This window comes from Bacillus sp. FSL R10-2201 (genome assembly GCF_038008665.1).
Classification (GTDB): domain Bacteria; phylum Bacillota; class Bacilli; order Bacillales; family Bacillaceae_G; genus Bacillus_A; species Bacillus_A mycoides.
Window position 1 is genome coordinate 198,957 of sequence record NZ_JBBOZP010000001.1, and the last position, 51,044, is coordinate 250,000.

Genomic DNA, 51,044 nt, shown 5'->3' on the forward strand with positions numbered 1-51,044 from the left:
GTTGCCCTGCTTTCTGTCTTAATTATATGAAATATAGCAGCCTGCAACTATCGAATTGGCTTACGTAAGACTTACACTTTTGTAAGAAAAAAAGACATTCGTGTAAGAATGTCTTTTAAAGCATATTGATATGATGATGTGCTTCAATTGTTTTTAAAAAGCTTCGCATCGAATTGGTCATGTAACTATCTTTACGGCGTATGAAAACAGTTGAAATACTACCATATTTCTCCGGAATTGGATGACAGTGTACTTTACCTGCTGTAGAAAGGTGCTGCACCGCAGACTGGGGGACGAGTGTAATCCCAAGACCGAGCGCTACGCTATTTAATATAGTTTCTAATATGTTAAACTCCATAATTCTTTTTGGTAGCAAACCTTCATCTTTAAGCCATCGTTCAAGCTTGGAACGGTATCCACATCCTTGATTAAAAACGAGTAGGGGCGTCGTAGTAAATTCTTCTATATGAAAAGCTTTATTTTGTGTAACAAGCATTAATTTCTCAGTACTAACATCGTATTGTTCAATTAGTGGATGTTTAATAGGACCTGATATAAAGGCGCCATCTAATTGGTGATCGAGTACTTCTCTAATAAGCTCTTCCGTTAGACCAGCTTGTAATGATAAATCGACATTTGGATAGCTTTTGTAGTAAGAAGACAAAATGGTAGGCAATGTACTGACTGTTTCGACTGTACCGATTTTTAATATACCAGATGGTGTTTCACTATCTAAAAACACTTGTTTTAGCTCTTCAACATCTTGCAAAATTTTATGAACGTAAACGAGCATTTTTCTTCCTTCAGCTGTTAAAGTCATGCCTCGCTTATGACGGTAAAAGAGAGGTGTTTTCAGCTCGTTTTCTAATTGTTTAATACGTGCGGTTACATTTGATTGTACGTAATTTAATTCCTTTGCTGCGCCGCTTACACTACCGCGGTCGGCAACGCTCTGGAAGATTTGTAAGTCTCGTAATTCCATTTTATGCTCCTCCTTGATGTTAACTATCATTATAAATGATAGTTAACATCATTTTGAATCATTTTACGTGATATATTTTTTCTTTTACAATTCTCTTTGTGCAAATAGAAAGAAGCGGGGGATTGTGGTGAGAAAAGGTCAAATGATAATAGGTGCTTTGGCATGTTTAATTGCAAGTATGTCATGGGGAGCGATGTTTCCGGTTGCTGATCATGCTCTAGAATACATAGATCCATTTTATTTTTCGTTTATTCGTTATGGTGCGGTAGCAATTGTATTGATTGTATTATTGCTAATGAAAGAAGGAAAGAAGGCATTTCGCTTAGAAGGAAGAGGGAAGTTACTCGTCTTTTTTGGAACAATGGCTTTTACCGTATATAATGTATTAATTTTTCTAGGACAAATGTTAATGGGAAAATCAGGTGTAATGGTAGCTTCTATTATGGAGGCGCTTATGCCAATGATTTCAATTTGTATTTTATGGGGATATAAAAATATAAAGCCGAAGAAATATATGATAACGAGCATGATTATTGCGTTTGTAGGGGCTGTATTTGTTATTACGAAAGGTGATATGAGTTTCTTTTTAACATTGAAAGATAACATGTTTTCGCTAGCATTTATATTTGTTGGTGTTGTAGGATGGGTTATTTATACGATGGGTGGTCAAACGTGTAGCGATTGGTCAACATTACGCTATTCTACTTTGACATGTGTATTGGGTACAACTGTCACAGGGATTATAACTGTGGTCATTACAGTGCTTGGATATGTATCTGTTCCAAGTATGGAAACGATTTCTATTGTGAAGTATGATTTGTTATTTATGATGACATTACCAGGTATCGTAGCACTACTTGCTTGGAACTACGGTGTGAAAATCTTATCATCCATTAATGGTATTTTATTTATTAACTTTGTGCCAATTACTACTTTAGTTATTATGATGATGCAAGGGTATAAAATAACAACATTTGATATTGTAGGAACATTATTTGTTATTGCAGCGCTTATTCGTAATAATGTTTGTCAGAGAAAAGAAGAAAATATAAATAAACAAATTTTGCAAGAAAAGCAATTGCGTCAAGCTGTTTAATAGGCAACTGGAGGATTTTATATGTTAGAAAGTTTATTGTTTTTCTTTGCTGCTGGAGTTGCCTGCGAGCTTGCAGCAATTAATCGAAACGGTCGTAAAAATATAAAACAACAAGCTGAATTGATACAGCTTTTAAAAGACTTGAAGGAAAGAAAAAATTAAAAGACGACCGGGCATAGACGGTCGTCTTTTCTATTATTATTTATATAAAGGGGAAAGGGGACACAAAGTTATATAAGCGTAGCAGCGTAAATGAAAGCAGTAAGAAGAATCGAGCCGCTAGCTAGTCCTAAAAAATCTAATTTATTAAAAGTCATGTTATTCATTATAAATTCTCCTTACTTGCTTAATGTAGAAGCAACAGCTTTTGCATCGATAAGAGCGGAGAATACCATGCATATTGTATTTAAGAAATTGTTCGTTTTCATTTTGTTCATCATATAGATCCGCTCCTTTTCAAATGGTTGTTGTTACTTTCTGACTTAATTGTATAAGATAGTGGAGGGAGCCGCTATCGAATTAGCTTACAAGAAAATTACACTTTTGTAAGAATTGAAATTTAACAATAAATACTTATTTTTATTACCAACTCCTAAAACTTAGTGTTATAATCGTTGTAAGAAAATGATTATACTTCGGATATTCAGAAAGGAACGAAACAAATGTATAAACCAATTACATTTTCGTTGAAATATATATTTAAAATGGCTGGGAAGGTAGAAGTACAAGGGAGAGAGAAATTACCGGAAGGTGGCCCTTACGTTGTTGCGTGTACACATACAAGTTTTATGGATGTTTTAATGTTAGCGGCAGGAATGTACCCAACCCAAATTCATTACATGGCAAAAAAAGAATTGTTTGAAGGGAAATTTAAAAATTGGTTTTTTAAAAATGTAAATGCATTCCCTGTAGACCGTGCGAATCCAGGGCCAAGCACATTAAAAATTCCATCACGTTTATTAAAAGAAGGAAAAGTAGTAGGGATTTTTCCGAGTGGGACGAGGTCATCAGAAGACGTTTCACTAAAAGCTGGGGCTGTTACGATTGCAATGCGTTCTAACGTTCCGTTAATACCGGCAGCTTATGTTGGTCCATCAAGTATAAAAGAATTGATAAAAGGAAAAAAAGCGCGATTAGTTTTTGGAGATCCAATTCAAATCGATGCTGAAGAACAAATAGACCGAAAAACGGCTATGAAAATGATGACAGATGAATTAAATGCAAAGTTTGAAGAACTAAAGGAAGTTTTGCAGCCGAATCAAAAATAAGAAAAGACGATCGTGCATAGACGGTCGTCTTTTCTATTATTATTTATATAAAGGGGAAAGGGGACACGAAGTTATAGTGTAGCAGCGTAAATGAAAGCAGTAAGAAGAACCGTGCCGCTAGCTAGTCCTAAAAAATCTAATTTATTAAAAGTGATGTTGTTCATAATGCATTCTCCTTACTTGTTTAATGTAGAAGCAACAGCTTTTGCATCGATAAGAGCGGAAAATACCAAGCTCATTGTATTTAAGAAATTGTTCGTTTTCATTTTGTTCATCATATAGATCCGCTCCTTTTCAAATGGTTGTTGCCCTGTTTCTGACTTAATTATATGAAATGTTGCGGAGAGTCACTATCGAATTAGCTTACAGGAAAATTACACTTTTGTAAGAAAAACGAATGAAAGTGTCATGATGAGAAGATTTGACATATGTTCATGTGATTCATTAAGTTAAAAGTAGAGGTGAGTGTATGGCTAATATTAAAGATATTGCAAAGATGGCTGGGGTTTCAGTTACGACTGTTTCGAGGGTATTAAATGATCATCCATATGTAAGTGAAGAAAAAAGGAAAGTTGTTTTAGAAATAGTTGAGAAATTGAATTACTCGCAAAATGCAAATGCTGTTCATTTATCAAAAGGGAAGACGAATATTGTTGGCGTGATTTTACCTTATATTAATCATCCGTCTTTTGATGCGATGGTGGGTGGAATGATGGAAGTTGCGTTAGCTCATAATTACAGGGTGCTTCTTTGTCAAACGAACTACAATAAAAAAGAAGAAATGAAAAGTTTACATATGTTGAAAACAAAGCAACTAGACGGTCTTATCATTTGTTCTCGTGCTAATGAGTGGGAAACTATAGAGCCTTATGCAGCGTATGGGGCGGTTATTGCTTGTGAGGATAATGATATTGAAAGCATATCGAGTGTATATACAGATCATTTTAATGCCTTTCAATTAGGGATGAGTTACCTTATTGAAAAAGGTTATAAGAAGATTGGATATTGTACGGGAAGAAAGTTAGGGCCAAGTAGTAAGAAACGTTTTGATGCTTATAAACAACAGCTACAATTAATAGATGAAGAAGTGATGGAAGATCGGATTTTCACAGAATGCTTTACGTTAGAAGATGGTGTAAGAGTTGCACATCAATTCAAGGAGATGGAGAATCCTCCTGAAGCATTAATAGTGGCAGGAGATGAAGTTGCTATTGGGATCATGACAGAAGTTGAAAAATTAGGTATTGAAGTTCCTGAGGATTTAGCGATTATTGGTTTTGATAATCAACCGATTTCTCAAGTTTTACAACTGACAACCATTGACCAAAATTTAAAGGGAATAGGTAAGACGGCTTTTGAAATGTTTTATAGGCAAGTAAGTGATGAGGGTTCTAAACAAGAAAAGATGGAAATTCCGTATAAACTTGTGGAACGCTCGACGGTTTAGTATTTATCCGTTATGTGTATAATCACATAACGGATTATTTTTTGAAATGTCTTTGACAGGAAACGCGTTTCATACTTTATAAAAGAGTTACACCGGTCTGTAATAATCCATGGATTCTTTTCAAGTGCTAAAACAATGAATAGAATTTGGAGGAATATGCATGAATGAACTTTTATTAAGTATGAAAAAATATGTAGAGGATGACGAAAAGATTTTAGCGTTTGTCGTAGGGATATTTGAAAAGGATGACTTTACTTTATGTTATCAACATGGGATTTTTGTTGCCACTACTAGACGTCTTCTATTTTACGGGAAATTTTCGTGCTATCCTGCGATATTTGAAGAGTATTCATATTTGCATATAGATGACATAGATTTCCGTCCATATTTCGAATGTACTTGTAATCGTGAAACCATTAGAGCTAAGTATATTCAGAGTGGGAATGTGGAGCGCTTTGTCCGTACAGTTAGAGCTAATATGAATAATTAATCACCCCTTTGTTTAAACATAATATCTTGGTCTTTGTGAGGGAAAATGCGGAATAAAAACAACTTCTAAACCTCTAGGAGATAGTGATACAATGTCAAATGGGGGGAGGTATGAACTATGGTTAATCAACGTATAAAGGAAATAACACTAATTACAATTGGTTCATTATTATTCGCAATTGGTATTAATTACTTTGCAATTCCAAACCGTTTATCAGAGGGTGGAATTATTGGTTTAACGGTTGTTACGTACTATTTATTTGATTGGTCACCAGGAATTGTGAATTTTGGTTTGAATGCAATTTTATTAGCTGTAGGTTATAAATTTTTTGATAAGAAAACGATGGTTTACACAATTATAGGTATTGTGGAAACCTCTTTGTTTTTATATGTTACAGAACATATCGAATATCAAGTAAATAGTGATACGTTACTAGCAGCTTTATTTGCTGGTGTATTTGTAGGTATCGGATTAGGCTGTATGTTCAAAGCTGGAGGTACATCAGGAGGATCGGCAATTTTAGCTCGACTAGCAAATCAATATTTAGGTTGGAGCGTTGGTAAAGGCGTACTTATTATTGATATCGTTGTAATTGCGGGTTCTGTATTTATAATAGGACAAGAAAAGGCAATGTATACACTTGTAGCTGTATTTGTCGGAGCGAAAGTAATTGATTTCATCGTGGAAGGTATGGATACAAAAACAGCTGTTACAATCATTTCAAATCAACCGGATTTAATACGTGAAACTATTACAAAAAACATGACACGCGGTGTCACTGTATTAGAGGGACGCGGCGGATATACTGGTAAAAATAAAGAAGTTTTATATATCGTTATTAATAAACAAGAGCTTGTTAAGTTAAAGCAAGTTATTAGTAGAGTTGATGAAGATGCCTTCGTTGTCATTCACGATGTGCGTGATGTACTTGGCGGTGGCTTTAAAGCAAGCTAAAAGGTGAACGAGAAAATTCGTTCATCTTTTTTTTATCCCGCATTAACGGGCAGTAGAACTCCCACCTCAAAATTCAGCTGGAGCAAAGAAGTTAGGTGGGAGATCAACTGCCCGTAAACGCCCGATTGGTGAGGGCTGATTAAAGTTTCACTTTATTCTTACAAAAATGTAAGGGTAATGTAATGGGATTGAATGGTAGATTAAATTCCTGCTCTTTAGAATGGATGTATAAGTATCCTGCAGAGGAGGAAGATCAGTATTATGAAGAAAAAAATAATTACTACTGTAATAGCCATGGTAGTGATAGTAGTAGTATTACTACCTACGAAACTTGGACCGGTTATTGATAAATATAATCCGCTTTATACGACGAAAGAATACTATACAATTGTGGATGCGATTGGTCAGCATGTCGGTGATGAATGGTATGAATATGAATTTATTGCATTTGATGAACGTGGAAGAGAACAAAAAATAAAGAAGACTGTTAAGCATATGTTAAAGAGAGATGAAGCATTAAAGGTGTACGCAAAAGGACGCTACGGCGAGGCAATTGAAGAAATTGAAGCTGGAAATATTCCTATTAATGCGAAGAGTAAACTTTTAACGATGAGATAGCGAATTATACCCCCGCCTATTTTTTGTCGAAAATAAAAATACTAGGTAGGGGTATTTTAGATCCGTGAAAAAGCCTTAGTCCATATGGACTAAGGCTTTTCTTATTATATAAGGGGGAAGGGGGTACATTGTAGTAGCATGAGTGAAAGGTATAAGAAGAGTCGGCTACTAGCAATGTAATTTGGTTATGTGAGTATTCTTCTTATTTGGCTTACTTTCTAACCTTATTGTACAAAGTATAGGTAAGGGGAACTATCGAATTACATTACACATAGCTTACAAATATGTAAGACTCCTGTAATGCAATTCGATAGTTAAAAGATAGTAAATTTAATATAGTGTAACTAGAAAGTCTCATTTTATTACTTTCTGATTCGCAATGTTAATGAAGAACGAAAAACCAACTAACTTTGAATAGGCCTCATCTTAGCTTAAGATGAGGCCTTTTTTCAAACCTTACAACATTGTAAGGTTTACGTAAGTTAATTCGATAGTAAATTTGTCATATTTTTTGCATAATAGATACAAATAGATAAAAAATAATTAGGGATATATTAAGAAGGGAGAAAACTGGGATGCGTAAAGAAGAAGTAGTGAAGTTTCCAATTAAAGATTTCTGTAGCTACTTTACTGTTGCCGTAGTATGTATTGGATTATTTGATATAATAACAAATTTAATTGTTAACTAATATAGATGATAAAACAAGAAGGAAAACCCTTTCTTGTTTTTTTTATGGGGGCATAAAGATGAAATTGATTGATAGCCATATACATGTTGATCAATATGAGAATGAAGAGAAAAGTAGATTATTTATAGATGTGGAAAACAGTAAAGAGATACAAGGGCTTATTGCAGTATCTATGAATTATCAATCATGTCTAGAAACTTTATCTTTAGCAAAGCGATATCCTTTTGTACATCCAGCAATAGGTTTTCATCCGGAGCAGCCGATTCATAAAGAGGAATGTGAGAAAATTTATAAATTAATTGAAGATCATGTAGATGAAATTGTTGCGATTGGTGAAGTGGGACTCCCATATTATTTAAGGAAAGAAGATGAAAATATTGCTATTGATCCATACATAGCGGTGTTAAAAAAGTTTGTGGAACTAGCTAGTAAATACGATTTACCAATTATATTGCATGCGGTTTATGAAGATACTGACACTGTATGTGGTTTACTTGAAGAATATAAAGTTTCGCGTGCACACTTTCATTGGTTTAAAGGAAGTGAAGAGACAATGAAACGGATGATGAGGAACGGTTATTATATTTCTATCACACCGGATGTTTTACATAAGGAGAAAATTAGAAAAATAGTTTCGTATTATCCGCTTGAATATATGATGGTAGAAACAGATGGGCCGTGGGAATTTCAGAAGGATACGATGACACATCCTTATATGATAAAAGATGTATTACAAGAAATTAGTATAATAAAAAAAATATCAGTAGAGAAAGTTACTGAGCAAATATATGCGAATACGGTGCGATTTTATAAAGTTAGTGAGTCATAAAAAAACACCAAGCATCTCGCTTGGTGTTTTTTTTATGACTCTAATTTTTTCGCACGTCTTAATAATAAAAGAAAGACAATTATAATGAACCCAATTATAAGGAAGAACCCATATTGTTTTATATAATCAATTATGTCATTCGCACTTGTTGGTTTTTCAACGTGAATGCCTTCTTTATTAGTAGTAATATGAATATCTTTCATTTTTACTTCATTCATGTCTTTTTGTAAATCAATCCACTCTATGTTTGGAATACTTTCTAGTTCTTTTAATACTTCTTTTAATGGTTCAACGCCCAAGTAAGGATGATAAAATGCACCGATAATTCCATCAGATAGTTTAGTGATAGATAAAGCACGTTCTTTCATTTTTGCTATAGCTTGTGGCTTCCCTTCTTCAATAAAGCCAACAGTTTCAGGAATTAATTTCATCCCATGCAAAAATGACGGTGTACTTATATAAGCTGGTGAGTGCATTGATTTCCAAGTTGTATCGTTTAGTTGTATTTGTCCTACATAAGTTGAAAAATATTGTGATAGTATTTCATATCCTTTTTGAGACATTGTATAGTGCGGAGCTTCAAAGGCAACTGGATATAATTTAGCTTCTACAAGCTCTGTAATCCCTTTTTCAATATGATCTTTAATATATTTTTCTTCGAAGGCTTTCCCGTTTTTTACGTATTTATTATAGTCTTCTGTAGACTGAAAATCTTTTTTTGTTTTTGATTTTTCATGGTTTGGTTGGCGAATTGGTTGATCTGTTTTTACATCCCAAAATTCAAAACCTTCGCCAGTTTCACTATCATAAAACTGATGTGTGTAACCATGCATAACGATAGAGCCACCATTATCTTGCATAAAGTGTAAAACATCGATTAATTCAGAGTTATCCTTTAAATGTACTGTTTTTCCTGTGTCTGGATCTTTGTAAACAGGGATAACGGTAATCATATAAGGGAGCTTTTTCTCTTTTAGTAATTCAGCGATTTCTTTTAATTGCTTTACATCTACAGCTGGATGAACGTCTTCAAGACGTAAATAAGCTGAAGTTTTATTTGTTTCAGGTTTTTGTCCGAAATAAGAAAATAACATTTCACCGACGTAATGAGACATCCAATCGAAAAGGTTTGGAGTTGCAACATAATAGGATGTTCCTTGCTGAATGATTAACGGATGAGTTCCATCAGCACTCAAGGCGTAAGCAAGAGTTGTTCCTTTTGTTTCAATTTTCTTCATTAAGCGTTCTTCATGTAATTCATTTTTTAACTGGTTAGTCGGATATTCTATAGTGTGAATTCGTATATCGGTTTCTTTCGGGGTAATGAAAGAAAAACGATTAGATAATTGTTCAACATTTTGTCCTAAAACTAATATGGGACCTGAGAAGTTTTCTAGAAATTGTTTTGCTGCAATAGAAAAATCTTCTTTTTTCTCTCCGATATAAACAATATGTGTATAAGAAGATGATTCAGTACTTTCCTTTACTTCCTTTAAGCTTTTTACTGTTATATCTTTTGTAAAGTGCCCTAACTGAGTATTAAGGATTTGTACATTGTTTGTAATTTTGTTGTCTTCTGTACTATACAAAACGAGTACTTTTGATTTTGATGATGTTTGTGCAGAGGTATGTATAGGAATGAGTAGTAAAATGCTGAAAAAGATTAGTAGAGTTCTTTTCATTTATTTATGCTCCTATTCTATATATAGAATTCAATTTACAATTATATACAAGAAATAAGTTATAGTCCATGTAAGTTACATTTTTGCACGTATTTACCATATGTTTTTTCGCAAAATCGGTCTAAAGCATGATGATAATATGTATAGTAATTTGCTATGATTGAAAGGTAAGAGAATGATAGAGTGTTGGTAATTGTAAAAGGAAGGCTGAAAGGGGACAAATTTCAGCGGAGAAAGAGGTAGAGGTAGTGAAGAAATTCTTTGTGGGATTTTTAGTTGTTCTTGGAGTGTATTTATATTTCCAAGGAAAGTCTGAAGGAATGGGTAAGCTAATGAATGAAACAAGCTATGTTGATTCAGAAGAAGCAAAACAGATGAAACAAATCATTATAGAGGAAGCAAAGAAAGTAAACCTTCCGGAATGGATACCTCTTACAATTGCCGAACATGAAAGTAGGTTAAATCCAAGAAGTGTTGGAGATAACGGAACTTCATTCGGATTGTTTCAATTACACCGCGGTGGTGGGCTTGCGCCAGATCATTTAACTGATGAAGAGCTGAAAGATCCACGTACAAATGCGCAAATTGCAATGCCGCATTTAATGAAAGGTTATAAGCGCGGGGTGCAAAAAGGTTTGACTGATTTTGCATTACTGAAATATATAGCGAATACATCTGGATGGCCAGGGAATTTAGGACCAGAGTGGACGGATAACAATATGAAGTATAACATCGGATTAGAGGATGTATACTATCGAAATAAAGGTGTAATCAAAGAGTAGGTTTTCTATACCTACTCTGTTTTTTTATGAACAATTTCATCCTTTTCTTTCGTGAAATACTGCGCTAGTTGTATTTTCACATCTTCTAGTTTTGTAGAAACTTGCGGTATTTTATATCCTACATACAACGGTGAAACGACAAACCTAGGAACAACTTTACAAATGATTTTCCTGTTTAAGTAATAGAAGAATAAGTTATAACTACTACATCCTTTATGGAAATCTGTCAGTATGTAACGTACAGTTTGCTGAATATAATTGGCCATTTCATCTATAAATGCAATATCTTCAATGATGATATTAAATTCAGTAAAGCCGATAATAGGACGCTCTGAAATATTGAGTTCAATGCGTTCATTTTTTTGAACAATTACCCCTTGGAAATTTGCTTCCTCAATATTTTCAAGATAGTCTACATGTTTCATTCCGATAATTTGCATATGTGCATGATGCAAACTTCCGCCTGAAAATGGACCATGATTTTTGTATAAAATCACAGAAGTGAATTCTTCATCTTCCTGTAAGTTTAACCAATGGAGAATAGAGAAGCGAATTAGTTTTCTCATATGTTCTTCTGTATATGTTGCGATATGGTCTTCGCAATTATCTGTTTCGATTAGCACGGTTTGAAAGGTATCCTTTAATGTAGGAAATTTATTTTTTAACCAAATAATAGAGCCCTCAGTTGCTAAAATATCCGTTAAATTTTCTCTGTCACAAAAAGGACATGCAGCGCTTCTGTTCCGAATGCTTTCTGGTTTTTGTTTACCGATATCGTTTAAAAAATATAGTTGTTGTGTATCCATTTGTATATGCCCCTTTAAAATATATGTAAAAATCCCGCTTAATACATTCGGGAAAAGGAGAAGGAAATCCTTTAAAGGGAATAGGGAAAAATAAAAGACAAGATATCCTCATTGCAATAGGGTACCTTGTCTTTTATTTTTTCTTTAATAGTGTGTATGGATAATATAGAGCATTTTCATTTTGTTTCTTTTTTCTATTTTTTATTGTGTATAAGGCAATTGCTGTACTTGCGATTACAATAATGGCTTTCTTCATATTCATATACCCCTTTTTATTGTTGGTTTAATTCTTGGCTAACTGCTTTCGCATCAACTAAAGCATGTAAAATCATTTTTACCATGTTCATCATAGTTCTTTCCTCCCTTTTATAGTTCGTTTAGTTCTTTTACAACTGCTTGTCCGTTCACTAATACCTCAAAGATTGCTTTTACGATTTCTTTCATCATGATTGTTTCCTCCTTGTTTTTGTCTCTCTTGTTTATATCTTTATTGTATAGGGAGGCATCTTTTCGTACTATCGCTTTCCATTACGTGAACATAACAGTTTTGTAAGATTTGATGTCACTTATTGAAATGTTTAGTCTATCTTCATTATTTTCAGAAAAATGACTATTCAAACATAAATCGGGGAAGTATAATAAAGAAGTAAGTATTAAATTCCGTACGAAAGGAGTGAATGAGATGAAATGTTCTTTAGCTACGCGCGCAAAATTTTTAGATTATATCTATATTTGTCGTGCGATTTTTCATGATGCAGTTGTTAACGGGATACGTATGCCCTTTTTTAACAATTGCATAGTAGCTATTGAACGATAGAAGTCTCTTCACCCATTTTTGATAAACGTGTGAAAAGGGAGCTATTTGGCTTCCTTTTTCTATGACAAAAACCATGGGGAATGTTTCTTTCCCATGGTTTTTTATATTGAAAGGAGTACGGAAAATGACAATTTGTAGTGTAAATAATGTAAAGAAATCTTTTGGTGGAAACATCATATTTGAAAATATATCGCTTGAAATAAAGAATGGAGAACGTATTGGATTAGTTGGTCGTAACGGTAGTGGGAAGACAACTATCTTTCAGCTTCTAACAGGAATGGAGAGTTTGGATGCAGGAGCCATTCATATGAAGAAAGGTACATGCATCGGTCATGTAGCACAAATTCCAAAATTTAATAATGAAATGAATGTATATGATGTATTAAGCTCCGCTTTTAAAAAGGAAAAAGAGTTGGAGATAGAAATGCATGCTTTAGAAAAAAATATGGCGGAAGAACAGGAATCATCTGCTTTACAAAAATTGATGGAGAGATACGGAGTAATTCAAGAAAGGTACGCGTTTCTCGGTGGTTATGAAATAGAAGCGAATATTATGAAGGTAGCAAATGGTCTACAGGTGACGGAACTATTTCCAAGATCATTTATAGAGTTAAGTGGTGGAGAACAAACAAAAGTAAGCCTTGCGTATATGCTATTGCAGAAACCAGATCTACTTTTGTTAGATGAACCAACAAATCATTTGGACTTATTTGCAGTCGAGTGGTTAGAGCAATTTCTAAAAGAATATACAGGAACAGTTATGGTCATTTCGCATGATCGCTATTTCCTTGATGAAGTTGTAACGAAAATTTTTGATTTAGAAGATGGAGAAATTCACGTATATCATACGAACTATTCACAGTTTGTTGAGGAAAAGGAAGAAAGGCTGCTTCAAGAATTTCAAGCGTATCAAGAACAGCAAAAGAAAATAAAGAAAATGAAAGAAGCAATTAAGCGTCTACGTGAATGGGCAAATCAAGCGAATCCGCCGAATGAAGGATTGCATAAGAGAGCCAGAAATATGGAACGTGCATTAGAGCGCATAGAGAAACTAAAGAGACCCATTTTGGATAGAAAACAGATGGGACTTCAGTTTGAAGGGCAAGAGAGAAGCGGGAAAGATGTTGTTGTAATGAAAGAAGTGAGTAAAGGATTTGATGAACGGTCTTTATTCGAGAAAGTAAATTTGCATATTCGTTTTCAGGAGCGCGCAGCTATCGTTGGACGTAATGGTACAGGAAAGACTACGTTATTAAAACTATTACTAAAAGAAATGCAGCAAGATGCTGGAGAAATTCGGATTGGTAGTAGTGTGAAAATTGGTTATTTATCGCAACATGCATACGGGAATATGAAGAACAATGTATTGGAAGCTTTCAGAGATTGCGTGGCTGTAACAGAGGGAGAAGCAAGACATATATTAGCTCGTTTCTTATTTTATGGTCCAGCTGTTTTTAAGAAAGTAACGCAACTTAGCGGTGGAGAAAAAATGAGGTTAAGGCTCGCGCAACTTATGTATCAAGATGTTAACTTTCTTATTTTAGATGAACCGACGAATCATCTTGATATTGAATCAAGGGAGGTTTTAGAGGAGGCCCTTGAACAATATAATGGGACGATTTTAGCTGTTTCACATGATCGTTATTTCTTAAATAAATTGTTTGAAAAGACATATTGGATTGATGAGCACAAATTATTTGAGTTTGCAGGGAACTATGCATGGGCTCGTCAAAAGTGGGAAGAAAGAATTGAGAAACAGGTAGTAAAACAGAAGCAGCAACAGCAAGGGAATAAAGCGTTAGAAGTAATGCCTATAAAAAAGAAGAAGTCTAGGGATTTAGAGGCAGTTGAAAATGAGTTAATGCATATAGAAGAAGATATATATGCACTCGAATGTAAAATGGAAAATGTAGTTGATGTTGAAATGCTTGAACAATTATATGAAGAAAAAACGAAAAAAGAGTTTTTACGAGCGGAGTTATATAATGAGTTAGAGAATATTGTGGAGTAAAGAAAATAGAATGAAAAAGAGCAAGTTGTTTCCTCATATTTTGGGGGAGGGCTTGCTCTTTTTAGTATAATGAAAGCAGAAAAATTGGTATAATTTTCTTGCTGCTGTGATAATAGAATGAACTTTAGGTCACTAAAACGTGGGGAGAATTTTATGTTAGGATATGCGCGGATTGCTACAATCGTCATGATTTGCTTAGTTTACGCAAATCATGTTTCACGTGAAACAGAAAATTTACAAATTTTTGTCGGTATTGCACTTTTTATTTATATTGTGAATCATATTTTGCTTGTAAAAGCAAAAGGGAGTAGGAAACTTGTTTTTTATACCTTGCTCACAAACGGTATTGTCACAGCGTTATTAGGGTTTTTATTTCCCGAGACATGTTTGTATTTAATTATATTTGGAATTGATGCGGTAGGATTATTTATTCATGATTGGCGTAAAAGGATGACTTATTTTTTTATCGCTTTTTTCTTTCTTTGTTGGTTTATAAATATACTACATACGTATCAACATACAGAGAGTCTGGAATTGGAGAGTAATGCAATTAACTTTATGTTTATCATTTTCAGTGCTTTAGCTGGAAACTTAATAAAAAAACTTACAGCTGCTCGGCAAATGGTAGATGAGCAATATGGGGAATTAGCATTATCTCATACAGCTTTAAAAGAAGCACATGAGCAATTACGTCTATATGCAAAAGAGGTAGAAGAATTGACAGCTGTTCGGGAGCGAAATGATATTGCCCGAGAAATTCATGATACTGTTGGTCATAATATGACGGCATTACTTGTTCAGTTACAACTGGCGGAGGTTTTATGGAAACAAAAATCGGACGCTACAGAAGAGGTTTTACATACATGCCATGGGTTAGCTAGAAAATCACTTCAAGAAGTGAGAGCTTCTGTGCATGCCTTAAAAGAGGAAAGTAAACTAGGGAACATAATAGAGAATATGCGTGAAATGTTACATGGATATTCTAAAGTGACGAAAGTACAAGTATCTTTTCAATTACAAGGAGATCCGGTTTTGATTCCGTTGTCACTACAGCCTACGTTGCTTCGTATTATGCAAGAGTCTTTAACGAATGCAAAACGTCACGGAAAAGCTAGTTTATGTGAAGTGAGTTTAGTTTGTTCAGTGGAACAAGTTAAGTTATGTATTTTGGATAATGGTATGGGAGTCAATGAAGTAAGCCCTGGATTTGGCTTACTTAATATGAAAGAACGTGTAGAGGAGCATGGTGGAATCATTCAATTTGAGAGTGAAATAGAAAAAGGTTTTCGCCTAAAAATCGAATTTCCACTCCGAGAAAAAACATGGGTAATAGGGGGAGCGTTATGATTCGAATTATGATTGTTGATGATCAATCACTGATTCGTGATGGATTGGCAATGATATTAAATTTACGTCCGGAACTGGAAGTGGTAGGGACGGCTAGTGATGGGGATGAAGTCGTACAAAAGGTGAAACAATTACAGCCTGAAATTATTTTGATGGATATTCGGATGCCTCGTATGAATGGTGTTGAAGGAACTCGTTTAGTTAGAGAAAAGTTTCCTTATATAAAGGTTCTTATGTTAACAACTTTTAGTGATAGTGAGCTTATTTTTGAGGCATTAGAGCAAGGAGCGAGTGGTTATTTATTGAAGGATATGGAGACAGATGCAATCGCGCAAGCAATTTTAACGGTGTATAGTGGCGGGGTTGTGCTTCCTCAGGATATAACAGCGCAAATTATAGAGGAATTAAAAAAGACGAAAGTGGCAGTAGAGTGTAACCCACCAGAACAACTAAAACAATTAACTGAGCGAGAAGTAGATGTTTTAAGAGCAATTGGACTGGGGTTAAATAATAAAGAGATTGCCGAAAAGCTATTTATTACAGAGGGAACTGTTAAGAATCATGTTTCTAATTTGATTAGTAAGCTAGAACTGAGAGATCGAACACAAGCAGCAATATACGCAGTAAGGTATGGCGTCACGATGTACACATGACTTTTGGCATATATAAGTGTGAAAAAGCAGCAGAATTTGCTGCTTTTTTATTTTGTATTTCTATCTTAAGGGTGATGGAGAGAAGAAGAAATTTTTCTACAATGAAAGTGTAGATGAATACAAAGGGGCTGAATCAATATGTTAGTCATAGATCATATTACGAAATCATTTGGCAAGAAGGAAATCGTAAAGAATGTTTCTTTTGAAGTGAAAAAAGGTGAAACATTTGGATTGCTTGGACCAAACGGAGCGGGGAAATCAACGACGATATCAATGATTTGCGGGTTAATTCCATACGATAGTGGTGATATAAAAGTTGGTGGGAAATCTGTAAAAGAGTATCCATTAGAAGCGAAAAAGAAAATCGGTATTGTCCCGCAAGACATTGCGCTGTATCCGACACTTTCAGCAAAGGAAAATTTAATCTTCTGGGGAAAGATGTACGGTTTAAATGGAAAAGTTGCAAAAGAGCGGGCAGAGGAAGTGTTAGCTTACGTCGGTTTACAGGATCGGGGAAAAGATAAAATTGAAACATTTTCAGGTGGAATGAAAAGGCGTATTAATATTGGTGCAGCACTTATGCACGAACCAGAGTTATTAATTATGGATGAACCGACAGTCGGGATTGATCCGCAGTCGAGAAATCATATTTTAGAGACTGTTAAAAAGTTAAATGAAAAAGGTATGACGGTCATTTATACGAGTCATTACATGGAAGAAGTTGAGTATTTATGTGAGCGAATTGCCATCGTTGATCATGGAAAGGTAATTGCACTAGGAACGAAAAGAGAGCTATGTAATCGTCTAACAGATGGGTTTATGGTGAAATTGCAATTAAATCGCTACAGTACGGAACTGCTACAAAAGTTGAAGGCACTACCTGTTGTTGAGCGGATTATTTTTGACGAAGATAGTAGCACGATTGATATTGGACTAAATGGTGGCGAGGCAATTGGCATAGTTGTTTCAGAAGTTGTTGAAAACAAAGCTCAAATTTTAAAACTGGAAGTAAAAGAACCGAATTTAGAGGCACTTTTTTTACAATTAACAGGACGTTCACTTCGTGATTAAGGGGGTTAGTACGAGATGAGAAGTTTCATTATTGCATGGAAAGATTTAAAAATCCGTTTAATTGATCGGCGCGGATTTATGATGATGTTAATTATGCCACTTGTATTAACGGCCATTTTAGGTTCAGCATTAAGTAATGTATTTGAGAGTGGTGGACTACCGAAAACAGTAATTGGCTATTATCAAGAGGGAACGGATGAGTTTGCAGATGTCTTTCAAAAAGATGTATTGCAATCTAAAGAAATAAAAGATGATGTGAAAGTAAAGGTAGTTAACTCTCGGGAAGAGCTTGAAGATATGTTAAAGGAAAAGAAAATAGATGTAGGAATTGCCATCCCAAATAAATGGAGCGAACAAGTACAAGATGGAAAATTAAAAGAACCAAAGGTGCTTATAGACCCATCAAAAGATATACAAGCAAAAATTGCTGAGTCAATGATCCGCTCTTTTTCAGAACGTGTTCAAACAGTCGCAGTATCTACTAAAAGTGTTGTAACAGAATTAGCAAAATCTCAGCAGAGTGATGTAGCACAAGTTGCAAAAGAGGTAAGTGGAAGTCTACAGACGATAGCAACTGCAAGTGTGGGTAACATCCAAAAAGGAACGGTAGGAAAAAAAACAGTTGCAGCGATGCAATATTATGCAGCAGCAATGTTAGTCATGTTTTTACTATATAACATAACAGTAGGTGCAAAGTCAGTTGTAACAGAGCAACGAACTGAAACGTTGGCGCGTTTGTTCAGTACACCGACGAGCTCATTTTCAATTTTATTCGGGAAGTTTTTAGGTACATTACTATTTGCCTGTATACAATTTGGAATATTTATAGTTGCTACACACTTTATGTTTCATGTGGAATGGGGCGCAGATGTGTCTCAAATAGTAGTGTTGGGAATTTCTTATGCAATTTGTGTTTCTGGTTTATCTATGTTAATCGCCGCTTTTATTCGTGAGGAAAAAACGGCAGACTTAATGGGGGGAATCGGTATTCAAATACTAGCTATATTAGGAGGATCAATGTTACCGATTTACGTATTTCCCGATACACTTCAAACAGTTGCAAATATTGCTCCGAATAAATGGGCACTTACGAGCTTTTTAAATATTATGTCGGGAACATCTTGGGATGTGCTATTCCCTGTCATTTTAAGTTTATGTAGTGCAGGAATTATCTCCGTTATGATTGGAACGTTACGTTTACGTACGAGATAGGAGGGGAAATGATGAAGAAAGTTTGGGCGCTTTGTTGGCTAGAATTAAAACAAATTTTAATTAAGCCACAAAGTTATATACTCATGTTTGGAATGCCTATTATTTTTACACTCATATTCGGTGGACTTTTAGGCGGAAGTGGGAATGAGAAAGTAAATATTAGTTTAGTAGATAAAGATGGTTCTGTATTATCTGGCAAGTATTATGAGGAAATAAAGAAAAGTGATTTAATTTCTATAGAAAAGGTAACGTATAGGGAAGGGACACAGAGGATCGAAGATAAGAAAGCATCTGGTATAATCATCATTCCGAAAGATTTTCAAAAGAGTATGCTAGATGGAAAAGTAGAAAATATCCAATTTCAAGCCAGTGCTGATTTTACGGGTGGAACTTCTGTAGAGCAAGTATTAGCAAGTGCATTAAAAAAGATGGAGATAGAAGTTAGTGCAGCAAGAGATTTTGAGAAGAAAAGTAACACTTCGTGGGAAACGATGTATGAAACAATTTATACAAAAATAGATCCTGTTTCGATTCAAAAAGAATTGATTTTACACGATGATCAAAAGTTAAATAACGTTACAGGGCGAGCGGCAGGTTTTTCAATTCTATTCGTCATGATTGTCATGTTAAGTGCGACGGGAACTATTTTGAAAACTAGACAACTTGGTGTTTGGTCTCGTTTATTAGGGGCACCAGTTTCAAAAGTTCAAATACTAGCAGGATATATCCTTTCCTTCTTTTTAATAGGGTGGATTCAATTTGGTGTTTTAATGATATTAACGCATTCATTATTTGATGTGCAGTGGGGAAATTTATTAGGGGTTATTACACTCGTTTCAGTATTGCTATTAGCGGTTATTGGTCTAGCTTTATTATTGGCAAGTATCGTGAAAACAACAGAACAGCAGTCCGCACTAGGGAATATCGTTGTAATTTCAACGTGTATGATTGGTGGTCTTTATTGGCCAATTGAAATTGAGCCTTCATGGATGCAAGCGGCGGCAAATTTTGTTCCGCAAACGTGGGCGATGCGTGGCTTTACTGAGTTAATTGTAAGGGGAGGTACATTAGCTGATATAGGAGGATATATTGGTATACTCATTTTATTTGCAGGAGTATTTTTCGTAATTGGTTTAACAAGAATACGTTATGACTGAAAAAAGAAAGCAGAGTTACAGCTTTACGCGCTGAACTCTGCTTTCTTTTTGTGTGGTATCTTCCCTTGTTGAAATTATAATAGCGATCCCGAGCATAATAAAAAAAGCTAAAAAGAGGACGAACTTTGGGAAGAAAGGGAATAGTAATAACGCCCCGACTATTATGATTGTTAATAATACATAGTGCAGGACATATTGGAATAGGTTGTCCATATTTTCGCCCCCTTCTTGGTAGTTAATTGTTATTATTCTATGCGGGACTATTAGGTAATAGAAGGTGTTTTTTATTTTTTGAAAGACATCAATTAGCAAGGATTGACATAACTAGTGAAAAGGAATAATCTTGAAATTAATTCATACTATTTTTATAGGTAAAGTAAAGATAATTACAGAATTGGCGTTATGTTACCACTTAATAAAAAAACAGGAAAGTAAGGGTGAGAATTATGCGAAAGGTTTTTAAAGGGTTACTTTTTACGTTTCTTAGTACATCGGTTTTATTAGCAGGATGTGCTCAAGAAGAGACAAGTACAAATGAAGCAACAAAGATGCCGAAAGTAAAAGATGAGTTTATTAAAGCGAGTGACAAAGCAAAAAGTCCAGCAAAGGCAAAAGAAAGAAAGGATACCTTTGTAGTGGGAATGCCGAGCCCTGGCGGGATATTCCTTCCGCATTTTATGGAAAATGGGTGGGATGGTAATATAACACAAGCTATCTTTGCTCCTCTCGTTGGATTGGATAAGGAGGGGAAACCAATTCCAATTCTAGCGAAGAAATGGGATATTTCGGAGGATCAGCTTACATATACGTTTCATTTGAAAGATGATTTAAAGTTTAGTGATAGTTCACCGTTAACAGCGGATGACGTAGCATTTACATTAACTTTACTACATGATCCAACTTATAGTGGTGTAACGGACATAAGCCAAACAGCAATAAAGGGTGGGCAAGCATATAAAGAAGGAAAGGCTACATCTATTGAGGGGATTCAAGTCATCGATCCGAAAACAATTACGATTACAACTGAAAAGGTAAATGCCCAAACATTATCGTTAATTGGTGGAGAAGTTATATCAAAAGCTTATTACGGTAAAGAATATAAGCAAGGGAATTTAGAGTATTTAAAAGAGTTATATGGAAAACCGATGGGAGCAGGAGCTTATAAACTAGATAAATATATTCCAGGTCAAGAGGTTCGTTTTGTAGCAAATGAAAATTATTTTGAAGGTAAACCGAAGATTGAGCACTTTATTTATAAAATTACAAAAGGTGATACGAAGCTGCAACAATTTCAAGCGGGCGAAGTAGATTATGATGGCTTCACGACAAATGCGGAGACGATTGAACAATTAAAAGAGTTAGGCTTTGCTAATGTTAATGTGTATACGGGAAGTTCATACGGTTACATTAAAATGAATTATAAGAAGTCATACTTTAAAGATAAACGTGTACGCCAAGCGTTTATTTATGGATTAGAGCGTCAAAAGGTCATTGATACATATTTCCAAGGATACGCTTCACTCGTTAATGTACCAATTACACCAGTTTCGTGGGCGTATACAGAAGAAGGAATCAATAAATACGAATATAATTTAGAAAAGGCGAAGAAATTGCTCGATGAAGCTGGGTGGAAAGCTGGATCAGATGGTATTCGTGAAAAAGATGGCCAAAAATTGAAGGTAAGTTATTTTGCTTCTTCTGCAAGTAAAATCAATGATGTGATGATCCCCGTTATGAAGGAGGATTATAAAAAGATTGGGGTAGATTTCAATCCTGAATACATGGACTTTAATACGATGATTTCCAAGGTAATTAAAGGAGATTATGATTTAGCGATGGTCTCCACACCGATGATTGATGATCCGAGCGGAACAATTGAGGAGTTTGTTTCGACAAGTAAGCGTAATTATGATGGATATCATAATCCGAAAGTAGATGAATTAGCTAAGCAGGCATTAGAAACATTGGATATTGAAAAACGAAAAGAAATCTATAAAAAACTATATCAAGAGTTAAGTGAAGATCCACCTGTTATTTTCTTAAACAATAGTAAAGTCGTGTCTGCACATAATGCACGAATTCAAGGATTACAAGAAGATAATTATAATGGTATTTTGTTAAGTTTACCTAAATTGAATATTGCTCAATAATTTCGAAAGAATTATCGAAATATTTATATAGAAATAATTGACAAAATATACTGAAAGATATAAGTTAATAACCATAAAGTCTACCGGAAAGGTCGGAATAAGATTGTTACCCCTCAAAAACAACTATTTTTTTATAACCAAAACCGACTTTTCCGATTGGCTATAAAATGTTGCTGTGGGAGGCATACATTAGGCAAGCAGTTCATAAGGTGTAATTATTAAAAAAAAGTTAGGGTGGGGACAATGAAGAAAAAGACAAAAAAATGGGCTGGTGTATTTTCGGTATTACTGAGTAGTTCGCTTGTGTTATCTGCTTGTGGGGGACAGGAGGATACGGCTTCTACAGAACCAGTAAAACAGCAAGATTTAAAAAATATAAAAGTTGAAAATATTGCTGCGACAGATAAGACGAAAGTACCAGATAAAGCGAAGAATAGAAAAGATACGTTAGTAGTTGGCATTAGTAAACCAGGCGGCGTATTTTTACCATATTTCCAACAAAATGGTTGGGATGGAAACGTCACTTCAGTTATTTTTGCATCCCTTGTATCTACAGATAAACAAGGAAAACCAACTCCAGAATTAGCTGAGAAGTGGGATATTTCCTCTGATCAGTTAACATATACATTCCATTTACGTAAAGATTTGAAATTTAGCGATGGTTCACCATTAACAGCAGATGATGTAGCGTTCACATTGACGCTTTTACATGATAAGGCATATGAGGGTGACAAAGACATTTCTCAATATGCTGTTAAAGGTGGTAAAGAATATAAAGAAGGAAAAGCAACTTCTATTGAAGGAATTCAAGTTGTTGATCCACAGACAATTAAAATTACAACTAAAAAAGTTAATTCACAGGCACTAACAGCCTTAGGTGGAGAGGTATTATCAAAAGCTTATTATGGAAAAGATTACAAACAAAATACAAGCTTAGATTACTTAAAAGCGTTATATGAAAAACCGATAGCTGCGGGTCCATATAAATTTGAAAAGTATATCCCAGGGCAAGAAGTGCGATTTGTAGCAAATGAAAATTATTATGCGGGTAAACCAAAAATTCCAAACTTCATTTATAAAATTACTTCTGGTGATACGAAGCTTCAATTATTCCAAACAGGTGAGGTTGACTACACTGGCCTAGGTACTGGTGACGAAGTTCTTGAACAGGCTAAGGCTTTAGAATTTGCAAATATCCAAATCGAAACAGCAGCGTCATTTAGCTATATTTATATGAATAATAATAAGCCGTACTTAAAGGATAAAAAGGTTCGTCAAGCACTTATTTACGGATTAGATCGTAAAAAATATGTTGATACAGCATTGAAAGGATACGGTACGGTAGCTAATGTACCAATTCATCCAACTTCTTGGGCTTATACGGAAGAAGGAGTTAATAAATATGAATACGACAAAGAAAAAGCGAAAAAATTATTAGATGAAGCAGGATGGAAAGTTGGTTCGGATGGAATTCGTGAAAAAGATGGTCAAAAATTAAAGCTTTCTTATTTCGGCCCAAGTTCGGCTAAAGATAGCGATTTATTAATTCCGATTGCAAAAGAGAATTATAAAGAAATAGGTGTAGAATTTAACCCTGAATTTATGGACTTTAATACTATGCTTTCGAAGGTAAACAAAGGTGATTATGATTTAGCTTCTGTTTCGACACCAATTACAAGTGATCCGAGTGAAACAGCTGGTGAATATTTGTCGGGTGTCAATGAGAAGAGTCTTGGTTATAAAAATACAAAAGTAGATGAGTTAATTCAAAAGGGTATTGAAACGGTAGATATTGAAAAACGTAAACCAATCTATAAAGAACTGTATAAAGAATTAAGTGATGATCCACCAGTAATTCTATTAAACTATCGTAGAACAATTACTGGTTATAACGGGAATATAAAAGGAATTGACCCTGAAAAATACAATAGTATTAGTGCAAACTTACCAGCTCTATCTATCGAAAAATAACGAGAAGAATGTATAAGTAGAAGACATTTTTTCATTCGGCAAGTAGTGTGCCGCTTTGAAAAAATGTTCTTCTATTTTAAGCATAAGATTGGAGAGAAAAAGGGTGAAAACATATATCATTCGTAGGCTGTTACAAATGATTCCTACACTGTTGGGGACATCGATTATTATCTTCTTCCTGTTCGCACTTCTTCCAGGAGATTATATTGATTCAAACCCGAAGATTACACCGGAAAGAGCAGCTGAACTTAGGGAATTGTATGGATTGAATAAACCAATTGTTGAGCGATATTTTCACTGGCTAGGTAATGCATTGCAGGGGGACTTTGGTTTTTCTCTTCAATATCAAGAATCTGTAACGTCATTATTAAATAAATTTATATGGAATTCGTTTATTGTTGCGATTATTGCATTGTTCTTTATTTGGCTAATTGCACTTATTATCGGTGTATTTTCAGCGACAAAGCAACATTCTTTATTCGATAAGCTTGTAACAATTGGTGTATTTGCAGCGATGTCATTTCCTTCATTCTTTATCGGTTTGTTTTTAATTAAAGTGTTTGCGGTTGACTTTAAGCTGTTACCGATAGGCGGGATGATTGATGTTGGGAGTAATTCAACTGGGCTTGCTTACGGAATAGAAGTTGCAAAGCATATGGTTTTACCCGTATTTATTTTAACTCTTCTTGGAGTTGGCTCATTAACTCGTTATTTTAGAACGAGTATGTTAGAGGTTGTACGGCAAGATTACATTCGAACGGCTAGAGCAAAAGGGTTAAAGGAGAAGACCGTTATTTATAAACATGCATTAAAAAATGCAATTTTGCCGGCTATTACATTGCTTGCATTTGAATTACCAGGGTTGTTTTCAGGGGCAATTATTATAGAACAAATTTTCAACTGGCCAGGTATCGGTAATATTCAATTAGAAGCACTTAATTTTCGTGATTATACGGTATTAATGGCATTTACGATGTTTCTTTCGTGTTTGACAATTTTTTCAAACTTTTTAGCGGATATTGTATATGCAGTTGTTGATCCACGTATTCGGTTGAAGTAAGGGGGGGAAAGAGATGGAAACTGTTACAACAACTACGGAAAAAAAAGAAAAAAAGAAAAGAAGGAATGGATCATCGCCGTGGAGGCAAGCTTTTAAAAGGATAAAGAAAAATAAAATGGCACTTATAGGATTTTACGCATTAGTTTTTATGTTTTTATTTTGTTTTATTGGTCCATTCTTTTCACCGTATGCATCAGGAAAAATACAAGTTACGTTAATTAACAAACCACCTAGTTTTTCTCATTGGCTTGGCACAGATCAATTAGGAAGAGACATTTTAACGAGGCTTATGCAAGCAGGACGGATTTCATTAACAATTGGCTTAGCCTCAATGGTGTTATCCGTTATACTAGGTGCTTTATTAGGAGCGATTGCAGGTTTCTACCGTGGTATCGTCGATAATATTATAATGCGTCTCGCGGATATTTTAATGTCGATGCCAGGATTACCGTTACTTATTATAATGGGAGCTATTTTATCAGAATGGAAAGTACCATCTGATTATCGTCTTTATGTCATTATGATCATTTTAAGTTTAGTAGGTTGGCCAGGACTTGCACGCCTCGTACGAGGTCAAATTTTATCGCTGCGAGAACAATCGTTTATGCAAGCTGCTGATGTACTCGGGATAAACGATTACCGGAAAATTGTATATCATTTAATCCCAAATGTTCTGCCGATATTAATTGTTGTATCCACATTAGGTGTTGCAGGTTCTATTTTAGGAGAGTCTGCACTAAGTTACCTAGGACTTGGCGTTGTCCCGCCTACACCATCGTGGGGAAATATGATTAGTGCAGCAAACTCATTAATCGATTTCCAAAAGCGTCCGTGGTTATGGATCCCGCCTGGTTTTGCAATCTTTATAACAGTTGTATCAATTAATATACTTGGCGATGCACTTCGTGATGCATTAGATCCAAAGATGAAGCGGTAGGTGAGAAAGCATGAGTAGAGCAGTAGTAGAGCTAAAGGATTTACAAACACACTTTCAGACGGAAGAAGGTACAGTAAAGGCTGTCAATCATGTTAGCTTTTCAGTTCGAGAAGGTGAAACAGTTTGTGTAGTAGGCGAATCAGGTTGCGGGAAAAGTGTAACGGCTTTATCTATTATGGGACTTATTGCTGAATCTGGCGGCATCGTTGGTGGTGATATTCTTTATGAAGGAAAAAGTCTTTTAGGAATGAAAGAGAAAGAACTTCGTAGTTTAAGAGGAAATGATATCGCGATGATTTTCCAGGAACCGATGACATCACTTAATCCGGTCTTTACTGTTGGAGAGCAAATTGTTGAGACGTTAAGAGAGCATGAACTACTTAGCAAAAACGAAGCATACAAAAAAGCAATTGAATTAATTCGTAAAGTTGGTATTGCTCGTGCTGATGAAATTGTCCATTCTTATCCGCACGAATTAAGCGGTGGTATGTTACAACGTATTATGATTGCTATTGCACTTAGTTGTAATCCAAAGTTATTAATTGCAGATGAACCGACAACAGCTCTAGACGTTACGATTCAAGCGCAAATATTAGACTTACTAAGACAAGTAAAAGAGGAATTTAAAACGTCCATTTTATTAATTACACATGATCTAGGTGTTGTAGCAGAAATGGCCGATTATGTTGTCGTTATGTATGGTGGAAAAGTTATTGAAGAGGCACCGGTACTAGAGATATTTCAAAATCCGAAACATCCATATACGCAAGGGCTGCTAAAATCAAAACCAGTAATGGGGAAACGAACAGATAAACTTTATTCTATTCCAGGGCAAGTTCCAAATTTAGTTGGCTTAGATGAGTTTTGCTACTTTAGTGGCCGCTGTGAACATTGCATGGAAATATGCAAAAATGAAGCGCCAAATCTTAATGTGCATGACGAGGATCATAAAGTAGCTTGTTGGTTATATGAGGAGCGTGCTGGGCAATGAGTGAACCATTATTAGAAGTGAAGAACTTAAAAACGTATTTTCCGATTAAGGGCGGCGTATTTAGTAGAACGATTGGACATGTGAAAGCGGTAGATGGGGTAAGCTTTACAATTGATAAGGGAGAAGTGTTTGGCCTTGTAGGAGAGTCTGGAAGTGGGAAAACGACGATAGGAAAAACAATTCTCCGTCTCGTTCAAAAAACAGAAGGTGAAGTGAAATTTAAAGGTCAAGATGTTCATGCTTTATCAAAAGAAGAGCTGAGAAAGCATCGTCCTAATATGCAGCTCGTCTTTCAAGATCCATTTAGCTCATTAAATCCAAGAATGAGAATTGGAGAAGCGCTTGGTGAGCCAATGTTGGCTCACGGACTAGCGACGAAAGAAAATGTCCGTGCAAAGGTGATAGAAGTATTGGAGTTATGTGGTTTAGCGCCGTATCATATTGACCGGTACCCTCATGAGTTTTCCGGTGGGCAACGTCAACGTATCGTTATTGCAAGGGCGATGGTATTAGATCCAGAATTTATTGTAGCTGATGAGCCTGTTGCGGCATTAGATGTATCTATTCAAGCGCAAATCATTAATTTGTTTAGTGAATTACAGGAGAAAAAGGGATTATCCTATTTATTCATTTCACATGATTTAAGTGTTGTGGAGCACTTATGTACGAAAATTGGAATTATGTATTTAGGAACTATTGTGGAAACAGCACCACGTGATGAGTTATTTGCGAATCCGCTTCATCCATATACAAAAGCATTGTTATCAGCAGTGCCAATACCGGATCCAACGGTTAAGCGAGAACGGATTATTCTAGAAGGGGATATTCCAAGTCCTGCAAATCCACCATCAGGTTGCCGTTTTCATACACGTTGCCCCGTTGCTACAGATATTTGTAAAACGAATGTACCAGAATTCCGTAATGTGGGTGAAGATCATTTTGTTGCTTGTCATCATGTGTAAAAGAAAAGGACTCTTTCAAAATGTGAAAGAGTCCTTTTTTTACCCCGCATTAACGGGCAGTAAGACTCCCACCTGAAAATTCGACACATGCGGGGAAGTTAGGTGGGAGTCTTACTGCCCGTAAAAGCCCGATTGGTTCAACTAATAATCAGAGGAACCCCACCTCTGATTAAAGTTTCACTTTATTTACTAGATGAAGTTTGTTTTAATACAAATTGCTCAATTGCATGAGCAACACCGTTTTCATTATTTGTTAATGTAACAACGTCACATAATTTTTTTACGTCTTCTTCAGCATTTCCCATTGCAACTGATAAGCCGGCTACTTGTAGCATTGGCACATCATTAAAGTTGTCACCGATTGCAACAGTATCTTCAATTGGTATATTGAAATAAGCTGCCATTTCTTGCAAACCATTGCCTTTATGGCCATGCTTATCCATAATTTCTACATTAGTAGGAGCTGATGCCGTAACTGAAATGTCCGTATCTTCTTGTAAAGTTTGTAATAGCTGTGAACGATGAGCAGCATTAAATGTTAAAATGAAGAATTTAGATATTTCTAATTCTGGATTATTTACGACATCTTCTATTTTTTGGAAATCAGTAATTAAGTTAGATTTCTTTTGTTTTTCTGTAATTCTTTCAAGTTCCTCAAGTGTAACATCTAGTGTATGTTTATTTTCTTCGAATGCCTGCATAACTTGACCTTGCCATGTATAAGGAGAATAAACCCCTTTATTTGTGTACAACTTATATGGAAAACCTTCAGATTCTAGTAATTTTGCAAGCTTGTATACTTTATCATTTTGTAAACAACGCGAGTTAATTACTTTTCCGTCCACATAAACAATTGCCCCATTGCTTGCTCCAACTGGAAGAGATAGTTTATATTCTTCCAATAATTTCAAAGCATCCTCTTTCGCGCGGCCAGAACAAATCATTACAATATGACCAGCCTCTTTTGCGGTTTGGATAGCTTGTAAGTTCTCTTTGGAGATTTCAAGATTAGATGATAGTAGTGTACCATCCATATCTAGTGCGATTAATTTCAAAATGACCACCTCTTTGTTTCCATTATACATAGTTATATAGAGGAAACATATAAACTTATCTTGGAAAGATAGTATTTTATCCCGCATTAATTTCTAGTAAAAGTGCGATTGGTGAGGGGAATAATTAGTAGGGAATGGAACTCTCGTTGATTAAAGTTTCACTTTGGTTTTTAACAAAATAGAGATGAATAATATTATATTTCGCTTTATGACCTTAATGTTACACTAGTGTTACAAATGTGATTGTAGTAGAAAACGCATTAAAACAAGGTTTTTGAGTGTTTATTTAAAAAAACGTAAAAAAAGTGTAATAAAATTTACGTAATTATATTGCAACGTAATAATAGTTATGTTACATTAGTGTTACAAACGTTACGTAATTAATTTCAATGTAACGTTAACATGAAAACTATGAACTAATCATTTCTTAGTAATTACATATAGATAACTTATAAAAAAGGAGAATGAATGATATGAACAACGAGCAAGTATTAAACGTAACAAAAGGTGACTTCTTAGGATCAGCAAGCGGAGCAGTAGTATTAACAGCATTAATCGTATTTCTTTCAAGCGTATTAGTATAATAGAAGTTTTGTAACAAAAATAAGAGAAGGGAGAATGAAAGTTATGAACAACGAGCAAGTATTAAAAGTGACAAAAGGTGACTTCGTAGGATCAGCAAGTGGAGCGGTAGTATTAACAGCATTAATCGTATTTCTATCAAGCGTATTAGTATAATAGAAGTTTTGTAACAAAAGATAAATGAAGGGAGAATGAAAGATATGAAAGAGCAAGTATTACAAGTAACAAAAGGTGACTTCGTAGGATCAGCAAGTGGAGCGGTAGTATTAACAGCATTAATCGTATTTCTATCAAGCGTATTAGTATAATAGAAGTTTTGTAACAAAAGATAAATGAAGGGAGAATGAAAGATATGAAAGAGCAAGTATTACAAGTAACAAAAGGTGATTTCTTAGGATCAGCAAGCGGAGCAGTAGTATTAACAGCATTAATCGTATTTCTATCAAGCGTATTAGTATAATAAAAGTTTTAAATTGTACAAAATGAAAGGAGAATGAGGAATATGAACAGTGAACAAGTGTTACAAGTAACAAAAACAGATTTATTAGGATCATTAGGCGGAGCGGTAATATTAACATCATTTATTCTATTCCTTGCAAATATATTAGTATGAAAAATATAAATACAATCATTCAAAAAAAATAAAGACTCTAACGTATTAGTAAGTAGTTAATATGTTGGAGTCTTTTTTGTTTTCCTCTCATATATACCTTCAAGTATTAATATTTTCCCCTTACTTTAAAGAGAAAAAAGTCGAATTTTATATGTAAGAAAAAAAGAGGAATTTGACAGAAAAGATAGAAAATTTTAAAGGTCGGAAATTGTTAGCTTGCTAACTAATTTCTATTAATTGATGTTGGAAGCGTTTTCGGTTGGTTTTAAGTATGGACCATTTAATCTATTTACAGGGGGATGAAGATATTATGAAACAAAAATCTATGGATACGCTAGCTGCACAAATGGAGGACTTTTTTCCGGTACGTGATGTAGATCATTTGGAATTTTACGTAGGGAATGCAAAGCAATCAAGTTATTATCTTGCGAGAGCGTTTGGATTCAAAATTGTAGCTTATTCTGGATTAGAAACAGGAAACCGTGAAAAGGTATCTTATGTTCTTGTGCAAAAAAATATGCGTTTTGTTGTGTCTGGAGCTTTAAGTAGTGATAGTCGTATTGCAGATTTTGTAAAGACTCATGGTGATGGAGTGAAGGATGTGGCTTTACTTGTTGATGATGTTGATAAAGCATACTCTGAAGCTGTAAAACGTGGCGCTGTTGCGATTGCTCCTCCTGAAGAGTTAACAGATGAGGAAGGTACCTTGAAGAAAGCGGTTATTGGTACGTATGGTGATACAATTCATACGCTTGTAGAGCGTAAAAATTATAAAGGAACATTCATGCCAGGATTTCAAAGGGTAGAGTTCAATATTCCATTTGAAGAATCCGGTTTAATTGCTGTAGACCATGTCGTTGGTAACGTTGAGAAAATGGAAGAATGGGTTAGTTATTATGAGAACGTCATGGGATTTAAACAAATGATTCACTTTGATGATGACGATATTAGCACAGAGTATTCGGCATTAATGTCAAAAGTTATGACGAATGGAAGCCGTATTAAGTTTCCAATTAATGAACCAGCAGACGGAAAAAGAAAGTCACAAATTCAAGAATATCTAGAGTTCTATAACGGAGCGGGTGTACAGCATCTTGCTTTATTAACAAGTGACATTGTAAAAACAATTGAAGTGCTTCGTGCGAATGGCGTGGAGTTTTTAGATACGCCAGATACGTATTACGATGAGTTAACTGCACGTGTTGGAAAAATTGATGAAGAAATTGATAGATTAAAAGAATTGAAGATTCTAGTAGACCGTGACGAAGAAGGTTATTTATTACAAATCTTTACGAAACCAATTGTAGATCGTCCAACTCTATTTATTGAAATCATCCAACGTAAAGGTTCTCGTGGATTTGGCGAAGGGAACTTTAAAGCGTTATTCGAATCAATTGAAAGAGAACAAGAGCGTCGCGGAAATTTATAAAATTTGTATCCACCAGCAAGAGTTCCTTTGTTGGTGGAAATTTCATTTTCATAGGGAGGAATCACGATGAAATTTGTTACATTTCGTCTCCCATCGAAAGAAATGCGAGCTGGATGGCTTGAAGGTGACAAAGTAATCGATATGAATCTTGCGAGTGATGGACAATTACCTTCTTCTATGTTCGCCTTTTTAGAGAAAGCAGATGAGTATGTAGAAGTATTGCGTAATATTAAGAATCCTGCAAAGGGTATATATTCCTTAGAGGAAGTTCAATTTGCAGCGGCAATTCCTAATCCGAGTAGCATTCGAGATTTTTATGCATTTGAGCAGCATGTAAAAACAGCTCGCGGACGAAGAGGGTTAGATGTTGTACCTGAATGGTATGATATCCCGGTTTTTTATTTTACGAACCACCGTGCTGTTATTGGACCAGATGATTTTGTTATTGGTCCGAAGAAGTCTAAAAAGCTTGATTATGAGTTAGAGATTGCTTGCGTAATTGGGAAAGAAGGACGAAACATTTCTCGTGAACAAGCAGAGGAATATATTTTTGGTTACTGCATTATGAACGACTGGAGCGCAAGGGACTTACAAGTAACAGAAATGAAAGTGGGACTCGGTCCAGCGAAAGGAAAAGATTTTGCAACTTCATTAGGAGCGTATCTCGTTACGAAAGAGGAATTAGACGTTTATCGTAACGGTGATCGTTATGATTTAGAGATGACTGCTCATGTAAATGGAAAGATATTATCAAAGGGAAACTTCCAAGATATTTACTATACATTTGCTGAAATGATTGAACGTGCTTCGGAAGACGTTACGTTATATCCAGGAGATGTGATTGGTTCTGGGACAGTAGGAACAGGATGTATTTTAGAACTTGGTACAGAAGAGTGGCTACAAGATGGAGATGTTGTAGAGCTGTCGATTACTGGTTTAGGTACGTTACGTAATACGGTCAAAAAAGACATGAAAGCAGGTGATGGGCATGTTTTATCGTCACATGGGGGAGCTACCTCATAAACGACATGTACAATTTCGTAAAAAAGATGGATCGCTTTATCGTGAGCAGGTAATGGGGACAAAAGGTTTCTCTGGTACCCAGTCTATTTTGTATCATCATTATATGCCAACAGAAGTAGGGCACGCGGCATTATCGCATTCTTGTCAGTTACAGTATGAAGAGGATGCCCTTCTTGCTCATCGCCACTTCCGTACGAAAGAAAATAAAAAAACTGGTGATGCAGTAAGCGGAAGAAACTTTATGCTTGGGAATGAGGATTTATTAATTGGAGTAGTGAGTCCAACAGAAAAAATGGATTATTTTTACCGTAATGGTGATGGCGATGAAATGTTATTTGTTCATTATGGAACAGGAAAAATTGAAACGATGTTTGGAACGATTCACTATAGAAAAGGTGATTATGTAACAATTCCAATTGGAACGATTTATCGTGTTATTCCAGATGAGGGAGAGACTAAGTTTCTTGTTGTAGAGGCAAATAGCCAAATTACAACACCAAGTCGCTATCGCAATGAATATGGGCAATTGTTAGAACATAGTCCGTTTTGTGAAAGGGATATTCGTGGCCCGGAAAAATTGGAGACATATGATGACAAAGGTGAGTTTGTCGTAATGACAAAGTCGAGAGGTTATATGCACAAGCATGTGTTAGGGCACCATCCGTTAGATGTTGTTGGGTGGGATGGTTATTTATATCCGTGGGTCTTTAATGTGGAGGATTTTGAGCCAATTACAGGTCGTATTCATCAGCCACCACCAGTACATCAAACATTCGAAGGGCATAATTTCGTCATTTGCTCTTTCGTACCGCGTTTATACGATTATCATCCAGAATCTATTCCGGCACCATATTATCATAGTAATGTGAATAGTGATGAAGTACTGTACTATGTAGAAGGTAACTTTATGAGCCGAAAAGGTGTAGAAGAAGGTTCTATTACGCTTCATCCAAGCGGGATCCCGCATGGGCCACATCCAGGGAAAACAGAAGCGAGTATAGGGAAGAAAGAGACACTTGAACTGGCCGTTATGATAGATACATTCCGTCCGCTTCGTATTGTAAAACAAGCACATGAGACGGAAGATGAAAAATATATGTATAGCTGGATTGAAGAGGGTTCATATACTGTGAAATAAGTAAAAAGAGGCATGCTCACTACGGGAGCATGCCTCTTTTATGGAATCGACATGTATAATAATACCAAAAAAAGTTATGAAAATATATATAGATATGATTGTCTGAATTTTTTTATCGAAAGGATGATAAGAGTATAGTATGTATCTCGATAGTTTTCTGTTTATTTCGACAAAAGTATTGACTAAAAAACATGCCGTGGGTAAAATGAAAAAGTAAATTAAATTTTCAGAAAACTAAAATCGTGGAGGAGCACAGCATGAAGCAAATTTTTCAAAAGAAGCCAATTTCAACGTTACTGCAAGAAAGTAAACAAAAGACATTATCGAGAACGTTAGGGGCACTTGATTTAACAATGCTTGGAATCGGAGCAATTGTTGGAACTGGTATTTTTGTTCTTACTGGCGTTGTAGCAGCGAAACATTCTGGACCAGCTATTATATTATCATTTGCTATAGCTGCATTAGCTTGTGCCTTTGCTGCATTTTGTTACGCTGAATTTGCTTCTTCAGTTCCTGTCTCAGGGAGTGTTTACACGTACACGTATGCGACGATGGGAGAAGTATTTGCATTCTTAATTGGATGGGATTTAATGCTCGAGTATTTATTAGCCACATCTGCTGTAGCTAATGGATGGTCAGCGTATTTTCAATCGTTATTAAAGGGATTTGGGATTCATATTCCGACCATTCTCTCCTCGGCCCCTGGTACTGGAAAGGGTGGAATAATTGATTTACCTGCAGTTCTAATTATTCTAGTTATGACGGTTCTTTTATCTAGAGGTGTTCGTGAAAGTGCACGTGTAAATAATATAATGGTATTTATTAAACTAGCAGTTGTTCTCATTTTTATCTTCGCCGGATTTAATTATGTAAAACCTGAAAATTGGACACCTTTTATGCCATTTGGGTTAGATGGTGTAATGGCTGGAGCAGCTACAGTTTTCTTCGCATTCATTGGATTTGATGCTGTATCAACAGCCGCAGAAGAAGTGAAGCGCCCACAACGCGATTTGCCGATTGGAATTATTGCATCGTTACTAGTTTGTACGGTTCTTTACATTGTTGTTTCACTTATTTTGACAGGGATTGTTCCATACGGTCAGTTGAATATATCAGATCCAGTTGCTTTCGCACTTCAATTTATTGGACAAGATAGTTTGGCGGGAGTGATATCAGTAGGAGCAATTACAGGAATTACAACTGTAATGCTAGTTATGATGTATGGGCAAGTTCGTGTTTCATATGCAATGAGCAGAGATGGATTGTTACCGAAGCGTCTTGCTAAAGTTCATCCGAAATTTAAAACACCATTTTTAAATACATGGACAACAGGTATTATTGCAGCACTTATTTCAGGATTAATAGATTTAAATGTTTTAGCACATCTTGTAAATATGGGAACTTTGTCAGCATTTGCACTTGTAGCTGTTGCTGTCATTGTGATGAGACGAACTCATCCTGATTTACCAAGGGCGTTTAAGGCGCCGCTCGTACCATTTTTACCAGCATTAACAGTTATCTTTTGCTTATATTTGATGCTTCAATTATCAGCGACAGCTTGGATTAGTTTTGGTGTTTGGATGGTTATCGGTATAGTAGTTTATTTCGCCTATAGTAGAAAGCGTAGTGTTTTAAATAATAGTAAAAAAGAAGAAGATGTAGCAAATTTATAAATGGAAAAATCCATTCTAATTCTGTTAGGATGGATTTTTATTTTGAAAATTTACATTTTTCTGAATGTATTATAAGATAATTGTTGGCGAACTAAAGGGGTGAAAATGTGAAAAATACATGGCGTGAGCTAAGAGAGATGGATCGTAACGTATGGATTCGATTTATCGGTGAGACTTTGAACGGAATTGCGATGATGATGTTAATGCCTTTTTTTGCACTATATTTAAAAGATAAGGTAGATTCTTTATTACAAGTTGGGATTATTATGGCGCTTTCTCCAATTGCTGCAAGCTTTGGCTCGCTTATAGGCGGAAGAATAGCTGATATATATGGAAGAAAGCCAATTATGATATTTTCAATGGCGAGTAATGCGTTATTAATGCTCGGTTTTTTATTTATCGAAGGATTTATTCCATACGCTATTTTATCTATTTTTTTAGGGTTAAGTAATTCTTTATTTCATCCAGCAGCATCAGCGATGGTTGCAGATGTGACGGCGCCAGAAAAAAGAACAGAAGCATATGGTTTATTGCGAATGGGACACAATATTGGTGCTGCAATTGGACCGATAATGGGAGCATCAGTAGTTGTTTTATCAAAGAACCTCGTGTTTATTATTGCTTCATCCGCTATGTTGTTTTATGCGCTACTAGTGTTAGTACTTATTAAAGAAACAATGCCAAAAATTACGGATATGACGGAAAAAAATAAAGAGAAGGAATCCGGAGCAGTTTGGAAAATTTTAATGAGAGATAAGGCGTTAATGATTTATTTGTTAGCGGGGATTATTATTTCTATGGGGTTTTCTCAAACAGAAGGCATGTTACCGCTTCACTTTGATAACGAAATGAAGGATATTTTTGGAGTCAACAATCCATACCCATATTTAATGGCATTAAATGGTCTATTAGTTGTTTTATTTCAATTTCAAATTTCAAAATGGGCGACAGATAAACCTGTTGGAAAGACGATGCTATACGGTGCGTGTTTGTTCGGAATTGGTTTGTTTTTTATAGGATGGTTACCGAAGTGGTTTGGAGAATATGATACAAATGCTACAATTATTTTAATGACGTTAATGTTTGTTTATGCCATATATACGTTAGGCGAGATGATTATGTCGCCTGTACAGATGACGTTTGTAGCGAATTTGGCCCCTGAGCATTTGAGAGGAACCTATATGGGGGCGGCGAGTTTGCAGTGGATTACAGGAAGTGCATTCGGTCCACTTCTTGGTGGTTTTCTATTGGATCGTTTGCTTGGTCACTACTTATTTACAATTTTAAGTGTAGGGTGTGTAGTTGCAGGCTTTGTATATGTTTCTTTAGATCGTCTTGTTGAGCAGAGGCAAAAAGATACGCCTACAAAACAGTCTTCTTAATAAAATGAAACTTTAATCAATGTTTTTTCACCCTCCACAAATGGTAGGGTAATATAGATGACATACACACAAAGTGGATTTCTACATATTTTAGGTACATAACTAGATTAGATAGCAATTTTGCTTTAAAGTTTAATTTTGTTTAGGTGTGTAGAAATTAAAGAGAAAAAGTGTAGAAAACCAATAAGTGGTGTCTTTTAATTATTTGTGGAAGTTACATTTTATTTCAAATAGGAACTACCTATTTTTATAAAAAGTGCTAAAATAGAAAAATGAAAACAATTGGTTAGGGTGATTTCAGTGACAAAAATTAAATTAGGTTTATTATACGGTGGAAAATCAGCTGAGCATCAAGTTTCGTTACAAACGGCTCTTGCTGCTATTAAAGCATTAAATCAAGATAAATTCGAGATTCATCCAATTTATATTACAGAACAAGGCCAATGGATGCGTGGAGAGCGTATTGAAGGCGAAGTAAAAAATGTTGAGGCATTACAAATGAGTGGGGAAGAGAATACAATCTCTCCTGTATCATTAAGTACAGAAATTATCCCAACTGCAACTTCTAAACAAGAAGATGCAATTGATGTTATTTTCCCATTATTACATGGACCGAATGGTGAAGATGGAACAGTACAAGGGTTATTAGAATTACTAAACATTCCATATGTAGGTAACGGTGTATTAGCATCATCTGCTGGTATGGATAAAGTTGTTATGAAAAATATCTTTGCAGAAGCTGGATTGAAACAAGCGAAATATGCATCTTTCATTCGTAGCGCATGGGAAAAAGATCGTGAAACAGCGTATGAAAAAGTAGAAGAAGTATTAGGATATCCTTGCTTCGTAAAACCAGCAAATCTTGGTTCAAGTGTTGGTATTAATAAGTGTAATGATCGTGAAGAGCTTGAGAATGCATTCGAAGAGGCATTCCAATTTGACCGTAAAATTATTGTAGAAGAAAATATTGTAGGTCGTGAAGTAGAAGTTGGTGTATTAGGTAATGATGAGCCGAAATGTTCAGTTGTAGGTGAAATTGTACCGAAAAAAGATTTTTATGATTACAAATCGAAATACATCGATGGTGATACAGCGTTAATTATTCCAGCTGAAATGACAGAGGAAGAGTCTAATATAATTAAGCGAGATGCAATTATCGCATTCCAATCATTAGATGGTTCGGGCTTAACACGAGCTGATTTCTTCTTAACGAAAGATGGAGAAGTATATATTAACGAAGTAAACACAATGCCAGGATTCACGCCGTTTAGTATGTTCCCTCTATTATGGCAACATACAGGGTTACCGTATCCGGAATTAATTGAAGAGCTAATTCGCTTAGCGATTGAGCGTCACGAAGAAAAACAAAAAATTAAATATACAATCTAACAAAAAAGGAGGAAGCACTATTCGAAGGAATAGTGCTTCCTCTATGTAAGGAGTGTTTTCATGATAAATCGAACGTTAAAACAAGTAGAGCAGATGATAAATGGTACTGGATTAGCAGAGCGGTATGAGGGAATTACTATACAAGGAGTGTCTATTGATACGAGGAAAATTGAAAATGGAAATTTATATGTTCCAATTCAAGGTGAACGTTTCGATGGACATGCTTTTGTAGACAAAGCTGTTGAAAATGGGGCGATTGCTACATTATGGATGAAAGATGTAGAAAACCCACCTGAAAATCTTCCGGTTATTTTTGTAGAAGATACACTAGCAGCATTGCAAATGTTAGCGAAAAACTATCGTGATCAATTGGATGTAAAAGTTATTGGTGTAACGGGTAGTAATGGTAAAACATCTACGAAAGATATTGTAACAAGTATTCTTGCGACTAAATTTAAAGTTCAAAAAACAGAAGGTAATTTCAACAACCACATCGGTTTACCTCTTACTATTTTAAATTTAGAGGAAAATACAGAAGTAGCTGTATTAGAAATGGGCATGTCAAGCCGAGGAGAAATTGAATTTCTATCTAAGTTAGCTCGCCCTAATGCAGCTATTATCACGAACATTGGTGAGGCGCACTTAATGGATTTAGGCTCTCGTGAGGCGATTGCTGAAGCGAAGTTAGAAATTGTTACAGGTTTACAAAAGGGTGGCGTGTTCGTATATAATGGAGATGAGCCGCTATTAACGAATCGTGTTCCAGAAATGAATTTAGCAGCTGAAACAGTTACATTTGGTGATGCGAGAGCAAATGATTACTATCCAACTACTGTAACATTGCAGGCTACTGGGACACACTTTAAGATGAACAGGGATGAAACTTCGTCATTCTATTTGCCAGTACTAGGAAAGCATAATGTATATAATACGCTTGCTTCAATGGCAATTGCAAAACATTTTGGTGTAACGTGGGAAGAAATGAAACAAGGTTTAGTAACACTTCAAATGACAGGTATGCGTATGGAAATTGTAAAAACAGATAGTGGTTTAACAATTATCAATGATGCTTATAATGCTAGTCCAACAGCTATGGAAGCTGCGTTCCACCTAATGAATGGTTTAGATGGATTTGCTAAAAAAATTGTTGTGCTTGGTGATATGTTAGAACTTGGAAATCAAGAAGTGCAATTTCATTATGAAGTAGGTAAATTAATTGATCCAGCAAAAATTTCATATGTATTCACATATGGTAAATTAGGGGCTCAAATTGCTGAAGGTGCAAAAATTAATTTCCCTAAAGACCGTGTAAAAGCGTATGATAGTAAAGAAGAGTTAATAAAAGAGTTGCAAGCAGTAGTCGGTACGAAAGATGTTGTATTAGTAAAAGCATCTCGCGGCATGAAATTAGAAGAAGTAATTACGATGTTGAAATAATTGGTGTATATAAATAGGGATGATAGCCACGAAAATAGTGGAAACTTATAATAAGCGCTTACAGTAAACGATAAAAAAATAAAAGTAAAGAAAAAAGCTCTGAATATGAAATAAGGTAACAGTTGGGGTTTGCTTTTTACACCTACAAAACTTATAATTGATAAAGTGTAATAACGTTTAGAAGTATTTTCGTGAAGAATATACGCCCGGTTATATACGTAAGTATTCAGGAAAATGGCTTTTCCGCAAGTTCGGAAAACGCCTTTTTTTAAATGATAAGTATAGGATAGAAAAGGAGAAGTAACATTGACAACATTTCGAGAACTAGGATTAAGTGAGTCTTTACTACAATCTGTTGAAAGTATGGGCTTTGAAGAGGCTACGCCGATTCAAGCTGAAACAATTCCACATGCATTGCAAGGTAAGGATATTATTGGGCAAGCGCAAACAGGTACAGGGAAAACAGCAGCATTCGGATTACCACTATTAGATAAAGTGGATACAAATAAAGAAGCAGTTCAAGGTATTGTTATCGCGCCAACGCGTGAATTAGCAATTCAAGTTGGAGAAGAGCTATACAAAATTGGTAAACATAAACGTGTTCGTATTCTACCAATTTATGGTGGTCAAGATATTAACCGCCAAATTCGTGCTCTAAAAAAACACCCACACATTATTGTAGGTACGCCGGGTCGTATTTTAGATCATATCAACCGTAAAACACTTCGCTTACAAAACGTAGAGACTGTTGTTCTTGACGAAGCGGATGAAATGTTAAACATGGGCTTCATTGAAGATATTGAAGCGATTTTAACAGATGTGCCAGAAACACATCAAACATTATTATTCTCAGCGACAATGCCAGATCCAATCCGTCGTATTGCTGAGCGTTTCATGACTGAGCCTCAACACATTAAAGTAAAAGCAAAAGAAGTAACAATGCCAAACATTCAGCAGTTCTATTTAGAAGTGCAAGAAAAGAAAAAGTTTGACGTGTTAACACGCTTACTAGATATTCAATCTCCAGAGCTTGCAATCATATTCGGTCGTACAAAGCGTCGTGTTGATGAATTATCAGAAGCATTAAACTTACGTGGTTATGCAGCAGAAGGTATTCACGGTGACTTAACACAAGCGAAGCGTATGTCTGTATTACGTAAATTTAAAGAAGGTACTATTGAAGTTCTTGTTGCAACAGACGTTGCTGCACGTGGTCTTGATATTTCAGGCGTAACACACGTATACAACTTCGATATCCCGCAAGATCCAGAATCATACGTTCACCGTATCGGTCGTACTGGCCGTGCCGGTAAAAAAGGTATTGCAATGTTATTTGTAACACCACGTGAATCAGGACAATTAAAAAATATCGAGCGTACAACAAAACGTAAAGTTGATCGTATGGACGCACCGACACTTGACGAGGCGTTAGAAGGTCAACAACGTTTAATCGCTGAAAAACTTCAAAGCACAATTGAAAATGATAACTTATCATACTACAAGCGTATTGCAGAAGAAATGTTAGAAGAGAATGATTCTGTAACAGTAGTAGCTGCTGCTTTAAAAATGATGACAAAAGAGCCGGATACAACTCCGATCGCTTTAACATCAGAACCACCAGTTGTTTCAAGAGGTGGCGGTGGCGGTTCTAAAAAACGCGGTGGTAACGGAAGTGGATACCGTGATGGTAACCGTAATCGTAGTCGTGATGGACGCGGCGGTGGCGATGGTCGTAACCGTGATCGCAATCGTGATGGACGTGGAAGCGGAAGTGGCGATGGTCGTAACCGTGATCGTAATCGTGATGGCGGTAGCCGTGATGCTGGTAGCCGTGATGGCAACCGTGGTCGTAAAGGTGAAGGTCGCCCTGGATCTTCAAATGGACGCGGCGAAAGAAAACATCATAGCCGTCCACAAGCTTAATAAAAAAGAGAATGCCCTTTGCTGGCATTCTCTTTTTTTATTTCTGTAATTGTGCATACTACATAGTAACTCGTATAGAAATGAGGTGCTATATGCTTGTAAGACTTGGGTATGTTGCGATGAGTGTACATTTGAAGAATGCTTCTCCATCTCAAACGATGACGTATGCACAGTTTCAGCGGATTGATGATCGAGAGGCTGCGATTCGTAAACTTGAAAGAATCGCTAATTCGAATTTGGAAAATTGCTTACGGTTATTAAAACATAATAAAGGGCATGATATATCTTTCTTTCGACTTAGTTCCAAGCTTATTCCTTTAGCGAATCATGAGGAGTTGTTAGATTGGAACTATATTCGTCCGTTAAAAGAAAATCTGAAAGAATTAGGTGAATATGCAATTCGTATGAATATGCGAATTGACTTCCATCCAGATCACTTTGTTGTACTAAATTCACCTGAGGAGAGTATTCTCAAACAATCTGTAAAGACATTGCAGATGCACAAAAAATTGTTAAAGGGTATGGGAATTGAACATAAGCAACGATGTGTATTACATGTGGGAGGAGGTTATAAAGATAAGGAGCTTGCATTAGAACGCTTTATAGAAAATTGGTCAACTGTTCCAAGAGGTATTCAAGAGATGATTATATTAGAAAATGATGACACGACCTTTTCTTTAGAAGAAACATTGTATTTAGGTGAGAAATTAGACATTCCAGTCGTGTTTGATTTGCACCATCATATGATGAATAATGACCAGGAAGATTGGCATGAAGATTGGGCGCGTGTTGTACATACTTGGGAATCGTCTTTGTTACCGGTTAAAATGCACATCTCCAGTCCTAGAGATGGAAAAAACCCGAGAGCACATGCGGATTTTATTGATGTAAATACTTTCTTATCTTTTTTGAAAAAGATAAAGGGGAGTGTTCCGCGAATTGATTGTATGATTGAGGCGAAGAAAAAGGACGAGTCTTTATTTCAACTAATGAGAGAGTTAAGTAAACAAACAGATGTGGAAATTATCGATGGTGCGAGCTTCTATATTAAATAAGCTCTGCGCCATCGTTTTTTTTTGTTAAAAAAGGGGTGCACATGCCGCCGATGATCAGTCCTGTTAAATGGCTTATAGGATTGGCAGAGGGATTAAAGAAAGTAAATAGTAGTAATATAAGTATCATTATTGAAAAAATAGCGATGTCTCTTGGTTTTGAAGAACGATATCGACTATACAATAAAAATAATTGGGCGCCTAGTAATCCGAAAATACCACCAGATGCTCCGGCGTGAATATATTCAAGAGGCATAATAATATAAGAAGAAATATTCCCGAGAATGCCAGAAAGGAAAAAAATAATGATGAAAGAAAAGTGTCCTAGTTGTTTTTCGATGGAAGAACCAAATACGAATAAACAAATACTATTAGAAAGGAAATGTTGTAAGTCTACGTGTACAAGTAAGGAAGTTATGACACGCCACCATTCTCCTTTAGCGATATATTCATTGTAGGCTGCCAGGTGAAAGAGGGAAAAGTCGCTCAATATAATCATGACTAATTGTATAAGAAGTAAAGAAATGATAATCGGTTGTAAGGAAATGCGAGTGGATGGTATTAGCATGTTTTTAGTATCACTCCTTTTGCATCAGAAAGATTCTCTGTTATTCTTACAATATGAATGAAGAAAGCTAAATAGAAGAAGGGGATTTTGAAATGATTGTAGGGATTGGAATCGATATTATTGAGTTAAATCGAATTGAAAAAATGCTAGATGGAAAGCTTAAATTTATGGAACGTATTTTAACTGAAAGAGAACGTGGTGTTGCTGAGGGGCTGAAAGGAAGTCGTCTTACAGAATTTGTAGCTGGAAGATTTGCAGCAAAAGAGGCGTATTCTAAAGCGGTAGGGACCGGTATCGGGAAAGAAGTGAGTTTTTTAGATATTGAAGTAAGGAATGATGATAGAGGTAAGCCGATTATCATTACAAATACAGAGCATATTGTTCATTTATCAATTAGTCATAGTAAAGAATTTGCCGTTGCTCAAGTTGTTTTGGAAAGCTCGTCACGCTAGTCTGCATATTTTATATCTTTGTCTCATATATTTGAGGTAGCGATAAGGAAGGCATATCTTCCATTCATTTATAGGGGCAAAGGGGCTGAAGTGATGAAAAGGCGTCTGTTTTTAGTTCTTGTCGGTTTATTGACCGTTTTTGTGTTGGCGGGTTGTATGGAAAAGAAACAGGAAGATGTTGTGAGAGATTTAGAAACGAAAGTTAAAAGTATGAAGAGTTATCAAGCTGAAGCGAAATTATCTATTAAAACAGGAAATGAACCTCAAGAGTACAATGTAGAAATTTGGCATAAAGAACCTTCGTATTATCGTGTGAATTTGCAGAATGCGAAAAAGGATCAGAGTCAAATTATTTTAAGGAATGATGAAGGTGTATTTGTATTAACACCGGCACTTAATAAGAGTTTCCGTTTTCAAAGTGATTGGCCGCAAAATAGTAGCCAGGCTTATTTATATGAATCACTTGTAAGAGATATTTTGCAAGATAAGAAAAATCTCTCTTTCGAGAAAACAGATAAGTATTATGTGTTTAAAACAAAAACAAATTATCAACATCAAAATATGTTGCCGAAACAAGAAATTAAGCTGAATAAAAGTGATTTAACACCAGTTTCTGTGAAACTGATGGATAATGATCAAAATGTCCTTGTAAAAGTAGATTTCACTAAAGTAAAGTTTGATGCAAAGTTTGATAAAGGTGCATTTGATACGAAACAAAATATGTCTAGAGCACAAGTGGATGTTCAGACGGCAGCGAAAGAAGACAAACCGTTTGCTATTTTGTATCCACGTGATACACCGCAAGGTATGACTTTGAAAGAGGAAGAAGAGTTGAAGACAGACAGTGGCAAGCGTGCAATACTCACATACACTGGAAGTAAGAAATCCTTTACTTTAATACAAGAAAAGTCAAAAGTTGCAGAGGCCTCATCGGCGGTAAGTGTAAGTGGAGAGCCGGTTGATCTTGGTTTCACGATTGGTGCATTGACGAAAGACTCTGTAACGTGGTCACATAACGGAGTAGAATATATGCTCGTGTCTAAAGGTTTAGAGACGAATGAGTTGTTGATGGTTGCTCGTTCGGTTACAGCGAAGCAGGTGAAGTAAACTTCTTAGACGTGGTGATATATGTGCACCACGTCTTTTCTTAGTTTGAAGGTGGATTTCATAAAAGAAGCATATAAAAGAATAAGCTTCGCATATCGTGTATAAGGAAGTGTATTTATGGAAGAAGCACCGTTTTACCGTGACACGTGGGTGGAAGTGGATTTAGATGCGATCTATAACAATGTTACACATATTAAAGAGTACATTCCAAGTGATGTAGAGATTTTTGCTGTAGTTAAAGCGAATGCATATGGGCACGATTATGTACCGGTGGCTAAAACTGCATTAGAAGCAGGAGCAACAAGATTAGCAGTTGCTTTTTTAGATGAAGCTTTAGTGCTTCGGAGGGCTGGTATTACTGCACCGATTTTAGTATTAGGTCCTTCCCCGCCCCGTGATGTAAATGTAGCTGCTGAAAATGATGTAGCATTAACTGTTTTTCAAAAAGAATGGGTGGAAGAAGCGATAAAGCTCTGGGATGGTTCATCAATAATGAAATTCCATATTAATTTTGATAGTGGTATGGGGAGAATCGGAATACGTGAACGAAAAGAATTAAAAGGGTTCTTAAAGAGTTTAGAAGGTGCGCCATTTTTAGAGTTAGAAGGAGTATATACGCATTTTGCAACAGCGGATGAGGTTGAGACTTCTTACTTTGATAAGCAATATAATACATTTTTGCAGCAGTTACGTTGGTTGAAAGAATTTGGAGTGAATCCTAAATTTGTCCATACAGCCAATAGTGCCGCAACGTTAAGGTTTCAAGGGATTACATTTAATGCGGTGCGAATTGGTATTGCGATGTATGGATTATCCCCATCTGTAGAAATACGTCCTTTTTTACCATTTAAATTGGAACCGGCGTTGTCACTTCACACGAAAGTTGCTCATATTAAGCAAGTGATTAAAGGAGATGGGATTAGTTATAATGTCACATACCGAACGAGAACTGAAGAATGGATTGCGACAGTTGCAATTGGATATGGAGATGGCTGGCTTAGAAGATTGCAAGGGTTTAAGGTACTTGTAAACGGTGAAAGAGTACCGATTGTAGGGCGAGTGACAATGGATCAATTCATGATACATCTTCCTTGTGAAGTGCCACTTGGTACGAAAGTTACACTCATTGGGAGACAAGGTGATGAGTATATTAGTGCTACCGAGGTTGCTGAATATTCCGGGACTATTAATTATGAAATTATTGCAACGATAAGCTTCCGTGTACCGAGAATATTTATACGACACGGTAAAGTTGTAGAAGTAATCAATTATTTGAACGATATATAGAAGAAGGTAATATTACTCAGTATCTCGTCATTTGGAGGAGTTTCACTAATAAAGAATAGGCTCTTTTTCGCTGGGGAGCTTCTTTTTATACTTGTTATTAATATAAGTTGCAATGAAATATTACTGAAGGATTGCTTTATTTCTTGTTTGAAAGAGATAAAAAGTAAAAGAAGATGAATGTTTTATTTATGAATTGGAAAACATAAGCAAGGAATAAGGAAGTCTTTGCAACAGGCTCCATACAATGGTATTATTACAATAGGTGTCATATATATATTTGGGTGTGTAGTTGACGGTGGAGGTGTATTTTTGTGTCCGAATCAAGTGTAACTACTGAAATCGTGGTTCGGTTGCCAAAGCAAATGGTAACGGAATTGGACGGAATTGGAAAACAAGAGAATAAGAATCGCCATGAACTAATTTGCCAGGCAACACAACTGTTATTGCGTCAACATAAGACGAAGAAACGCTACCAACATGAATCAATGCGACGTGGGTACATTGAAATGGGAAAAATTAATCTTGGTATTGCATCTGAAGCTTTCTTAGCAGAGTATGAAGCAGCTCATACAGTAGAACGCTTAGTTAGCGGGGGGTAATATTTTGATTGTAAAACGCGGCGACGTGTATTTTGCAGACCTTTCCCCAGTTGTTGGTTCTGAGCAAGGAGGCGTTCGTCCGGTTCTTGTCATTCAAAATGACATCGGAAATCGTTTTAGTCCGACTGTGATTGTAGCGGCTATTACTGCACAGATTCAAAAAGCGAAATTACCCACTCATGTGGAAATTGATGCGAAAAAGTACGGTTTTGAGAGGGATTCTGTTATTTTACTTGAGCAGATTCGAACAATCGATAAGCAACGCTTAACGGACAAAATCACTCATTTGGATGAAGTGATGATGAGTCGTGTAGATGAAGCGTTACAAATTAGTTTAGGACTAATAGATTTTTAAATCGGCAGTTTAAGTTGCTCTCTTTACAGGGCAACTTTTTTTTATTATAGAGGAGGTTACGGTTGGATATGGAAATGGTAGATAATCGACAAGGGTTAATGAAAATGTTAGTGAAAGAATTAGGCTTTACAGAAAAGCAAGTTCGTCATGTTATTCAATTAACAGAAGAAGGTAACACAGTTCCATTTATCGCTCGTTACCGAAAAGAATGGACAGGGTCTCTTGATGAGGTGCAAATTCGTGCAATCTTAGAAAGATGGCAATATATGATGCAACTAGAAGATAGGAAAGAAGAGGTTCTTCGTCTTATTGGTGAAAAGGGTAAACTAACCGAAGAGTTGCGTCGTCATATTGTTGCTGCAACAAAACTTCAAGAAGTAGAAGACTTATATCGTCCATATAAAGAAAAAAGAAGAACGAAAGCTACAATTGCTAAAGAAAAGGGATTAGAACCGTTAGCTGAGTGGCTATTATTATATAAAAAAGAAAATCCAGCAGAGAAGGCTATGGAATTTGTTAATGCAGAAAAGGAAGTGGCGTCTGCAGAAGATGCGTTGCAAGGTGCGCAAGATATTATTGCGGAACTTGTTTCGGATAATGCGGCATATCGTAGTTGGATTCGCAATACTACTTTCCGAAAAGGGATTATGTCTTCATCTGTAAAAGATAAAGAAAAAGATGAAAAGAATATATATGAAATGTATTATGGCTATGAAGAACCGTTGCAAAAAGTAGTGCCGCATCGTGTACTAGCTATGAATCGTGGTGAAAAGGAAGACGTATTAAGAGTTTCTGTTATCACGCCAATTGAAGAAATTCTTCAGTTTTTACATAAAAAAATGATTCTTGATGAAGCTTCTAAAAGTGCGCATTATGTACAATTAGCGATGGAAGATGGATATAAGCGATTAATTCAACCTTCAATAGAAAGAGAAATTCGTAAAGAATTAATGGAAACGGCCGAAGAACAAGCGATTCATATTTTCTCTGAGAATTTACGTAATTTATTATTACAACCTCCGATGAAAGGGAAAGTTGTGTTAGCGGTAGATCCAGCATATAGAACCGGTTGTAAATTAGCTGTAGTAGATGATACAGGAAAAGTTCTTCACATAGATGTTATTTATCCGCATCCGCCTGCTCGTAAATATGAGGATGCAAAAACGAAAATCATTTCAATTATAGATAAATATGAAGTTGAAATGATAGCGATTGGAAATGGTACAGCTTCGAGGGAAACGGAAGAATTTATAGTAGATGTATTACAAAATGTAGAGCGAGATGTATTTTACATTATTGTAAATGAAGCGGGTGCTAGTGTGTACTCAGCATCTGATGTAGCTCGCGAGGAGTTTCCAAATTTACAGGTTGAAGAAAGAAGTGCTGTTTCAATTGGGAGACGTCTTCAAGATCCACTTGCAGAACTTGTGAAAATTGACCCTAAATCTGTTGGGGTGGGACAATATCAACATGATGTATCTCAAAAGAGATTAAATGAATCATTAACATTTGTAGTAGAGACAGCAGTTAACCGAGTTGGTGTTAATGTAAATACAGCTTCAGTTGCATTGTTGCAATATGTTTCGGGATTATCAAAAACAGTTGCGAAAAACATTGTAGCTAAGCGTGAGGAAGATGGGAAATTCACGAAGCGTACTGAATTAAAGAAAATCCCACGTTTAGGTGCAAAAACATATGAACAATGTATCGGGTTTTTACGTATATTAGAAGGAGCGAATCCGTTAGATCGCACAGGGATTCATCCAGAACAATATAAAAATGTTGAATTGCTATTGAAGAGCTTAGGGTTATCAAAGAATGATGTGGGGAAACCAAACTTGCAAAAGAGTTTCGAAGGAGTAGATATTTCTAAATTATCTCAAGAGACGGAGATTGGTGAGCCGACATTAGTTGATATTATGGATGCTTTAATTAGCCCGGAGCGAGATATGAGGGATGAGTTGCCAAAGCCACTTTTGAAAAAGGGGATTTTAAAATTAGAAGATTTAAAGCGTGGTATGGAATTAGAGGGAACGATCCGCAATGTTGTTGATTTCGGTGCCTTTGTTGATATTGGTGTGAAGCAAGATGGTTTAGTACATATTTCTAAACTAAGCAAACAATTTGTAAAGCATCCATTAGATATTGTATCCGTGGGACAAATTGTAAAGGTATGGGTAGATGATATTGATACGAAAAAAGGTCGTGTTGCATTATCAATGTTACCGATTGAATAGTAAGAAAAGAGAGCAGATGAAACTGCTCTCTTTTTATGAACTGGAAAGTTTAATTGATTATGAGCTTTGATGTATTTTACTATAATAAAACCAGCATTCATTTAGTAACTTGATTTGATACCGGTTTTTCTCGAAATATGCACGTTGCATTTGTTTCTTTAGCCACGTGGGCATAGGAATCCCTCCTTGTTTAATCCTGCTCTCAAAAAAAGTAGCTCCTTTTAGTTAAAGTAACTTTGATGAGAGGTTGGTGAGTGGATTTCTAGCAATGCTGCATTTTTAGAAATCACGCTTCTTGAATGAGGATGGGTATATGTACTATTTACTATATGTATAAGAAGGGAGAAAAGTGTGGAAATATTTTTTAGTTTAGGAGGAATGAGAATGGATGAGCAAGAAATTCAGCGGTTAGTGGAAGAGGTATCGTTACAATGCTTTGGAATGCCGTTTTTACATAAAGCGATGTTTAATAGTAGGTTACGTACAACTGGTGGGCGCTATCTATTGAAGAATCATAATATTGAATTGAATTATCGATATTACGAAGTATATGGAAAAGAAGAGTTAGTCGGGATTGTTAAACATGAACTTTGTCATTATCACTTACATATCACAGGAAAAGGGTATAAGCATCGAGATAGAGATTTTCGGGAGTTATTAAAGAAAGTAGGTGCACCACGTTTTTGTAAACGAATGATTAGTGAGGAGGAAACGAGAGTTTCTATGTATGAATGTATGGGGTGTTCTTTTCAATATGTAAGAAGACGTCAAATAAATACACAAAGATATGTATGTGGAAAGTGTAAAGGACAACTAAAACTGGTAGTGAAAACATCTTGACAGTGAAAACGCAATCCAGTATATTATAAACATGTCACGTTTGCGCAAGATGTTGTGAAAAAACTTCTTGACTTACGATGAGAATTTTTATAAGATACAAATTGTCTTCATTATTCCGCAGTAGCTCAGTGGTAGAGCTATCGGCTGTTAACCGATCGGTCGTAGGTTCGAGTCCTACCTGCGGAGCCATACAGAGAAGTACCCAAGTGGCTCAAGGGGCTCCCCTGCTAAGGGAGTAGATCGCTAACGCGGTGCGAGGGTTCGAATCCCTTCTTCTCTGCCATACATATTGGCCCGTTGGTCAAGTGGTTAAGACACCGCCCTTTCACGGCGGTAACACGGGTTCGAATCCCGTACGGGTCACCACTTCGGAGGATTAGCTCAGCTGGGAGAGCACCTGCCTTACAAGCAGGGGGTCGGCGGTTCGATCCCGTCATCCTCCACCATATAAATTATATAAATAATATTATCGCGGGGTGGAGCAGTACGGTAGCTCGTCGGGCTCATAACCCGAAGGTCGCAGGTTCAAATCCTGTCCCCGCAACCAAATGGTCCCGTGGTGTAGTGGTTAACATGCCTGCCTGTCACGCAGGAGATCGCCGGTTCGACCCCGGTCGGGACCGCCATTTTAACTTCTGCTATATAGCAGTTGTTTTTTATTGGACATTATGGTAAAATAACATTTGTCTTTGAAAAGAAGATAACTATTTCGATGGGCTATAGCCAAGCGGTAAGGCAACGGACTTTGACTCCGTCATGCGCTGGTTCGAATCCAGCTAGCCCAGCCATTTACGAGCCATTAGCTCAGTTGGTAGAGCATCTGACTTTTAATCAGAGGGTCGAAGGTTCGAATCCTTCATGGCTCACTTTTGTTTTTTCCGCGCGGTCGTGGCGGAACGGCAGACGCGCTAGGTTGAGGGC

At 35.9% G+C, this 51,044-nt stretch carries 53 protein-coding genes and 9 tRNA genes (1 of these 62 only partly in view); 52 read left to right on the forward strand and 10 right to left on the reverse strand.

Translation table 11 applies throughout. The annotated features are described in order from the left end of the window. Window positions 1-115: 115 nt before the first annotated feature. On the reverse strand, window positions 116-982 hold the full coding sequence (locus tag NSQ69_RS01145) for a LysR family transcriptional regulator (protein ID WP_002029391.1): 867 nt from the start codon (window positions 980-982) through the stop codon (window positions 116-118). 127 nt (window positions 983-1,109) lie between these two features. On the opposite strand from NSQ69_RS01145, the gene NSQ69_RS01150 reads away from it, so the two are divergent. Both NSQ69_RS01150 and NSQ69_RS01155 read left to right on the forward strand, forming a co-directional pair. Then, window positions 1,110-2,078, forward strand: a complete 969-nt coding sequence (locus tag NSQ69_RS01150; protein WP_002124765.1) for a DMT family transporter — start codon at window positions 1,110-1,112, stop codon at window positions 2,076-2,078. A gap of 21 nt (window positions 2,079-2,099) precedes the next feature. Then, complete coding sequence (locus NSQ69_RS01155; protein WP_002063481.1) at window positions 2,100-2,240, forward strand: YrzO family protein; 141 nt, start codon at window positions 2,100-2,102, stop codon at window positions 2,238-2,240. Between the two features lie 68 nt (window positions 2,241-2,308). On the opposite strand, the gene NSQ69_RS01160 is transcribed toward NSQ69_RS01155, so the two are convergent. Continuing rightward, entirely contained in the window at window positions 2,309-2,404 is a 96-nt protein-coding gene (locus NSQ69_RS01160; protein ID WP_002124767.1) for a DUF3948 family protein, read from the reverse strand. A gap of 336 nt (window positions 2,405-2,740) precedes the next feature. Between NSQ69_RS01160 and NSQ69_RS01165 the strand changes: the two genes are divergently transcribed. Continuing rightward, entirely contained in the window at window positions 2,741-3,346 is a 606-nt protein-coding gene (locus tag NSQ69_RS01165; RefSeq protein WP_002124771.1) for a lysophospholipid acyltransferase family protein, read from the forward strand. A 71-nt stretch (window positions 3,347-3,417) separates the two neighbouring features. Here NSQ69_RS01165 and NSQ69_RS01170 read toward each other — a convergent pair whose 3' ends face one another. Continuing rightward, complete coding sequence (locus tag NSQ69_RS01170; RefSeq protein ID WP_012260201.1) at window positions 3,418-3,510, reverse strand: DUF3948 family protein; 93 nt, start codon at window positions 3,508-3,510, stop codon at window positions 3,418-3,420. Between the two features lie 305 nt (window positions 3,511-3,815). On the opposite strand from NSQ69_RS01170, the gene NSQ69_RS01175 reads away from it, so the two are divergent. The 5 genes from NSQ69_RS01175 (at window position 3,816) to NSQ69_RS01195 (ending at window position 8,373) form a co-directional block, all read left to right on the forward strand. Beyond that, window positions 3,816-4,793: a LacI family DNA-binding transcriptional regulator gene (locus NSQ69_RS01175; RefSeq protein WP_002124775.1), complete on the forward strand. Its 978-nt coding sequence runs from the start codon at window positions 3,816-3,818 to the stop codon at window positions 4,791-4,793. A gap of 160 nt (window positions 4,794-4,953) precedes the next feature. Further along, entirely contained in the window at window positions 4,954-5,283 is a 330-nt protein-coding gene (locus NSQ69_RS01180) for a PH domain-containing protein (protein ID WP_002091410.1), read from the forward strand. Between the two features lie 117 nt (window positions 5,284-5,400). Beyond that, entirely contained in the window at window positions 5,401-6,237 is an 837-nt protein-coding gene (locus tag NSQ69_RS01185; protein ID WP_002009911.1) for a YitT family protein, read from the forward strand. Window positions 6,238-6,498: 261 nt separating this feature from the next. After that, window positions 6,499-6,855 carry a YxeA family protein gene (locus tag NSQ69_RS01190; protein ID WP_002009906.1) on the forward strand — a complete coding sequence of 119 codons (357 nt, stop codon included), beginning with the start codon at window positions 6,499-6,501 and terminating at the stop codon, window positions 6,853-6,855. A gap of 747 nt (window positions 6,856-7,602) precedes the next feature. Beyond that, entirely contained in the window at window positions 7,603-8,373 is a 771-nt protein-coding gene (locus NSQ69_RS01195) for a TatD family hydrolase (protein ID WP_002009903.1), read from the forward strand. A 32-nt stretch (window positions 8,374-8,405) separates the two neighbouring features. Here the strand turns inward: NSQ69_RS01195 and NSQ69_RS01200 are convergent, their stop codons facing one another. After that, entirely contained in the window at window positions 8,406-10,055 is a 1,650-nt protein-coding gene (locus NSQ69_RS01200) for a DUF2334 domain-containing protein (protein ID WP_215585699.1), read from the reverse strand. A gap of 248 nt (window positions 10,056-10,303) precedes the next feature. Here NSQ69_RS01200 and NSQ69_RS01205 point away from each other — a divergent pair, with 248 nt between their 5' ends. Then, the gene (locus NSQ69_RS01205) at window positions 10,304-10,837 is read left to right on the forward strand and encodes a transglycosylase SLT domain-containing protein (protein ID WP_000713256.1); all 534 of its coding nucleotides are present in this window, start codon (window positions 10,304-10,306) and stop codon (window positions 10,835-10,837) included. A gap of 11 nt (window positions 10,838-10,848) precedes the next feature. Here the strand turns inward: NSQ69_RS01205 and NSQ69_RS01210 are convergent, their stop codons facing one another. Continuing rightward, the gene (locus tag NSQ69_RS01210) at window positions 10,849-11,643 is read right to left on the reverse strand and encodes a DUF4931 domain-containing protein (protein WP_341098886.1); all 795 of its coding nucleotides are present in this window, start codon (window positions 11,641-11,643) and stop codon (window positions 10,849-10,851) included. Window positions 11,644-11,776: 133 nt separating this feature from the next. Next, on the reverse strand, window positions 11,777-11,905 hold the full coding sequence (locus NSQ69_RS01215; protein WP_002029408.1) for a hypothetical protein: 129 nt from the start codon (window positions 11,903-11,905) through the stop codon (window positions 11,777-11,779). A 420-nt stretch (window positions 11,906-12,325) separates the two neighbouring features. Here NSQ69_RS01215 and NSQ69_RS01220 point away from each other — a divergent pair, with 420 nt between their 5' ends. From NSQ69_RS01220 to NSQ69_RS01250, 7 genes are all read left to right on the forward strand, one after another. After that, window positions 12,326-12,460 (forward strand): RAxF-45 family protein, encoded by a 135-nt coding sequence (locus NSQ69_RS01220; RefSeq protein WP_000650295.1) that lies wholly within the window; start codon window positions 12,326-12,328, stop codon window positions 12,458-12,460. Window positions 12,461-12,584: 124 nt separating this feature from the next. Continuing rightward, window positions 12,585-14,471 carry a ribosomal protection-like ABC-F family protein gene (gene abc-f, locus NSQ69_RS01225; protein ID WP_341098887.1) on the forward strand — a complete coding sequence of 629 codons (1,887 nt, stop codon included), beginning with the start codon at window positions 12,585-12,587 and terminating at the stop codon, window positions 14,469-14,471. Window positions 14,472-14,624: 153 nt separating this feature from the next. Next, window positions 14,625-15,818, forward strand: a complete 1,194-nt coding sequence (locus NSQ69_RS01230) for a sensor histidine kinase (RefSeq protein WP_000902013.1) — start codon at window positions 14,625-14,627, stop codon at window positions 15,816-15,818. Continuing rightward, window positions 15,815-16,471 carry a response regulator gene (locus NSQ69_RS01235; protein WP_033730961.1) on the forward strand — a complete coding sequence of 219 codons (657 nt, stop codon included), beginning with the start codon at window positions 15,815-15,817 and terminating at the stop codon, window positions 16,469-16,471. The genes NSQ69_RS01230 and NSQ69_RS01235 overlap by 4 nt, the downstream gene beginning before the upstream one ends. Window positions 16,472-16,609: 138 nt before the next feature. Continuing rightward, window positions 16,610-17,542 (forward strand): ABC transporter ATP-binding protein, encoded by a 933-nt coding sequence (locus tag NSQ69_RS01240; protein WP_000960163.1) that lies wholly within the window; start codon window positions 16,610-16,612, stop codon window positions 17,540-17,542. A 15-nt stretch (window positions 17,543-17,557) separates the two neighbouring features. Next, window positions 17,558-18,754, forward strand: a complete 1,197-nt coding sequence (locus NSQ69_RS01245) for an ABC transporter permease (RefSeq protein WP_002124787.1) — start codon at window positions 17,558-17,560, stop codon at window positions 18,752-18,754. Window positions 18,755-18,765: 11 nt separating this feature from the next. Continuing rightward, entirely contained in the window at window positions 18,766-19,911 is a 1,146-nt protein-coding gene (locus NSQ69_RS01250; protein WP_002169304.1) for an ABC transporter permease, read from the forward strand. A gap of 15 nt (window positions 19,912-19,926) precedes the next feature. On the opposite strand, the gene NSQ69_RS01255 is transcribed toward NSQ69_RS01250, so the two are convergent. Next, complete coding sequence (locus NSQ69_RS01255) at window positions 19,927-20,124, reverse strand: hypothetical protein (RefSeq protein ID WP_002115459.1); 198 nt, start codon at window positions 20,122-20,124, stop codon at window positions 19,927-19,929. A gap of 233 nt (window positions 20,125-20,357) precedes the next feature. Here NSQ69_RS01255 and NSQ69_RS01260 point away from each other — a divergent pair, with 233 nt between their 5' ends. The 6 genes from NSQ69_RS01260 (at window position 20,358) to NSQ69_RS01285 (ending at window position 27,982) form a co-directional block, all read left to right on the forward strand. Further along, complete coding sequence (locus NSQ69_RS01260) at window positions 20,358-22,061, forward strand: ABC transporter substrate-binding protein (RefSeq protein WP_341098888.1); 1,704 nt, start codon at window positions 20,358-20,360, stop codon at window positions 22,059-22,061. A gap of 243 nt (window positions 22,062-22,304) precedes the next feature. Continuing rightward, window positions 22,305-24,032, forward strand: a complete 1,728-nt coding sequence (locus NSQ69_RS01265) for an ABC transporter substrate-binding protein (RefSeq protein ID WP_002169302.1) — start codon at window positions 22,305-22,307, stop codon at window positions 24,030-24,032. 103 nt (window positions 24,033-24,135) lie between these two features. Next, complete coding sequence (locus NSQ69_RS01270) at window positions 24,136-25,092, forward strand: ABC transporter permease (RefSeq protein WP_033730959.1); 957 nt, start codon at window positions 24,136-24,138, stop codon at window positions 25,090-25,092. A 13-nt stretch (window positions 25,093-25,105) separates the two neighbouring features. After that, entirely contained in the window at window positions 25,106-26,029 is a 924-nt protein-coding gene (gene opp4C / locus NSQ69_RS01275) for an oligopeptide ABC transporter permease (RefSeq protein ID WP_002124793.1), read from the forward strand. 10 nt (window positions 26,030-26,039) lie between these two features. After that, window positions 26,040-27,020 carry an ABC transporter ATP-binding protein gene (locus tag NSQ69_RS01280; RefSeq protein WP_002091396.1) on the forward strand — a complete coding sequence of 327 codons (981 nt, stop codon included), beginning with the start codon at window positions 26,040-26,042 and terminating at the stop codon, window positions 27,018-27,020. Continuing rightward, window positions 27,017-27,982 carry an ABC transporter ATP-binding protein gene (locus tag NSQ69_RS01285; RefSeq protein ID WP_002124795.1) on the forward strand — a complete coding sequence of 322 codons (966 nt, stop codon included), beginning with the start codon at window positions 27,017-27,019 and terminating at the stop codon, window positions 27,980-27,982. Before NSQ69_RS01280 ends, NSQ69_RS01285 begins: the two co-directional genes overlap by 4 nt. A gap of 182 nt (window positions 27,983-28,164) precedes the next feature. Here NSQ69_RS01285 and NSQ69_RS01290 read toward each other — a convergent pair whose 3' ends face one another. Then, window positions 28,165-29,037 (reverse strand): Cof-type HAD-IIB family hydrolase, encoded by an 873-nt coding sequence (locus NSQ69_RS01290; protein WP_002187510.1) that lies wholly within the window; start codon window positions 29,035-29,037, stop codon window positions 28,165-28,167. 464 nt (window positions 29,038-29,501) lie between these two features. On the opposite strand from NSQ69_RS01290, the gene NSQ69_RS01295 reads away from it, so the two are divergent. The 14 genes from NSQ69_RS01295 to uvsE all read left to right on the forward strand — a co-directional run bounded on the left by NSQ69_RS01295 (window position 29,502) and on the right by uvsE (window position 42,681). Continuing rightward, the gene (locus NSQ69_RS01295) at window positions 29,502-29,621 is read left to right on the forward strand and encodes a DUF3948 family protein (RefSeq protein WP_002009865.1); all 120 of its coding nucleotides are present in this window, start codon (window positions 29,502-29,504) and stop codon (window positions 29,619-29,621) included. Window positions 29,622-29,664: 43 nt separating this feature from the next. Next, window positions 29,665-29,775, forward strand: coding sequence for a DUF3948 family protein (locus NSQ69_RS01300; RefSeq protein WP_002169299.1), 111 nt, complete (start codon window positions 29,665-29,667; stop codon window positions 29,773-29,775). A 35-nt stretch (window positions 29,776-29,810) separates the two neighbouring features. After that, window positions 29,811-29,927: a DUF3948 family protein gene (locus NSQ69_RS01305; protein WP_000654250.1), complete on the forward strand. Its 117-nt coding sequence runs from the start codon at window positions 29,811-29,813 to the stop codon at window positions 29,925-29,927. Between the two features lie 35 nt (window positions 29,928-29,962). After that, window positions 29,963-30,079, forward strand: a complete 117-nt coding sequence (locus NSQ69_RS01310; RefSeq protein WP_002029425.1) for a DUF3948 family protein — start codon at window positions 29,963-29,965, stop codon at window positions 30,077-30,079. Window positions 30,080-30,121: 42 nt separating this feature from the next. Continuing rightward, window positions 30,122-30,232 carry a DUF3948 family protein gene (locus NSQ69_RS01315; protein ID WP_001083697.1) on the forward strand — a complete coding sequence of 37 codons (111 nt, stop codon included), beginning with the start codon at window positions 30,122-30,124 and terminating at the stop codon, window positions 30,230-30,232. A gap of 310 nt (window positions 30,233-30,542) precedes the next feature. Further along, the gene (gene hppD / locus NSQ69_RS01320; RefSeq protein WP_050001436.1) at window positions 30,543-31,661 is read left to right on the forward strand and encodes a 4-hydroxyphenylpyruvate dioxygenase; all 1,119 of its coding nucleotides are present in this window, start codon (window positions 30,543-30,545) and stop codon (window positions 31,659-31,661) included. Between the two features lie 66 nt (window positions 31,662-31,727). Then, entirely contained in the window at window positions 31,728-32,684 is a 957-nt protein-coding gene (locus NSQ69_RS01325) for a fumarylacetoacetate hydrolase family protein (protein ID WP_033730978.1), read from the forward strand. Then, complete coding sequence (locus NSQ69_RS01330) at window positions 32,650-33,822, forward strand: homogentisate 1,2-dioxygenase (protein WP_002169298.1); 1,173 nt, start codon at window positions 32,650-32,652, stop codon at window positions 33,820-33,822. Before NSQ69_RS01325 ends, NSQ69_RS01330 begins: the two co-directional genes overlap by 35 nt. A gap of 257 nt (window positions 33,823-34,079) precedes the next feature. Continuing rightward, window positions 34,080-35,495 (forward strand): amino acid permease, encoded by a 1,416-nt coding sequence (locus NSQ69_RS01335; RefSeq protein ID WP_002124809.1) that lies wholly within the window; start codon window positions 34,080-34,082, stop codon window positions 35,493-35,495. A gap of 107 nt (window positions 35,496-35,602) precedes the next feature. Next, window positions 35,603-36,877, forward strand: coding sequence for an MDR family MFS transporter (locus NSQ69_RS01340; RefSeq protein ID WP_002124811.1), 1,275 nt, complete (start codon window positions 35,603-35,605; stop codon window positions 36,875-36,877). A gap of 300 nt (window positions 36,878-37,177) precedes the next feature. After that, on the forward strand, window positions 37,178-38,266 hold the full coding sequence (locus NSQ69_RS01345; protein WP_016126473.1) for a D-alanine--D-alanine ligase: 1,089 nt from the start codon (window positions 37,178-37,180) through the stop codon (window positions 38,264-38,266). 60 nt (window positions 38,267-38,326) lie between these two features. After that, window positions 38,327-39,703, forward strand: a complete 1,377-nt coding sequence (gene murF, locus NSQ69_RS01350; RefSeq protein WP_002124813.1) for a UDP-N-acetylmuramoyl-tripeptide--D-alanyl-D-alanine ligase — start codon at window positions 38,327-38,329, stop codon at window positions 39,701-39,703. 306 nt (window positions 39,704-40,009) lie between these two features. Next, a complete protein-coding gene (locus NSQ69_RS01355) occupies window positions 40,010-41,626 on the forward strand; it encodes a DEAD/DEAH box helicase (RefSeq protein ID WP_002063522.1) in 1,617 nt (538 codons plus the stop codon). A gap of 92 nt (window positions 41,627-41,718) precedes the next feature. Beyond that, entirely contained in the window at window positions 41,719-42,681 is a 963-nt protein-coding gene (gene uvsE / locus NSQ69_RS01360; RefSeq protein ID WP_341098889.1) for a UV DNA damage repair endonuclease UvsE, read from the forward strand. On the opposite strand, the gene NSQ69_RS01365 is transcribed toward uvsE, so the two are convergent. Further along, the gene (locus tag NSQ69_RS01365) at window positions 42,674-43,246 is read right to left on the reverse strand and encodes a rhomboid family intramembrane serine protease (RefSeq protein WP_002167128.1); all 573 of its coding nucleotides are present in this window, start codon (window positions 43,244-43,246) and stop codon (window positions 42,674-42,676) included. The genes uvsE and NSQ69_RS01365 overlap by 8 nt on opposite strands. A 92-nt stretch (window positions 43,247-43,338) precedes the next feature. On the opposite strand from NSQ69_RS01365, the gene acpS reads away from it, so the two are divergent. The 6 genes from acpS (at window position 43,339) to NSQ69_RS01395 (ending at window position 49,283) form a co-directional block, all read left to right on the forward strand. Continuing rightward, the gene (gene acpS, locus NSQ69_RS01370; RefSeq protein WP_002009969.1) at window positions 43,339-43,698 is read left to right on the forward strand and encodes a holo-ACP synthase; all 360 of its coding nucleotides are present in this window, start codon (window positions 43,339-43,341) and stop codon (window positions 43,696-43,698) included. Between the two features lie 156 nt (window positions 43,699-43,854). After that, window positions 43,855-44,805 (forward strand): LolA family protein, encoded by a 951-nt coding sequence (locus NSQ69_RS01375; protein ID WP_002124820.1) that lies wholly within the window; start codon window positions 43,855-43,857, stop codon window positions 44,803-44,805. 117 nt (window positions 44,806-44,922) lie between these two features. After that, window positions 44,923-46,092: an alanine racemase gene (gene alr / locus NSQ69_RS01380; RefSeq protein ID WP_002124821.1), complete on the forward strand. Its 1,170-nt coding sequence runs from the start codon at window positions 44,923-44,925 to the stop codon at window positions 46,090-46,092. Between the two features lie 311 nt (window positions 46,093-46,403). Next, window positions 46,404-46,691 carry an antitoxin EndoAI gene (locus NSQ69_RS01385; protein ID WP_000004570.1) on the forward strand — a complete coding sequence of 96 codons (288 nt, stop codon included), beginning with the start codon at window positions 46,404-46,406 and terminating at the stop codon, window positions 46,689-46,691. A 4-nt stretch (window positions 46,692-46,695) separates the two neighbouring features. Further along, window positions 46,696-47,046, forward strand: coding sequence for a type II toxin-antitoxin system endoribonuclease NdoA (gene ndoA / locus NSQ69_RS01390; protein ID WP_000635965.1), 351 nt, complete (start codon window positions 46,696-46,698; stop codon window positions 47,044-47,046). A gap of 68 nt (window positions 47,047-47,114) precedes the next feature. Further along, on the forward strand, window positions 47,115-49,283 hold the full coding sequence (locus NSQ69_RS01395; protein WP_002029442.1) for a Tex family protein: 2,169 nt from the start codon (window positions 47,115-47,117) through the stop codon (window positions 49,281-49,283). Between the two features lie 57 nt (window positions 49,284-49,340). On the opposite strand, the gene cmpA is transcribed toward NSQ69_RS01395, so the two are convergent. Further along, entirely contained in the window at window positions 49,341-49,457 is a 117-nt protein-coding gene (gene cmpA / locus NSQ69_RS01400; RefSeq protein ID WP_001143642.1) for a cortex morphogenetic protein CmpA, read from the reverse strand. 210 nt (window positions 49,458-49,667) lie between these two features. Here cmpA and NSQ69_RS01405 point away from each other — a divergent pair, with 210 nt between their 5' ends. The 10 genes from NSQ69_RS01405 to NSQ69_RS01450 all read left to right on the forward strand — a co-directional run. Next, window positions 49,668-50,123, forward strand: a complete 456-nt coding sequence (locus NSQ69_RS01405; protein ID WP_016095131.1) for a SprT family protein — start codon at window positions 49,668-49,670, stop codon at window positions 50,121-50,123. A 114-nt stretch (window positions 50,124-50,237) separates the two neighbouring features. Continuing rightward, window positions 50,238-50,312: transfer RNA gene (locus NSQ69_RS01410), tRNA-Asn, on the forward strand. A 3-nt stretch (window positions 50,313-50,315) separates the two neighbouring features. Then, window positions 50,316-50,406 (forward strand) — tRNA-Ser (locus NSQ69_RS01415). An 8-nt stretch (window positions 50,407-50,414) separates the two neighbouring features. Continuing rightward, a tRNA-Glu gene (locus NSQ69_RS01420) sits at window positions 50,415-50,489 on the forward strand. Between the two features lie 4 nt (window positions 50,490-50,493). Beyond that, window positions 50,494-50,569 (forward strand) — tRNA-Val (locus NSQ69_RS01425). 24 nt (window positions 50,570-50,593) lie between these two features. After that, window positions 50,594-50,670 (forward strand) — tRNA-Met (locus NSQ69_RS01430). A 3-nt stretch (window positions 50,671-50,673) separates the two neighbouring features. Continuing rightward, window positions 50,674-50,749, forward strand: a tRNA-Asp gene (locus NSQ69_RS01435). Between the two features lie 87 nt (window positions 50,750-50,836). Continuing rightward, window positions 50,837-50,911: transfer RNA gene (locus NSQ69_RS01440), tRNA-Gln, on the forward strand. Window positions 50,912-50,916: 5 nt separating this feature from the next. Beyond that, window positions 50,917-50,989: transfer RNA gene (locus tag NSQ69_RS01445), tRNA-Lys, on the forward strand. A gap of 16 nt (window positions 50,990-51,005) precedes the next feature. Continuing rightward, window positions 51,006-51,044, forward strand: a tRNA-Leu gene (locus NSQ69_RS01450); it runs 44 nt beyond the window's last position.

Bases quoted from the DNA above. Each gene is read 5' to 3' on its own strand.
- NSQ69_RS01285 (WP_002124795.1), top strand. From the start codon at position 27,017: ATGAGTGAACCATTATTAGAAGTGAAGAACTTAAAAACGTATTTTCCG.
- NSQ69_RS01160 (WP_002124767.1), bottom strand. From the start codon at position 2,404: ATGAATAACATGACTTTTAATAAATTAGATTTTTTAGGACTAGCTAGC.
- cmpA (WP_001143642.1), bottom strand. From the start codon at position 49,457: ATGCCCACGTGGCTAAAGAAACAAATGCAACGTGCATATTTCGAGAAA.
- abc-f (WP_341098887.1), top strand. From the start codon at position 12,585: ATGACAATTTGTAGTGTAAATAATGTAAAGAAATCTTTTGGTGGAAAC.
- NSQ69_RS01315 (WP_001083697.1), top strand. From the start codon at position 30,122: ATGAACAGTGAACAAGTGTTACAAGTAACAAAAACAGATTTATTAGGA.
- NSQ69_RS01200 (WP_215585699.1), bottom strand. From the start codon at position 10,055: ATGAAAAGAACTCTACTAATCTTTTTCAGCATTTTACTACTCATTCCT.
- NSQ69_RS01395 (WP_002029442.1), top strand. From the start codon at position 47,115: ATGGAAATGGTAGATAATCGACAAGGGTTAATGAAAATGTTAGTGAAA.
- NSQ69_RS01215 (WP_002029408.1), bottom strand. From the start codon at position 11,905: ATGAATATGAAGAAAGCCATTATTGTAATCGCAAGTACAGCAATTGCC.
- NSQ69_RS01155 (WP_002063481.1), top strand. From the start codon at position 2,100: ATGTTAGAAAGTTTATTGTTTTTCTTTGCTGCTGGAGTTGCCTGCGAG.
- NSQ69_RS01230 (WP_000902013.1), top strand. From the start codon at position 14,625: ATGTTAGGATATGCGCGGATTGCTACAATCGTCATGATTTGCTTAGTT.
- NSQ69_RS01265 (WP_002169302.1), top strand. From the start codon at position 22,305: ATGAAGAAAAAGACAAAAAAATGGGCTGGTGTATTTTCGGTATTACTG.
- NSQ69_RS01245 (WP_002124787.1), top strand. From the start codon at position 17,558: ATGAGAAGTTTCATTATTGCATGGAAAGATTTAAAAATCCGTTTAATT.
- NSQ69_RS01405 (WP_016095131.1), top strand. From the start codon at position 49,668: ATGGATGAGCAAGAAATTCAGCGGTTAGTGGAAGAGGTATCGTTACAA.
- NSQ69_RS01185 (WP_002009911.1), top strand. From the start codon at position 5,401: ATGGTTAATCAACGTATAAAGGAAATAACACTAATTACAATTGGTTCA.
- NSQ69_RS01175 (WP_002124775.1), top strand. From the start codon at position 3,816: ATGGCTAATATTAAAGATATTGCAAAGATGGCTGGGGTTTCAGTTACG.
- NSQ69_RS01305 (WP_000654250.1), top strand. From the start codon at position 29,811: ATGAAAGATATGAAAGAGCAAGTATTACAAGTAACAAAAGGTGACTTC.
- acpS (WP_002009969.1), top strand. From the start codon at position 43,339: ATGATTGTAGGGATTGGAATCGATATTATTGAGTTAAATCGAATTGAA.
- NSQ69_RS01300 (WP_002169299.1), top strand. From the start codon at position 29,665: ATGAACAACGAGCAAGTATTAAAAGTGACAAAAGGTGACTTCGTAGGA.
- NSQ69_RS01260 (WP_341098888.1), top strand. From the start codon at position 20,358: ATGCGAAAGGTTTTTAAAGGGTTACTTTTTACGTTTCTTAGTACATCG.
- NSQ69_RS01375 (WP_002124820.1), top strand. From the start codon at position 43,855: ATGGAAAAGAAACAGGAAGATGTTGTGAGAGATTTAGAAACGAAAGTT.
- NSQ69_RS01220 (WP_000650295.1), top strand. From the start codon at position 12,326: ATGAAATGTTCTTTAGCTACGCGCGCAAAATTTTTAGATTATATCTAT.
- NSQ69_RS01310 (WP_002029425.1), top strand. From the start codon at position 29,963: ATGAAAGATATGAAAGAGCAAGTATTACAAGTAACAAAAGGTGATTTC.
- NSQ69_RS01325 (WP_033730978.1), top strand. From the start codon at position 31,728: ATGAAATTTGTTACATTTCGTCTCCCATCGAAAGAAATGCGAGCTGGA.
- opp4C (WP_002124793.1), top strand. From the start codon at position 25,106: ATGGAAACTGTTACAACAACTACGGAAAAAAAAGAAAAAAAGAAAAGA.
- uvsE (WP_341098889.1), top strand. From the start codon at position 41,719: ATGCTTGTAAGACTTGGGTATGTTGCGATGAGTGTACATTTGAAGAAT.
- NSQ69_RS01255 (WP_002115459.1), bottom strand. From the start codon at position 20,124: ATGGACAACCTATTCCAATATGTCCTGCACTATGTATTATTAACAATC.
- NSQ69_RS01330 (WP_002169298.1), top strand. From the start codon at position 32,650: ATGTTTTATCGTCACATGGGGGAGCTACCTCATAAACGACATGTACAA.
- NSQ69_RS01190 (WP_002009906.1), top strand. From the start codon at position 6,499: ATGAAGAAAAAAATAATTACTACTGTAATAGCCATGGTAGTGATAGTA.
- NSQ69_RS01195 (WP_002009903.1), top strand. From the start codon at position 7,603: ATGAAATTGATTGATAGCCATATACATGTTGATCAATATGAGAATGAA.
- NSQ69_RS01145 (WP_002029391.1), bottom strand. From the start codon at position 982: ATGGAATTACGAGACTTACAAATCTTCCAGAGCGTTGCCGACCGCGGT.
- NSQ69_RS01165 (WP_002124771.1), top strand. From the start codon at position 2,741: ATGTATAAACCAATTACATTTTCGTTGAAATATATATTTAAAATGGCT.
- NSQ69_RS01240 (WP_000960163.1), top strand. From the start codon at position 16,610: ATGTTAGTCATAGATCATATTACGAAATCATTTGGCAAGAAGGAAATC.
- NSQ69_RS01250 (WP_002169304.1), top strand. From the start codon at position 18,766: ATGAAGAAAGTTTGGGCGCTTTGTTGGCTAGAATTAAAACAAATTTTA.
- NSQ69_RS01295 (WP_002009865.1), top strand. From the start codon at position 29,502: ATGAATGATATGAACAACGAGCAAGTATTAAACGTAACAAAAGGTGAC.
- murF (WP_002124813.1), top strand. From the start codon at position 38,327: ATGATAAATCGAACGTTAAAACAAGTAGAGCAGATGATAAATGGTACT.
- NSQ69_RS01235 (WP_033730961.1), top strand. From the start codon at position 15,815: ATGATTCGAATTATGATTGTTGATGATCAATCACTGATTCGTGATGGA.
- NSQ69_RS01335 (WP_002124809.1), top strand. From the start codon at position 34,080: ATGAAGCAAATTTTTCAAAAGAAGCCAATTTCAACGTTACTGCAAGAA.
- NSQ69_RS01170 (WP_012260201.1), bottom strand. From the start codon at position 3,510: ATGAACAACATCACTTTTAATAAATTAGATTTTTTAGGACTAGCTAGC.
- alr (WP_002124821.1), top strand. From the start codon at position 44,923: ATGGAAGAAGCACCGTTTTACCGTGACACGTGGGTGGAAGTGGATTTA.
- hppD (WP_050001436.1), top strand. From the start codon at position 30,543: ATGAAACAAAAATCTATGGATACGCTAGCTGCACAAATGGAGGACTTT.
- NSQ69_RS01280 (WP_002091396.1), top strand. From the start codon at position 26,040: ATGAGTAGAGCAGTAGTAGAGCTAAAGGATTTACAAACACACTTTCAG.
- NSQ69_RS01210 (WP_341098886.1), bottom strand. From the start codon at position 11,643: ATGGATACACAACAACTATATTTTTTAAACGATATCGGTAAACAAAAA.
- NSQ69_RS01365 (WP_002167128.1), bottom strand. From the start codon at position 43,246: ATGCTAATACCATCCACTCGCATTTCCTTACAACCGATTATCATTTCT.
- NSQ69_RS01180 (WP_002091410.1), top strand. From the start codon at position 4,954: ATGAATGAACTTTTATTAAGTATGAAAAAATATGTAGAGGATGACGAA.